The 57,671-nt window shown below is 38.1% G+C and carries 46 protein-coding genes, 2 rRNA genes and 1 pseudogene (2 of these 49 only partly in view); 44 read left to right on the top strand and 5 right to left on the bottom strand.

The window, feature by feature from the left end:
• Together recA and rny are read left to right on the top strand one after the other, a co-directional pair.
• A protein-coding gene (gene recA / locus IGJ93_RS12110; protein WP_067484637.1) for a recombinase RecA crosses the window boundary here: on the top strand, positions 1–887 show its 3' portion. It extends 160 nt beyond the left edge of the window; 887 of the gene's 1,047 nt are visible here — the last part of the coding sequence; its start codon lies beyond the left edge, outside the window; it ends in the stop codon at positions 885–887.
• A gap of 495 nt (positions 888–1,382) precedes the next feature.
• Positions 1,383–2,939 carry a ribonuclease Y gene (rny, locus tag IGJ93_RS12105; RefSeq protein ID WP_067484639.1) on the top strand — a complete coding sequence of 519 codons (1,557 nt, stop codon included), beginning with the start codon at positions 1,383–1,385 and terminating at the stop codon, positions 2,937–2,939.
• A 42-nt stretch (positions 2,940–2,981) separates the two neighbouring features.
• Here the strand turns inward: rny and proC are convergent, their stop codons facing one another.
• Positions 2,982–3,797, bottom strand: coding sequence for a pyrroline-5-carboxylate reductase (proC, locus tag IGJ93_RS12100; protein ID WP_067484643.1), 816 nt, complete (start codon positions 3,795–3,797; stop codon positions 2,982–2,984).
• A gap of 143 nt (positions 3,798–3,940) precedes the next feature.
• Here proC and mprF point away from each other — a divergent pair, with 143 nt between their 5' ends.
• The 8 genes from mprF to IGJ93_RS12060 all read left to right on the top strand — a co-directional run bounded on the left by mprF (position 3,941) and on the right by IGJ93_RS12060 (position 13,997).
• Entirely contained in the window at positions 3,941–6,514 is a 2,574-nt protein-coding gene (gene mprF, locus IGJ93_RS12095; RefSeq protein ID WP_218657993.1) for a bifunctional lysylphosphatidylglycerol flippase/synthetase MprF, read from the top strand.
• A gap of 181 nt (positions 6,515–6,695) precedes the next feature.
• Complete coding sequence (gene ispE, locus IGJ93_RS12090) at positions 6,696–7,547, top strand: 4-(cytidine 5'-diphospho)-2-C-methyl-D-erythritol kinase (protein ID WP_285700886.1); 852 nt, start codon at positions 6,696–6,698, stop codon at positions 7,545–7,547.
• Between the two features lie 403 nt (positions 7,548–7,950).
• Complete coding sequence (locus tag IGJ93_RS12085) at positions 7,951–8,907, top strand: metal ABC transporter substrate-binding protein (protein ID WP_430596957.1); 957 nt, start codon at positions 7,951–7,953, stop codon at positions 8,905–8,907.
• 32 nt (positions 8,908–8,939) lie between these two features.
• Positions 8,940–9,620 carry a metal ABC transporter ATP-binding protein gene (locus IGJ93_RS12080; RefSeq protein ID WP_270346728.1) on the top strand — a complete coding sequence of 227 codons (681 nt, stop codon included), beginning with the start codon at positions 8,940–8,942 and terminating at the stop codon, positions 9,618–9,620.
• Positions 9,593–10,420 carry a metal ABC transporter permease gene (locus IGJ93_RS12075; RefSeq protein WP_067484652.1) on the top strand — a complete coding sequence of 276 codons (828 nt, stop codon included), beginning with the start codon at positions 9,593–9,595 and terminating at the stop codon, positions 10,418–10,420. Before IGJ93_RS12080 ends, IGJ93_RS12075 begins: the two co-directional genes overlap by 28 nt.
• A gap of 163 nt (positions 10,421–10,583) precedes the next feature.
• Positions 10,584–11,405: a pur operon repressor gene (gene purR, locus IGJ93_RS12070; protein WP_067484655.1), complete on the top strand. Its 822-nt coding sequence runs from the start codon at positions 10,584–10,586 to the stop codon at positions 11,403–11,405.
• A gap of 157 nt (positions 11,406–11,562) precedes the next feature.
• The gene (gene glmU, locus IGJ93_RS12065; protein ID WP_071869018.1) at positions 11,563–12,936 is read left to right on the top strand and encodes a bifunctional UDP-N-acetylglucosamine diphosphorylase/glucosamine-1-phosphate N-acetyltransferase GlmU; all 1,374 of its coding nucleotides are present in this window, start codon (positions 11,563–11,565) and stop codon (positions 12,934–12,936) included.
• A gap of 92 nt (positions 12,937–13,028) precedes the next feature.
• Complete coding sequence (locus tag IGJ93_RS12060; protein ID WP_067484661.1) at positions 13,029–13,997, top strand: ribose-phosphate diphosphokinase; 969 nt, start codon at positions 13,029–13,031, stop codon at positions 13,995–13,997.
• Positions 13,998–14,108: 111 nt separating this feature from the next.
• Here the strand turns inward: IGJ93_RS12060 and IGJ93_RS12055 are convergent, their stop codons facing one another.
• Positions 14,109–14,885 carry a hypothetical protein gene (locus tag IGJ93_RS12055; protein WP_095803862.1) on the bottom strand — a complete coding sequence of 259 codons (777 nt, stop codon included), beginning with the start codon at positions 14,883–14,885 and terminating at the stop codon, positions 14,109–14,111.
• A gap of 265 nt (positions 14,886–15,150) precedes the next feature.
• Here IGJ93_RS12055 and IGJ93_RS12050 point away from each other — a divergent pair, with 265 nt between their 5' ends.
• The 18 genes from IGJ93_RS12050 (at position 15,151) to IGJ93_RS11965 (ending at position 33,237) form a co-directional block, all read left to right on the top strand.
• On the top strand, positions 15,151–16,863 hold the full coding sequence (locus tag IGJ93_RS12050; RefSeq protein WP_067484666.1) for a patatin-like phospholipase family protein: 1,713 nt from the start codon (positions 15,151–15,153) through the stop codon (positions 16,861–16,863).
• Positions 16,833–17,051: a YdbC family protein gene (locus tag IGJ93_RS12045; protein ID WP_067484668.1), complete on the top strand. Its 219-nt coding sequence runs from the start codon at positions 16,833–16,835 to the stop codon at positions 17,049–17,051. The genes IGJ93_RS12050 and IGJ93_RS12045 overlap by 31 nt, the downstream gene beginning before the upstream one ends.
• Positions 17,052–17,067: 16 nt before the next feature.
• On the top strand, positions 17,068–17,958 hold the full coding sequence (locus tag IGJ93_RS12040) for a YicC/YloC family endoribonuclease (RefSeq protein WP_218657991.1): 891 nt from the start codon (positions 17,068–17,070) through the stop codon (positions 17,956–17,958).
• Positions 17,959–17,990: 32 nt separating this feature from the next.
• Positions 17,991–18,275, top strand: coding sequence for a hypothetical protein (locus tag IGJ93_RS12035; RefSeq protein WP_071869021.1), 285 nt, complete (start codon positions 17,991–17,993; stop codon positions 18,273–18,275).
• A gap of 234 nt (positions 18,276–18,509) precedes the next feature.
• The gene (gmk, locus tag IGJ93_RS12030; protein WP_067484676.1) at positions 18,510–19,124 is read left to right on the top strand and encodes a guanylate kinase; all 615 of its coding nucleotides are present in this window, start codon (positions 18,510–18,512) and stop codon (positions 19,122–19,124) included.
• Between the two features lie 4 nt (positions 19,125–19,128).
• Positions 19,129–19,434 carry a DNA-directed RNA polymerase subunit omega gene (gene rpoZ / locus IGJ93_RS12025; RefSeq protein ID WP_067484679.1) on the top strand — a complete coding sequence of 102 codons (306 nt, stop codon included), beginning with the start codon at positions 19,129–19,131 and terminating at the stop codon, positions 19,432–19,434.
• A 182-nt stretch (positions 19,435–19,616) separates the two neighbouring features.
• Entirely contained in the window at positions 19,617–22,025 is a 2,409-nt protein-coding gene (priA, locus tag IGJ93_RS12020) for a primosomal protein N' (protein WP_270492964.1), read from the top strand.
• A gap of 13 nt (positions 22,026–22,038) precedes the next feature.
• Positions 22,039–22,530, top strand: a complete 492-nt coding sequence (def, locus tag IGJ93_RS12015; RefSeq protein WP_067484760.1) for a peptide deformylase — start codon at positions 22,039–22,041, stop codon at positions 22,528–22,530.
• Positions 22,523–23,464, top strand: coding sequence for a methionyl-tRNA formyltransferase (gene fmt / locus IGJ93_RS12010; RefSeq protein ID WP_071869023.1), 942 nt, complete (start codon positions 22,523–22,525; stop codon positions 23,462–23,464). The genes def and fmt overlap by 8 nt, the downstream gene beginning before the upstream one ends.
• The gene (gene rsmB, locus IGJ93_RS12005) at positions 23,464–24,822 is read left to right on the top strand and encodes a 16S rRNA (cytosine(967)-C(5))-methyltransferase RsmB (RefSeq protein ID WP_067484685.1); all 1,359 of its coding nucleotides are present in this window, start codon (positions 23,464–23,466) and stop codon (positions 24,820–24,822) included. The genes fmt and rsmB overlap by 1 nt, the downstream gene beginning before the upstream one ends.
• A 12-nt stretch (positions 24,823–24,834) precedes the next feature.
• On the top strand, positions 24,835–25,575 hold the full coding sequence (locus IGJ93_RS12000; RefSeq protein WP_086270507.1) for a Stp1/IreP family PP2C-type Ser/Thr phosphatase: 741 nt from the start codon (positions 24,835–24,837) through the stop codon (positions 25,573–25,575).
• Positions 25,572–27,608: a Stk1 family PASTA domain-containing Ser/Thr kinase gene (gene pknB / locus IGJ93_RS11995; RefSeq protein WP_071869025.1), complete on the top strand. Its 2,037-nt coding sequence runs from the start codon at positions 25,572–25,574 to the stop codon at positions 27,606–27,608. Before IGJ93_RS12000 ends, pknB begins: the two co-directional genes overlap by 4 nt.
• Positions 27,609–27,777: 169 nt before the next feature.
• Positions 27,778–28,674 carry a ribosome small subunit-dependent GTPase A gene (gene rsgA / locus IGJ93_RS11990; RefSeq protein WP_067484694.1) on the top strand — a complete coding sequence of 299 codons (897 nt, stop codon included), beginning with the start codon at positions 27,778–27,780 and terminating at the stop codon, positions 28,672–28,674.
• 11 nt (positions 28,675–28,685) lie between these two features.
• A complete protein-coding gene (rpe, locus tag IGJ93_RS11985) occupies positions 28,686–29,336 on the top strand; it encodes a ribulose-phosphate 3-epimerase (RefSeq protein WP_067484696.1) in 651 nt (216 codons plus the stop codon).
• Between the two features lies 1 nt (position 29,337).
• Complete coding sequence (locus IGJ93_RS11980; protein ID WP_071869026.1) at positions 29,338–29,976, top strand: thiamine diphosphokinase; 639 nt, start codon at positions 29,338–29,340, stop codon at positions 29,974–29,976.
• Positions 29,977–30,143: 167 nt separating this feature from the next.
• The gene (mreC, locus tag IGJ93_RS11975) at positions 30,144–31,001 is read left to right on the top strand and encodes a rod shape-determining protein MreC (RefSeq protein WP_067484700.1); all 858 of its coding nucleotides are present in this window, start codon (positions 30,144–30,146) and stop codon (positions 30,999–31,001) included.
• 3 nt (positions 31,002–31,004) lie between these two features.
• Positions 31,005–31,514, top strand: coding sequence for a rod shape-determining protein MreD (gene mreD, locus IGJ93_RS11970; RefSeq protein ID WP_067484702.1), 510 nt, complete (start codon positions 31,005–31,007; stop codon positions 31,512–31,514).
• Positions 31,515–31,698: 184 nt separating this feature from the next.
• A complete protein-coding gene (locus tag IGJ93_RS11965) occupies positions 31,699–33,237 on the top strand; it encodes an NlpC/P60 family protein (protein ID WP_086270502.1) in 1,539 nt (512 codons plus the stop codon).
• Between the two features lie 124 nt (positions 33,238–33,361).
• Here the strand turns inward: IGJ93_RS11965 and IGJ93_RS11960 are convergent, their stop codons facing one another.
• Positions 33,362–35,164, bottom strand: a complete 1,803-nt coding sequence (locus IGJ93_RS11960; protein ID WP_285700872.1) for a M3 family oligoendopeptidase — start codon at positions 35,162–35,164, stop codon at positions 33,362–33,364.
• 119 nt (positions 35,165–35,283) lie between these two features.
• On the opposite strand from IGJ93_RS11960, the gene IGJ93_RS11955 reads away from it, so the two are divergent.
• Positions 35,284–35,790: a VanZ family protein gene (locus IGJ93_RS11955; RefSeq protein WP_071869029.1), complete on the top strand. Its 507-nt coding sequence runs from the start codon at positions 35,284–35,286 to the stop codon at positions 35,788–35,790.
• A gap of 68 nt (positions 35,791–35,858) precedes the next feature.
• Positions 35,859–36,584 carry a YebC/PmpR family DNA-binding transcriptional regulator gene (locus IGJ93_RS11950; protein ID WP_071869030.1) on the top strand — a complete coding sequence of 242 codons (726 nt, stop codon included), beginning with the start codon at positions 35,859–35,861 and terminating at the stop codon, positions 36,582–36,584.
• A gap of 50 nt (positions 36,585–36,634) precedes the next feature.
• On the opposite strand, the gene IGJ93_RS11945 is transcribed toward IGJ93_RS11950, so the two are convergent.
• Together IGJ93_RS11945 and IGJ93_RS11940 are read right to left on the bottom strand one after the other, a co-directional pair.
• Entirely contained in the window at positions 36,635–38,035 is a 1,401-nt protein-coding gene (locus IGJ93_RS11945; RefSeq protein WP_067484712.1) for a L,D-transpeptidase family protein, read from the bottom strand.
• A 200-nt stretch (positions 38,036–38,235) separates the two neighbouring features.
• Positions 38,236–39,207, bottom strand: a complete 972-nt coding sequence (locus IGJ93_RS11940; RefSeq protein WP_067484713.1) for an L-lactate dehydrogenase — start codon at positions 39,205–39,207, stop codon at positions 38,236–38,238.
• Between the two features lie 345 nt (positions 39,208–39,552).
• Here IGJ93_RS11940 and pth point away from each other — a divergent pair, with 345 nt between their 5' ends.
• The 14 genes and pseudogenes from pth to IGJ93_RS11870 all read left to right on the top strand — a co-directional run.
• The gene (pth, locus tag IGJ93_RS11935; protein ID WP_067484716.1) at positions 39,553–40,113 is read left to right on the top strand and encodes an aminoacyl-tRNA hydrolase; all 561 of its coding nucleotides are present in this window, start codon (positions 39,553–39,555) and stop codon (positions 40,111–40,113) included.
• 14 nt (positions 40,114–40,127) lie between these two features.
• A complete protein-coding gene (mfd, locus tag IGJ93_RS11930) occupies positions 40,128–43,649 on the top strand; it encodes a transcription-repair coupling factor (protein WP_270346721.1) in 3,522 nt (1,173 codons plus the stop codon).
• 15 nt (positions 43,650–43,664) lie between these two features.
• Positions 43,665–45,263 (top strand): putative polysaccharide biosynthesis protein, encoded by a 1,599-nt coding sequence (locus IGJ93_RS11925; RefSeq protein WP_430596956.1) that lies wholly within the window; start codon positions 43,665–43,667, stop codon positions 45,261–45,263.
• Positions 45,264–45,272: 9 nt separating this feature from the next.
• Positions 45,273–45,539: an RNA-binding S4 domain-containing protein gene (locus IGJ93_RS11920; RefSeq protein WP_067484722.1), complete on the top strand. Its 267-nt coding sequence runs from the start codon at positions 45,273–45,275 to the stop codon at positions 45,537–45,539.
• Positions 45,540–45,610: 71 nt separating this feature from the next.
• Complete coding sequence (locus IGJ93_RS11915) at positions 45,611–46,036, top strand: FtsB family cell division protein (protein ID WP_067484725.1); 426 nt, start codon at positions 45,611–45,613, stop codon at positions 46,034–46,036.
• 44 nt (positions 46,037–46,080) lie between these two features.
• Positions 46,081–46,563, top strand: a complete 483-nt coding sequence (locus tag IGJ93_RS11910; protein ID WP_067484728.1) for a S1 domain-containing RNA-binding protein — start codon at positions 46,081–46,083, stop codon at positions 46,561–46,563.
• Positions 46,564–46,716: 153 nt separating this feature from the next.
• Positions 46,717–48,125: pseudogene (gene tilS / locus IGJ93_RS11905) on the top strand (tRNA lysidine(34) synthetase TilS).
• Positions 48,119–48,664 carry a hypoxanthine phosphoribosyltransferase gene (hpt, locus tag IGJ93_RS11900; protein WP_067484734.1) on the top strand — a complete coding sequence of 182 codons (546 nt, stop codon included), beginning with the start codon at positions 48,119–48,121 and terminating at the stop codon, positions 48,662–48,664. The pseudogene tilS and the gene hpt overlap by 7 nt, the downstream one beginning before the upstream one ends.
• Before the next feature lie 88 nt (positions 48,665–48,752).
• The gene (gene ftsH / locus IGJ93_RS11895) at positions 48,753–50,918 is read left to right on the top strand and encodes an ATP-dependent zinc metalloprotease FtsH (protein WP_270346719.1); all 2,166 of its coding nucleotides are present in this window, start codon (positions 48,753–48,755) and stop codon (positions 50,916–50,918) included.
• Between the two features lie 234 nt (positions 50,919–51,152).
• A complete protein-coding gene (gene hslO, locus IGJ93_RS11890) occupies positions 51,153–52,040 on the top strand; it encodes an Hsp33 family molecular chaperone HslO (RefSeq protein ID WP_071869035.1) in 888 nt (295 codons plus the stop codon).
• Entirely contained in the window at positions 52,041–53,039 is a 999-nt protein-coding gene (gene dusB / locus IGJ93_RS11885; protein ID WP_430596955.1) for a tRNA dihydrouridine synthase DusB, read from the top strand.
• A 116-nt stretch (positions 53,040–53,155) separates the two neighbouring features.
• Entirely contained in the window at positions 53,156–54,652 is a 1,497-nt protein-coding gene (gene lysS, locus IGJ93_RS11880; RefSeq protein WP_067484745.1) for a lysine--tRNA ligase, read from the top strand.
• A gap of 687 nt (positions 54,653–55,339) precedes the next feature.
• Positions 55,340–56,900 (top strand): 16S ribosomal RNA (locus tag IGJ93_RS11875).
• 229 nt (positions 56,901–57,129) lie between these two features.
• Positions 57,130–57,671 (top strand): 23S ribosomal RNA (locus IGJ93_RS11870); it runs 2,372 nt beyond the window's last position.
• Together the 16S and 23S rRNA genes form the textbook arrangement of a ribosomal RNA operon.

Raw genomic sequence — 57,671 nt, 5'->3', positions numbered from 1 at the left:
GTTATCCACGAGGAAGAATCATCGAAGTTTACGGGCCAGAAAGTTCTGGTAAAACAACGGTTGCACTTCATGCAATTGCCGAAGTACAAAAAAATGGTGGAACAGCAGCCTTTATTGATGCTGAACACGCATTGGATCCTCAATATGCCCAAAAATTAGGCGTTAATATCGATGAATTGTTGTTATCACAACCAGATACAGGTGAACAAGGATTAGAGATTGCTGATGCATTGGTTTCAAGTGGTGCAGTAGATATCGTTGTTGTCGATTCAGTAGCAGCGTTAGTTCCACGAGCAGAAATTGATGGTGAAATGGGTGACGCTCACGTTGGATTACAAGCTCGTTTGATGTCCCAAGCTTTGCGTAAATTATCAGGTTCAATTAATAAAACAAAAACAATTGCGATTTTTATCAACCAAATTCGTGAAAAAGTAGGCGTAATGTTTGGTAACCCAGAAGTAACACCTGGGGGACGTGCATTGAAGTTCTATGCAACGATTCGTTTAGAAGTACGTCGTGCAGAACAATTGAAACAAGGGACAGATATTGTCGGAAACCGTACGAAAATTAAGGTAGTTAAAAACAAAGTTGCACCACCATTTAAAGTAGCAGAAGTTGATGTAATGTATGGACTAGGAATCTCACAAGAGGGAGAACTACTTGATATGGCGGTAGAAAAAGATATCGTTGATAAAAGTGGTGCTTGGTATTCATATAAAGAAGATCGTATCGGCCAAGGGCGCGAAAATGCAAAAATTTATATGTCTACTCACCCAGAAATGATGAATGAAATTTCTGGCTTGGTTCGCGAAGCTTATGGAATTGGTGAAGGTATTGAAACAGAGGAAAAACCTGAACAGGAAGAATTACCTTTAACAGAAGAATAATGAATTTGATTTTCAAAGGTCGGGACAAACTGTCTCGACCTTTTTTGTCGAGGGTGAAACTAGAAGTTAGAGTCTTCATCAAGAGTATCAAGAGTAAGAGGTTTTCTCAAAAATAAAAGAACATTTGTAATCGTTAATTTATATTTATAGGACAATTTGCATTCGGATATAACAGTTGCGGTTATCTAGTTCAACGGAAATAATCGAAAACTTGACTTTTATCTGTGAAAAGAAAAAAGGATTAAGTCTAGCGAATAAACCAAGTGCTATCAAGACCTCTTTCTGTTGACAATGATAAAAAACCACCGTTTAATATAAATTTAGAAAGCAGTTTCTTTGTTTATTTAAAGTTGACACTAAGGGGTACAAACATTAGAATAAACTTGTGTACTTTTTGTGCACATATGCAAGTAGGCATATTGATAAGATTAAAATAGTTTATCAGAAAAACTACGTGATTGATAAAATGAAAAAGATAGTATGGAGGTGGATTTTATGGTATTCAACATTCTCCTCGCTATCATCGGTTTAATTGTCGGTCTTGGTTTAGGGTTGGTCGTTGCGAAGTCACGTCACGAAAAAGAGATAGCTGGTGCAAAAACATCAGCTGTGGGTATTATCGACAGTGCAAAGAAAGAAGCAGAGACTCTAAAAAAAGAAGCATTGTTGGAAGCTAAGGAAGAAAATCAGAAATATCGTTCTGAAGTTGAAAGTGAGCTGAGAGAAAGCAAATTAGAATTAAAATCTCAAGAAAATCGATTGATTCAACGTGAACAAACATTGAATCGTAAAGATGACTCATTGGAAAAACGTGAGAACTCACTTGAAAGCAAAGAAGAAATACTTAGTTCAAAACAGCAATTAATTGAAGAGCGAGAACAAGACGTTGAAAAATTGATTGAAGATCAACAAAAAGAGTTAGAGAAAATTGCTGGTTTATCTAAAGAAGATGCAAAGGATGTTATCATGAAGTCAACCGAGGAAGAGTTGAATCATGAGTTAACTGTTATGGTGAAAGAATCTGAACAGCGTGCAAAAGAAGAGGCTGATCGTAAAGCGAAGAACTTGCTTTCATTAGCTATTCAACGTTGCGCGGCAGATCAAGTTTCTGAAACCACAGTATCAGTTGTTACTTTGCCAAATGATGAGATGAAAGGTCGCATTATTGGTAGAGAAGGTCGTAACATTCGCACATTAGAAACACTAACAGGAATTGATTTGATTATCGATGACACTCCTGAAGCAGTTGTTCTTTCTGGTTTTGATCCAATTCGGAGAGAAATCGCAAGAATGACGTTGGAAAAATTAATTCAAGATGGGCGTATCCATCCAGCTCGTATTGAAGAAATGGTTGAAAAATCACGTAAAGAAATGGATGAACGTATTCGCGAATATGGAGAAGAGGCTGCGTTTGAAGTTGGTGCACATACACTCCATCCAGATTTAATTAAGATTTTGGGACGGTTACGTTTTAGAACAAGTTATGGTCAAAATGTGTTGAAACATTCAGTGGAAGTTGCTAAACTATCTGGAATTTTAGCTGCAGAATTAGGCGAAGATATCCAATTAGCTAAACGAGCAGGCTTGCTACATGATATTGGGAAAGCACTTGACCATGAAATTGAAGGTTCTCATGTTGAGATTGGTGCAGAATTAGCTGCCAAATACAAAGAAAATCCAGTGGTTATCAATGCGATTGCTTCTCACCATGGTGATGTGGAAGCGACATCGGTTATTTCAGTACTTGTTGCTGCAGCCGATGCTTTATCAGCCGCTCGACCTGGTGCACGAAGCGAATCTTTAGAAAACTATATTCGTCGTCTTCAAAACTTAGAAAATATTTCTAATAGTTTTGCCGGCGTAGATTCAAGTTTTGCTGTACAAGCAGGACGTGAAGTACGTGTAATGGTAAAACCTGAAGAAATTTCTGACTTAGAAGCAGTTCGTTTGGTTAGAGATATTCGTAAGCGAATTGAAGAAGAATTAGATTATCCTGGACACATTAAAGTAACTGTTATTCGCGAAACACGAGCAACAGATTACGCTAAATAAAAAAACGACCAATGACTATTTTAGTCATTGGTCGTTTTTTTATTATTGTTGATTTTTTTGTGCAAGCATTTCTTGATCTTTTTCAATGGTAGTATTGATTCCCTTGATGATTGCTGGAATAAACCCAGCTTCTTCAAGTGCAACGACCCCGGCAACTGTTGTTCCTCCTGGAGAGGAAACTTGGTCAACTAATTCCCAAGGATTTTCATTGCTCTCAAGGAATTTTTCGCACGAACCTAAAATTGCTTTGGCAGAGATTTCAGTGGCTAATTTTTTGGGTAAGCCATTGAACACCCCGGCTCTTCCCATAGCGTCAATGAGCATGTAAACAAACGCAGGAGAACTTCCAGCCAAGCCAATAAAAGCACTAAAATCTGCTTCGGCTAAAGGATAGACGCTCCCGATTGCTTCAAAGATTCGTGTTGCGTGTGCGAATTGTTCTTCGGTAGCAACAGAATTTTTACAAATGGCAGAAACTCCGGCACCAACGCTGACATTGACATTTGGCATGACGCGGATTATCGCAGCTTGCGAGCTATTTAAGGCTGTTTCAAGATCATTTAAAGTTGTGCCAGATGCAATAGAAATAAAAAGAATTTTTTGACTATAGTCTTGTAGTTCATGAAGTACGGTTGAAATAATTTTAGGTTTTACTGCGAGTAGAAGAATGTCTACTTGTTCAGCGACTTCTTGGTTTGTTTGACAAGCAGTGACTCCTGTTTGCTTGGCAAAGGCTTGTGCGTTTTCAAAATGGCCACTCGAAACAAAAATTTCATCTTTTGAAAAAGTTTCTTTTTCAAGTAGCCCACGAATAATTGCTTGTGCCATATTTCCTGTTCCAATAAATCCAATGTTCATTTTATTTCCTCCCTTTTGATTTTAGAATAGCTTTGTTTGTTAGGAATCGCAAGCAACGTGCTAAGCAAAAGTGGAAAATTATAATTAAATAAGCTAACATTAGTGTTATGAAATGAAAGTACATGAGTTTGGAAGGTAAAAATGTGAAAAATAAAATACAATTGATTCTTCAATGGATGAAAAGTCATAGTCTGATTTTAAAATTGATTTTTTTTGGTTCAGTATTAGTCTTTGTCGCGAATCAGGTTGCTAATATCGCAAATGGTATGAGTTGGCAAGATATTTTGGAAACAATGGATAAGCAGAATCACCTAACAATTGTTTTAATGACGTTGCTTGGATTACTGGGTGTGTTACCAATGCTTTTATATGATTGGGTGACACTTAGAGTATTGGAAAAGCAAGGAAAGCCTAAGATGCCAAGGCAAGAATTTTTTCTAGCGGCTTGGATTACGAATACAATCAACAATTTGGCAGGATTTGGTGGTGTCGTGGGTGCAAGCTTGCGCGCTAATTTTTATGGTAAGCAGGCAGATCGAAAAAAGGTACTGGCAACTGTTTCAAAAGTAGCAGTCTTTATGATAACAGGTTTATCTGTGTGGTCGCTGTTCACTTTTGTGGATGTCTTTTTCATTCAAACAGAGAGTATTTTTCGAAGTTATTGGATTTGGTTACTAGGTGGAAGTTTTGTTGCACCGGTCATTTTCTTTTTTGCGTATCTTAAAAGAAGGACCCTGTTTTCAGAATTTTATCCAAAAGGCTTGGTGGGTTTATTTTTTGCCTCGTTTGGTCAGTGGACAGGTGCGCTAACCGTATTTCTATTAATCGGCAAGCTGATGGGAATCAACGTATCCCTTCATTCGATTTATCCCATGTTTATTGTGGCAACGCTGATAGGTATGTTAACGATGGTTCCGGGTGGCATGGGAACGTTTGACGTGTTGATGATTCTTGGTATGAGTCAGTTAGCTGTTCGTCAAAATGTAGCAGTTGTTTGGTTATTGTATTATCGCCTATTTTATTATGTAGTGCCATTTTTAACAGGTATTCTTTTGTTTATCACGCATACTGGTGTGAAAGTGAACAGGTTTCTTGATAATATCCCACGGTTGTTTTTCCAAAAAGTGGCACATATCATTTTAGTTAGTGCTGTTTATTTTGCGGGTATCATGATGGTTTTACTATCAACAATTACAAATTTATCTGCGATTAGTCGCCTATTTCAAATTTTGTTGCCTTTTTCATTTAATTTCTTAGATCAGACACTCAACCTACTTGTCGGATTTTTACTGTTAGGCTTGGCTCGTGGTTTAGCGATGAAGGTGAAAAAAGCGTATTTGCCAACAATCACCTTGTTGATTTTTGGTATTTTAAATACGATTACTCGAACGTTGTCGTGGGAATTGATTTTAGTTTATGTCCTTATTTTGTTAGCAGTTTGGCTGGCACGCAAGGAGTTTTATCGCGAAAAATTTGTCTATTCTTGGGGAGCAATCGCTTTTGATGCTTGCTTATTTGGGTTCTTGTTTGTTGTTTATGCAATTGCAGGTTATCATAGTGGTCAATTTTGGGTAGGACGAATGACTGCGAACAATTTTATTCTGTTTCCTTCAGATGAGGTCTGGTTTTCTGGACTGGTTGGTTTAGGTATTTCGTTGTTAGCGCTGGTGGCGTTATATCAGTATTTATCTACGGCAACGGAGGAGCTTGGAACGGAGCTAGAGGCAGAGCGATTGGATCAGCTGATTGATCAATATGGTGGAACAGCTTCTAGTCATTATTTGCAATTGTCGGGATATAAATATTTTTATTATCAAGAAGGTAGCAAAGATCAAGTAGTTTTTGGCTATCAGGTGAAGGGAAATAAATGCTTTGTGCTTGGAGATCCAATTGGCAATCCAGCTATGTGGCGAACGGCAACCAAAAGCTTTCTGAAAAAAGCTGATTGCTTAGGTTATCAGCTGGCTTTTTATAAGGTGTCAGAAAAATATGTTGTGATGCTGCATGAAGTTGGGTTCCGTTTTGTTAAAGTAGGGGAAGCAGGGATTGCTGACTTAACGATTGCAGATGTTCCTTGGCTGAATCAACAATTAGAATATCAACGATTAACAAATGAAGGCTATCATTTTACTTGGTATGATGAAATTCCTGAGGAACTGCTTGCAACACTGGGAGAGGTGTCACATGCTTGGTTGAACGGCGAAACAGAGAAACATTTTTCTGTTGGCCGATTTGACAAAGAGTACGTGAAGACCAGTGGCGTGGGTGTTGTTCGAAAAGACCAACAAGTAGTTGGTTTTGTGACGGCACAACCGATGACACAAACACAAGCAGGATATGATTTGTTGCGAGTGTTGCCGGGAGAACCTGTCGCATTGAGTGACTACCTGTTAGCAAATTTGTTTGTTGTGTATCAAAAACAAGGCTACTTGGAAGCAAATCTTGGTCTAGCACCTTTGGCGAACGTTGGAGAAACAGATTTTTCATTTATTCAAGAAAAAATGATGAACATCGTTTATAATTATGGAAACTTTTTCTATGCTTTCCAAACGACTTATGAAAGAAAATCAAGGTATGTCAGTCGTTGGGAAGGACGTTACTTTGCTTATATGAAAGGTAGCAATTTTGTATTCGCAACTCTTCAATTATTTATTCTGATTGGTCGCGGGAAAGGGAAAAATCCAAGCTTAGCTCAAGAAGTCTTGACTGAACTATAAATAGGTAATGAGAATAAAAATCGATTTGAAAGATTGAGAGGATAAGAATGAATAACGTCTTATCCTCTTTTTTTCTTTTTGCTTCAGTTGAAATAGGAATTTAAGGCGGAAGTTAGCTATACTTTTATTTTCCCCTATGATAGAATACTTTCGACTTAGACTTTTCGAATGGGTGAGAGGTATGGAACTAATTGAAAAAGCACCAGCCAAAATAAATTTAGGATTGGATGTATTATATAAACGGCCAGATGGGTACCATGAACTTGAGATGGTTATGTCGAGTGTGGACTTAGCAGATCATTTGATTTTTGAAGAATTACCTGAAGATCAAATCGTGGTGGAAACAAATAAAGCTTTCTTGCCTGTAGATCAACGAAATAATGTCTATCAAGCAGCCGTATTACTGAAAAATAAATTTAATATCAAAAAAGGCGTTAAAATCGTTGTTCAAAAAAATATCCCAGTGGCTGCTGGCCTAGGTGGAGGCAGTACTGATTGTGCCGCAGCCTTGCGCGGAATCAATCAATTATGGGATTTGGGCTGTTCCTTAGAAGAATTAGCAGCAATTGGCTTAGAAGTTGGTACAGATGTTCCTTACTGTGTATATGGGAATACGGCATTTATTGGTGGTAAGGGTGAGGAAGTAAAACTTATTCCATCTATGCCACAGTGTTGGGTTATTCTAGTCAAACCAAGAATGAGTGTTTCTACACGAACAGTGTTTAGAGATCTTGACACGCAAGCCATTCAGCATCAGGACGTCGCTGGATTGGTGGAAGCAATCCAGCAACAAGACTATCAACAAATGATTCAAAAAATGGGAAACAGTTTAGAAGATGTGACTGGGAAAAGGCATCCTGTAATTCATCAGATCAAAGAACGAATGATTAAATATGGAGCGGACGTGGCTTTGATGAGTGGTAGTGGACCAACAGTTTTTGGTTTGTGCCAACACTATTCGAGAGCACAACGAGTATATAATGGATTAAAAGGGTTTTGTGATGAAGTTTATCTTGTACGCACATTGCGTTAAAGCTTAAGTGAATTTCGGAAAAGATTTTTGTAGTCGATTTAATAACTGAGAAGCAATTAAAAAGCATATAAGTTTAGTTTTCTTTTGCGGCTAAACTTATGTGCTTTTTTTTATTCCAGGGAAATGGTGGAAGCATGACCTTTATCCAATTGTAACAATTCATGGGATCACCCCTTTCGTAAAGCTTGCGCCATTTTATCTGAGAATAGAATGATGGTCTAGTTGCTGAAAAGAAAGCCTATTCTATGAAAAAGTATTCAAGTGTTTTACGGTTTACTTCTAAATATGCGTTGTAAATCAGAAATTTTCCGAATCCTATTGACTGCGATTTTTTATTTTGATACATTAGTCCACGTTGACAAATCGTAAAATTCCGATTTGCTATTTTAGAAAGGGGTAAACAATGATTAAAAAATATGTATGGGCAACGATAGCTGTTGCAGGAATGTTGTTATTTGCTGCTTGTGGACAAACTGAAAAGAAAAGTGAGTCAAAGACAGACGAATTAACCATTATTACTTCTTTTTATCCAATGTATGATTTTACGAAGGAAGTTGTTGGTGACGAAGGCAAAGTTGAGTTACTGATACCTGCAGGAACAGAACCCCATGATTTTGAACCAAGTGCAAAAGAGATGGCAAAAATTTCAGATGCAGATGTTTTCGTGTATAATAGTTCAGACATGGAAATTTTTGTTGATTCAATAAAGAAATCAGTTGATCAAGAAAAAACATTGATGATTGAGGCAGCTAAGGGAATTGAACGCTTAGAAGGAACGGAAGACCATGATCACGAAGCTGAAGATGACCATGAAGAGAGCCATGACGGACATGAGCACGAATATGATCCTCATGTATGGTTAGATCCAGTATTAGCAATTCAAGAAGTTCAAACCATTGCGAAAGAATTGGGAGATAAATATCCTGAAAAGAAAGCGACATTTGATAAAAACGCGGAAGCTTATATCAAAAAGTTAGAAGAGTTAAATCAAAAATACGCAACAGAATTAAAAGATGCAAAAAATCGGACATTTGTTACGCAACATGCTGCATTTGCTTATTTAGCTAATCAATATAACTTAACGCAAAAATCAATTTCAGGTATTTCACCAGATCAAGAGCCGACACCAAGTCGCTTGGCAGAACTGAAATCATTTGTTGAGGAAAATCAGACAAAAGTCATTTATTTTGAAGAAAATGCTTCTTCGAAAGTGGCTGAGACGCTAGCTGCTGAAACAGGCGTGAAGCTTGAAGTGCTAAATCCACTGGAAAGCTTAACGGAAAAACAAATGGCTGCTGGTGAGAATTATGTTTCTGTAATGGAAGAAAATTTAGCGGCATTGAAAGAAAGCATTAAGTAAGTTATCGAGTAAGTTTAGAAGGAGGTCTTGTGATGCATTATATCGAAGTATCTGATTTGACCTTTTATTATGAAGAAGAACCAGTATTAGAAGATGTATCTTATCATGTTGATGCTGGGGAGTTTGTCATTTTAACTGGAGAAAATGGAGCAGCAAAGTCAACGTTGATTAAAGCAACTTTGGGATTGTTAAAGCCTACTAAAGGGACTGTCACGATTGCTACGGAAAATCGAGAAGGAAAAAAATTGAAGATTGGCTACATTCCCCAACAAGTAGCATCATTTAACGCGGGATTTCCAAGCACAGTAATTGAATTAGTTCGTTCAGGACGGTTTCCTAGAGGTAAGTGGTTCAAACGTCTGACTAAAAAGGATCACGAATACGTGAAGCTTGCCTTGGAGTCTGTTGGGATGTGGGATATGCGGCATCGTCGAATTGGTGAGCTGTCAGGTGGACAAAAACAACGAATTAGTTTGGCACGTTTGTTTGCAACTGATCCAGATTTATTTATTTTAGATGAACCAACGACAGGGATGGATGAAGAATCTAGAAATGAATTTTATCGTTTGTTGCGACATAGTGCGCATGTGCATGGAAAATCAGTTTTGATGATTACTCACGATCATGAGGACATCAAGCAGTATGCAGATCGACAAATTCGTTTGGTAAGGAAGGAGGATTCTCAATGGCGTTGCTTTCATATGAATTCATGAGAAGAGCATTTCTTGCTGCGATTTTTATTGCGGGAATTGCCCCAATGCTGGGCGTTTTCTTAGTAATTAGAAGACAGTCGTTGATGGCTGATACACTTTCTCATGTTTCGTTAGCAGGTGTGGCGTTGGGGTTCTTTCTCAATTTGAACCCAACAGTTACCACAATGATTGTTGTGGTCTTAGCAGCAATCGTTTTAGAATATCTACGTACGATTTATCGGACGTACTCTGAGATTTCGATTGCAATTTTAATGGCCGGAGGACTAGCGTTAGCGTTAGTCTTGATGAATTTGAGTGGTGGGAATTCTGCAACGAGCATTCAATCTTATTTATTTGGATCAATTGTGACCATCACGTGGGATCAAGTCATTTTCTTAGGTATTTTATTTGTAGTCATTGGTATCTTATTTGTTTTATTCAAACGTCCAATGTATGTCCTAACTTTCGATGAAGATGTGGCGCATGTTGACGGATTGCCTATCCATGCGATGTCGATGATGTTTAACGTGATCACAGGTGTTGCGATTGCGGTAATGATTCCAATTGCAGGGGCATTGTTGATTTCTGCAATCATGGTGTTACCAGCAGCAATCGGCATGCGCTTAGGTCGGAGCTTCAACGTCGTGATTGCAATTAGTATTTTTGTTGGCTTTGTCGGGATGCTTTCTGGATTAGGTAGTTCCTTTTACTTGGACACACCGCCGGGAGCAACAATCACGTTAGTCTTTATTGCATTATTCTTAATCGTTAATATAGTGAAACGACTATCAATTGGGTTAAAACGAAAAAATCGAGCATAAAATGTGTTGAAAGAAACGGCGGAAACGAAATATTTCCGCCGTTTCTTTTTTTATAAATCAGAAATACCGAACTATTTTCTTATTTTTTTATAAAATGCTCGAATTTTTGAAAAAAAACTTATATAATGAAAAACGACAATTTTAAAAAAGGGAGCTGGAATATGTGAAAGTACGTCGCAGTGAGCGTCTTGTTGATATGACTCAATACTTATTAGATCATCCACACGAATTGATTTCGTTAACAAGTTTTGCCGAACGTTATGAATCTGCTAAATCTTCCATCAGTGAGGACTTAGCGATTATCAAGAAAACATTTAAAGAAAGAGGTTACGGCACACTAGAGACAATTCCTGGTGCGGCGGGTGGTGTCTTGTTTATTCCCGAGATTCCTTACGAAGAAGCAAAAAAATATATTGAATCTTTAGCCGAACGTTTATCAGAACAAGATCGCTTGTTGCCAGGTGGCTATGTTTATCTATCAGATTTATTAGGAGAACCTGAGTTATTAAGACAAGTTGGGAAAATCATCGCATCAAAATATTTAGGTGAAAAAATTGATGCCGTGATGACAGTTGCGACAAAAGGTGTACCAATTGCCCAAGCTGTTTCTTATTATTTAAATGCTCCGTTTGTCATTGTTCGACGTGATTCAAAAATCACTGAGGGCTCGACTGTGAGTGTAAATTATGTTTCAGGCTCATCTGAGCGAATTGAAAAAATGGAACTTTCAAAAAGAAGTTTGAAACGTGGTTCAAGAGTTCTTGTCGTCGACGACTTTATGAAAGGCGGCGGAACAGTCAACGGAATGAAGAGTTTGATTGAAGAATTCGAATCTGAATTAGTTGGTATCACTGTTTTTGCAGAATCAAAATTCCATGGACATCGTGCAATCGATGATTATACTTCACTACTTTATGTGAAAGATGTTGATACAAAAACGAAAAACATCACAGTTGTTCCTGGAAATTATTTCTCAGAAGAATAACTTTATCAGCGAAACGAATCAAGTTAGAAGAGGTTGGGACAAAAAGCTGTCCCAACTTTTTTATTTTTAACGCAATTTTTTAAAATAATCGTTAGTTGAAAAAAAGCGAGCACTGGGCTAAACTTAACACAGGAAATGATAACTAGGAGTGAAGTAAGTGGAAGCACGTTATGCAATTATTTTGGCAGCGGGAAAAGGAACTCGTATGAAGTCAAAATTATATAAAGTATTACATCCAGTTTCTGGAAAACCAATGGTCGAACATATTATCAATCGAGTAAGTGAAACTAATCCTGACGAAATCATTACCATCGTTGGTCATGGGGCTGAACAAGTAAAAGCACAATTAGGTGAACGTAGTGAGTATGCTTTACAAGCAGAACAACTAGGCACTGGGCACGCAGTTTTACAAGCAGCCTCTTTCTTAGAAGGCAAAAAAGGAACAACGTTAGTCATCAGTGGTGACACACCATTATTAACAACAGAAACACTAAACAATTTATTTGAATACCATCAAGGAAAAAATGCTAGTGCAACGATTTTAACAGCACAAGCACAAAATCCTACTGGTTACGGACGAATCATCCGCGACCATGTTGGAATCGTAGAAAAAATTGTCGAACAAAAAGATGCTTCACCAGAAGAAGCACGCGTAAAAGAAATCAACACAGGTACTTACTGTTTTGACAACGAAGCATTATTTACTGCCTTGAATAAAGTGGGTACGAACAATGCCCAAGGTGAATATTACTTAACTGATATTATTGAAATTCTAAAAGAAGATGGCAATACGGTTGCTGCCTATCAAACAGAAAATTTTGAAGAATCAATGGGTGTAAATGATCGTATCGCATTGGCAAAAGCAAATGAAATCATGCGTAAACGAATTAATGAAGCACACATGACTAATGGTGTCACTTTTGTTGATCCAGCGTCAACTTATATTGATGCGGGTGTTGTTATTGGTTCAGATACAGTGATTGAAGCAGGCGTACAATTACAAGGCGAAACAGTCATTGGGATGGATTGCATGATTGGTGCACATTCACGAATTGTGGACAGTGTGATTGAAGATAACGTTGTAATTACTAATTCTGTGATTGAAAGCAGTCATGTGAAAAAAGCAGCAGATGTTGGCCCATTTGCTCACTTACGTCCAAACGCTGAAATTGGTGAAGGGGCGCACATTGGAAACTTTGTTGAAGTGAAAAATGCTGAGATTGGCAGTCATACAAAAGTTGGTCATTTGACTTACGTTGGTGATGCAACATTAGGTGAGGACATCAATGTTGGTTGTGGTGTGGTTTTCGTTAACTATGATGGTAAACAAAAACATCATACAAAAGTCGGTGCCCACAGCTTCATTGGTTCAAACTCAAACATTGTTGCACCGGTGACAATCGAAGATCATAGTTCGATTGCAGCGGGCTCAACCATTACAAATGATGTTCCTGAATATGCACTTGCAATTGCACGTGCGCGACAAGTAAACAAAGAAGGATATGCGAAAAAACTCCCTTATCTCAATTAGTTTTTTGTAAAATAACTTGATTTATTTAAAAAATATGTCTACTATTTACTAGGAAGAATTCCAGAGTTGTGAAAAAGAAAGTGGAGGTCCCCATGTCAAATCATTATTTTGATCCAAGATTAAAAATTTTTGCATTAAACTCAAATCGCCCATTAGCTGAGAAAATCGCTGCAGCTGTTGGTGTAGAATTAGGTAAATCATCTGTTACTCAATTCAGTGATGGTGAGATTCAAGTAAACATTGAAGAAAGTATTCGTGGTTCACATGTGTATGTTATCCAATCAACAAGTAGTCCAGTAAATGATAATTTAATGGAATTGTTGATTATGATCGATGCTTTGAAACGCGCTAGTGCAAAAACAATTAATGTAGTTATGCCGTACTATGGTTATGCTCGTCAAGACCGTAAAGCGCGTGCGCGGGAACCAATCACTGCTAAATTAGTTGCAAACATGATTCAAAAAGCAGGAGCAACAAGAATGTTGACCCTAGACCTTCACGCTGTTCAAATTCAAGGTTTCTTTGATATTCCTGTTGACCATTTAATGGGTGCACCATTAATTGCTAATTATTTCTTAGAAAAAGGAATCAAAGGCGACGATGTTGTTGTTGTTTCACCTGACCACGGTGGCGTAACTCGTGCGCGTAAATTGGCTGAGTTCCTAAAAGCACCAATTGCAATCATCGACAAACGACGTCCTAAAGCAAACGTTGCAGAAGTAATGAATATCATCGGTAAAGTTGAAGGAAAAACATGTGTCTTGATTGATGACATGATTGATACTGCAGGTACGATCACCTTAGCAGCTAACGCGTTGAAAGAAGCAGGAGCAACAAGTGTTTATGCTTCTTGTACACATCCAGTCTTATCTGGTCCAGCTTTGCAAAGAATTGAAGATTCAGCAATTGAACGCTTAGTTGTAACGGACTCAATTTATCTACCAGAAGATCGTAAAATTGATAAAATCGACGAAGTTAGCGTTGGTGGTTTGATGGGTGACGCAATTAAACGTATCCATGAAAATAAACCAGTTAGCCCACTTTTTGAAACAAAAAAATAAGCACTTAAAAAGATTGAACAAAGAGACTATGGCTTTTTGTTCAATCTTTTTTTGCGAAAAAAGGAACGTAACATCTAACTGTTCCGTTCCTTTACACAGGTAAAAAATTTTTTAATTTAGTGTACCGTAGGCAAAGTCATCCACATCACTGATTAGACGCCAACGTCGGTCAAGTGTGTTGTAGACGAGTGTACCAATTACAGGTTCTTCACGGTAGCGAGTCCCTTTTAATTTCCATATGTAGTCTTCAATCACATAGATGGGGATTCGATACTCATCATTGATCAATCCAGCTTGTTCAAATGAAAAAATAATGCCTTCTTGCATCAATGGACGCATTTCTTTTAGTAAATCACCATTGATTTTTTCAACAGTGATGCCACGGCGAAAGAATGATTTCTTTTCGTTGATTTTATCTGCAAGAATTTGACTCATCTTGTCTGCAAAAATTCGGTAAAATTCATCCAGGTAACGATAATAAATTCGGTTCAACTGATCGCTTAAATCAAAATAAACAAAATTATTTTGTAATTTATAGAAAAATGGTGAGTGCAGATGCGTTTTCATATGCCCAAAATACAATAATTCTGAAATTTCTAATGGTGATAGTTCTTTTAGCATAGTTAGGTCTGTAAAATCGATCCACTTTAAGTCGTCCGCATTATGACGATTACGAAGTGAGGAGAAGAAATGTTGAATATTTTCTGTTCCACGAATGATTTTCAAACCAGTGTGAGGTTCATATTCTCCTGCTGAAGCAGCAGGATCTAATAATAGCAAGTTTTGAGGATAATGCACGATGCTGTTTGAAAAATCATTTGCAGTTAATCCTTTGGTTAAAACAGCGTTACTAGTTGTGTCGATATGTACATAAACTGAATCAGTCATCATGCTCCTCCTTACTTGATTTCTCAACTATTTTATTTTACAACAATTGTAAGAAAAAAGCTTGTTTCTTTTATTTTAAAATTCCATTACAAAGTCACGTTTTCATTGAAAATAATCGTAGCTTTCAAATTGCTTTAAATTTGATATCAGTTATTTTTTAGAAAAGATAAATGAACTCTTTTGTTTTTGTAAAGGATAGGCGCAATTAGTTCAGACAAGAAATTTTTTTCAGAGACTGCTATACTTGGAGAAAAAGGAGAGAACGATGGATATCCAACCAATTTATTGGTCAGAAAGGCAGCGTCTACACAATGAAAGTCGAAAAATGGAACAACCATTTCCGTTTTTCAATGAACAACAAAAAAGTCGTGATTCTTTTTGGCAAACGGCAAAAAAGAAAAATGCATGGCGAGTCAAAGCTGGTAAACTAGTGCTCTACTTTGAGAAGAAAACAGGAGAAGCAAGTGAGTCAGATCATTTGGTGATAACAAATGTGTTAGCCAACGAATCTTTCCGGCAATGGCGTCAACTATTTACATTGCTGGAAAGTTGTGCGCGCTACTTTTTGAAATCGGCTTGTCAGTTTTCCTTTTCACAACCACTTTCTTCCCAAATGACCGAATTATTTATTCAATTTGGGTACCAAACAGTTGATACCAGGACTACTCAGTGGGTGAAAAATGTTTCTGGAAAATCTGCTGTGGTTTTTGGCGGGGGCGGCGCACATGGGGCCTACCAAATTGGTGTGTGGAAGGCATTACAAGAAGCTGGCTTTTCGATTGAAATTATTACCGGCACGTCAGTTGGTGCAATCAATGGCGTCTTGATGTTGCAAGGTGATTTGGATCAAGCTGAATTTTTATGGACGAATTTATCCACCAATCAGATTTTGGCGGTACCAGAGAACGTGCCTTTAACTGATTTGCGCCAACAGTTGTTGACTGATATTCGTCGAATGACCAAGACGGCTGTTTTAACTCGCGGTATTTCTTCACAGCCTTTAGAAGAACTGCTAAGAAAATCATTGGATTTGAAAAGCATAGTTCAAAAAACGAAGCCACAACTATTTACAGTTACGACTAAAATTCCTGAAATGATTGAGAAAGTGGTGCCTATTCAAAAAATGCCGCCAGAGCAGATTCCGGAGTGGATTGTTGCTTCCGCTTCTTTTTATCCAGCGATGGCCTATAAAAAAATTGACAAAGATCGCTATATTGATGGCGGATATAAAAATAATCTGCCAGTGGATGTTGCGATTGAACAAGGAGCAACTGAAGCTTTTGTGGTAGATGTTCAAGGACCAGGAATTACAAAAAGAGTCAAAAAACCATTAGGATTTGTTGAATGGCGTTGTCGCTCACTTTGGACGCTAGGTACATTTTTGATTTTTGATGGACAGCGTAATTCAATGAATTTACAATTAGGTTATTTAGAAACAAAAAAACAGCTGCACCAATATGAAGGTCATTGGTATACCTTTGATTCGACCGTGTTGGCTGAAAAAATTTGGAAAAAATTTCTGCGCACGTTAGCCAAGGAAAAAAATTTAGAGCTTTCTTTTTTCTATGACGTAAAATTTTGGGAGAATTTGCGTAATGTATATAAAGACAGGGTCGTCATTGAAACTTGCGGATTAGCAATGCTAGAACTATTGGCAAAACAAATGTATTTACTGCCTAATAAAGTTTATCAAGTATCAGAAATGATAACGTTGATTCGTGAAAAAGAACAACGTCCATTTACAGAAATTGTTACGAATGAAATTGGGTTACTAAGTATGGAAGAGTGGTGGTCTTCTTCAAGAGAACAACGTTTAGAACAAAAGTTGACGGAACTAGCAAAAGAACTTTATGCTAGTACGAAAGAGAAGGTTCAAACGTTGCTTAAGGAACAACCATTGAACACATTATTTGTTTTATATGCACATTATCTTAAGGAGGAACAAGAATGGCACAAGAATTTTCCTATGAAATCATAGAAGAAATCGCAATTTTATCTGAAAACGCAAAGGGTTGGCGTAAAGAATTAAACTTAGTTAGCTGGAATGGTCGCCCGCCGAAATTTGATTTGCGTGACTGGTCACCGGAACACGAAAAAATGGGGAAAGGATTGACATTGACGAACGAAGAGTTTGAAGCATTGCAAAAAGCGATAGAAAACATGTAAGAAAGGACCCTGTCGAATGAAAAGTATGACCGGTTTTGGCAAAGCAATCCGTGAAACACAAGAGTATCAACTGGATATTGAAATCAAAAGTGTGAATCAACGTTTTTTGGATATTCAATTACGCAGTCCGAAGCTTTTGAATTTTCTTGAAGGTACTATGCGTCAGTTGATTAAACAACAACTCACTCGCGGACGAGTTGAAGTTTTTGTGAATGTAACGCATATCGGGGAAAATACGAAACAAGTTGAAATTGACTGGTCGCTGATTGATTCGTTAGTGACGCAACTTTCGCAAGGCGTACATGATCGCTTCGGTGGTGAAGTCCAACTTTCGGTAGCGTCATTAATTGAACGTCTAGCGTTACAGGAAAAGTTTGTTTCAGTCAGTGAACCAGAAAAAACAGATGAAGAGCAACTCAGTCTATTAGTTCAAGAAACGTTGTCTGAGGCCTTAGCAGCAATTGAACGTAGCCGTGAAGCAGAAGGTCAGGCTTTAGCTGCTGTATTGTTGCAAAACAAAGAAGAGTTTTCGCAAGTGTTAGACAACCTTGTAGCGTTTGTTGAAACATATGAACAAGAATTCCAAGTACGCTATCAAAAAAAATTGGAAGAATTTTTAGGCGACAAAGTTGATGAGCAACGATTGTTGACAGAGTTGGCCATTTTGTTAGAACGTGGAGATATTCACGAGGAACTAGATCGTTTGTTTATCCATCTCGTAAAGCTAAATGAATTAATTTTGATGTCTACACCAGTTGGTCGAGAACTTGATTTTCTAATTCAAGAAATGAATCGAGAAGTGAACACCATTGGATCCAAGTCAAGTGCAATTGAAATCAAAAACCAAGTAGTCCAATTAAAAACGATTTTGGAAAAAATTCGTGAGCAAGTTCAAAATATTGAATAATTTTATAAAATAGAAACAGGAGGAAGTTTGTAATGACCTATTATGATATTACTTTTCATGAGTTAAGTGGAAAAAGTGTGGTTAAAAGAAATGTTCCATCAGATAAAGAAGGATTTGATGCCTGGCAAGACGCATGCGTAAAAATTTCGGATCAAGAACTAAATATTTTGATCAATGATGGGACATATGTAACGCTTAATCGGAAATTTATTGTGCGTATGGATACACAAGAAGTTAGTGATCCAACAGAAAAAGTACTTAGTCGAAAAGACGAAATCATTGGTGTCGTGAATACTTTGTCTAACATGGGATTTTAATTCTTTTGGCTAAAATCAAGTATGTTGAAACATCAACGACTATCTAAAGCTGCACCAGAAATTTGGTTGCAGTTTTTTTGTTTTGTCGAGGAAATCAAGCTTTTCTTTTCTAGTTTCAAGCAAAGGTGGCTTTTTTAGGAAAATCTGTCTATAATAAAGAGAACCTTGAAAGTTGCAGAAAAAAAGTGCAAAATAAACGATAAGCAAGAAAAGACTAGTTGAAAGGACGTCGTCATGTCAGAGCGTGGATTATTAATCGTATTGTCAGGTCCATCCGGTGTAGGAAAAGGAACCGTACGTAAAGCAATTTTTGAGAGTGAGGGTAATGATTTTCAATATTCAATCTCAATGACTACTCGTAAAATGCGAGAAGGAGAAGTCGAAGGAGTCGACTATTTCTTTCGGAGCAAAGAAGAATTTGAAGCGATGATTGAAGCTGGTGAGATGCTTGAATACGCAGAGTATGTTGGAAATTATTATGGCACACCATTATCATATGTGAATCAAACCTTGGACGAAGGAAAAGATGTATTTTTAGAAATCGAAGTTCAAGGAGCACAGCAAGTAAAAGATAAAGTACCAGATGGTGTATTTATCTTTTTGACACCGCCCGATTTAGTAGAATTAAAATCAAGAATTGTTGGTCGTGGAACGGATGCAGAAGAAGTAATTGAAGAACGTATGAGAGTTGCTAAAGAAGAAATCGAAATGATGGCCCTTTATGATTATGCCGTTGTAAATGATGAAGTTCCGTTAGCTGTTAATCGAATTAAAGATATTATTGCTAGCGAACACTTTCGAGTAGATCGGGTAATCGGAAAATATATTAAAATGTTAAAGGAGATGTAGTCTTATGATGTTGAAACCTTCAATTGACTCATTGTTAGACCGAGTAAATTCAAAATACTCATTAGTAATTTTATCAAGTAAACGCGCCCACGAATTAGATGCGGGAGCACAACCAACGTTGGATTCATTTGAGTCTGTAAAAAGTGTTGGTCAAGCACTTGAAGAAATTGATGCGGGAAATGTGATCAATGATCCACATCCTGAATTGAAACGTGAACGTCTACGTATGGAAAATGAAGAACGCCAAGCACAAAAAGAACGTGAACAACAAGAATTAGAATCACGCATTCGCGAAGAACAAAAACTATAATTTCAGGGGCTGTGACCAGGGTCACGGCTCTCTTTTTAATTATTCAAATAAAAGAAGACGTGAGTTAGCTAGTTTATTTTTTTGTTACGAAATGGCAGAAATCAGGACAAGCTAAGGGTTTTCTAGTAAAATAAGCACGGATCTTTTTCACCAAAAAATGGTTATCAAAGGAGGGGAAAGTTGTGGAAGTAATTGCAGAAGTAATTGTAGACGTGCCGACGATGCAAACAGATCAACCTTTCACTTATCTTGTTCCCTTCACATTAGAAGCGGAGTTGCAAGTGGGCATGCGTGTGGAAGTTCCCTTTGGAAAAGGCGATCGACATGTTCAGGGATTTGTTGTTGGATTGAACGACGAAGCTGTTCAGACTGAAGTTCAACTTAAATCAATTATTCGTGTGCTTGACTTAGCACCAGTTGTTAATCAAGAGCTTTTAGCGTTGGCTGATTATATGAAGACAATTACCTACGCATTTAAAATCACTTGTCTTCAAACGATGTTGCCAAGTGTCATGAAAGCGGAGTATGACAAAATCATTTATCCGTTGAAACCTGCAGTTGAAACACAAGCATTTTTTCAAGAACGAGAAATGATTTCTTGGAAAGAGGCAGAGTCTTTAGGCATGGTTTCTCAGTTGATGCGTTGGCGAAAAAAGAAATTAGTTGATATTCGTTATGAAGTTCATACTAAAAACAAAGTGAAGACAATTCGAATGGTTCACTCACTTTTGAAAGAAGAACAGATCGAGGAAGAGTGGGGAAAGCTACGTCAAAATGCTAAAAAACAAAAAGAATTGTTGCTTTGCTTATCTGAAGTAGTTAAAGATGAGCCACTTGCGTACTTTAAAGATAAAGGAATCAGTAGCACTGTGTTGAATCAAGGAAAAGAAAAGGGCTGGCTTCGTTTTGAAGAAGTCGAACGTTATCGTGATCCATATCAACACCGTTCATTTGAACAAACCAGTGCGTTAGATTTGAACCAAGAACAACAATTTGCAGTCGATCAAATTACCACAGCATGTCAAACACAACAAGAACCGATTTTCTTATTAGAAGGCATTACCGGAAGTGGAAAAACAGAAGTCTACCTGCAAAGTATTGCCGAAGTTTTAGCTGCGAAAAAGACAGCAATCATGTTAGTCCCAGAAATTGCATTGACACCACAAATGGTTGAGCGATTCAAAGGACGTTTTGGTGAAGCCGTTGCGGTATTACATAGTGGATTATCGCAGGGAGAAAAATATGACGAGTGGCGTAAAATCGAACGAAACGAGGCACAAGTAGTTGTTGGTGCTCGCTCGGCGATTTTTGCACCGTTAGAAAATATTGGCTTGATTATTATTGATGAGGAACATGAATCAAGTTATAAACAAGATGAAACACCACGCTATCATGCGAGAGATTTAGCTATTTGGCGTGGGAAGTACCATCATTGTCCAGTCGTATTAGGAAGTGCGACACCTTCTCTTGAATCACGTGCGAGAGCACAAAAGGGAGTGTATCAACTTTTGACCTTGAACAAACGAGCAAAAAGTAGTGCACAGCTACCTGTGATTGACATTGTGGACATGCGAGAAGAGTTTCAAAAACATCAGGCATCTACTTTCTCTAGCCAATTACAAGAAAAAATTCAAGATCGTTTAGAAAAGAAGGAACAGACGGTTCTGTTATTAAATCGTCGTGGCTATTCTTCGTTTGTTATGTGTCGTGACTGTGGGTTTGTTTTACCTTGTCCAAACTGTGACATTTCCTTGACGTTACACATGGATAGTAAGTCAATGCGTTGCCATTACTGTGGACATGAAGAGCCAATCCCTCATCGTTGCCCAAATTGTGGTGGGAATAAAATTCGGTATTATGGTACAGGTACGCAAAAAGTGGAAGAAGAATTGCAAACTTTGTATCCGGAAGCGCGTATTTTACGAATGGATGTCGATACTACCCGAAAAAAAGGAGCACATGAACGTATCTTGCAAAAATTTGGTGCGAAGGAAGCAGATATTCTTTTAGGTACGCAGATGATTGCTAAAGGACTAGATTTTCCAGATGTAACGTTAGTAGGTGTTTTAAATGCAGACACGTCACTCAACTTACCAGATTTCCGATCAAGTGAGCATACTTTCCAACTGTTAACGCAAGTTTCAGGTCGAGCTGGCCGAGCTGAAAAAGCTGGAGAGGTAGTCATTCAAACATTTAACCCAGAACATTACGCAATTGAGTTAGTAAAAGAACAAAATTATGAACGCTTTTATCAAAAAGAAATGCAAGTTCGTCATCGCGGAGGCTACCCACCGTATTATTTTACGGTGAAAATTACCACGAGCCACCCAGAAGAACAAGTAGCTGCAAAAAAAATCTTCCAAATTGGGCAATTGCTCAAACAGACGTTAAGTGACCAAAGTTTGATTTTAGGTCCAACACCAAGTATGATTTTGCGTGTGAAGAATCGTTATTACTATCAGCTGATTATTAAATACAAGCACGAACCGCAACTAGCCAATGTGTTGGATGACATTTTAGATAAAAGCCAAAAAGAACAACGCCATGGACTATTCGTGGCAATTGATAATGAACCATTACATTTTATTTGAGAAAGGATACTATATGCGCTACCCAATCTTGATTCACCCAAATGATAAATTAAAACGAACAGCTCAACCTATCGATGTCATCACAGATGAAACAGTTGCCCTACTAGATGACCTGTATGAAACAATGGTTGCGATGGACGGTATTGGTATTGCAGCACCGCAAGTAGGAAAAAATCTTCGTTTAGCAATCGTTGAAGTTGATGAAGGGGACAAATTTGAATTGATCAATCCTGAAATTATTGAGGCAAAAGGAGAAAGCTTAGATGTGGAAGGTTGTTTGAGTATCCCGCATGTTTATGGGACTGTGAAACGTGCAGACGAGGTGACTGTTCGCTATTTTGATCGTGAAGGTCAAGAAATGGAAGTAACGGCATTCGACTATTTAGCACGAGCCTTTCAACATGAAATCGATCATTTAAACGGTGTTTTGTTTGTTGAAAAAATGATTGAACAAATTCCTGAAGAAGAACTTGAAAAATATATGGAGGAGCACATGAATGACTAATATTGTATTTATGGGAACACCAGCTTTTTCCGTCCCAATACTAGAGGGGTTATTGGAAGCTGGCTATACAGTTCAAGCTGTAGTGACACAGCCTGATCGACCAGTTGGTAGAAAAAAAGTGATTACACCAACGCCAGTCAAAGAAGCAGCATTGAAGCACGATTTGCTAGTACTACAACCAGAAAAGATTTCTGGCTCAGAAGAAATGGAAAAAATCGTTGAATTACAACCAGATATTTTGATTACGGCTGCCTTCGGTCAATTTTTACCAGAAAAATTACTTCAAGTTCCTAAACATGGAGCAATCAATGTCCATGCTTCTTTATTACCTAAATATCGTGGAGGAGCACCTGTACATTATTCGATTATCAATGGTGAAAAAGAAACAGGTGTCACCATTATGGAAATGATTAAAAAAATGGATGCTGGTGGCATTTTTGCGCAAGAAAGCTTGCCCATTACCAAACAAGATGATGTTGGAACAATGTTTGATAAATTGAGTTTATTAGGAAAAGAACTCTTATTAAAAACATTACCAAGTATTTTAGATGGTAGCTTAACACCAACTCCTCAAGATGAAGAAAAAGTGACCTTTTCTCCTAACATTACAAGAGAACAAGAAGCAATCGATTGGAATAAAAAGGCTGAAGAAGTTGATAATCAAGTACGCGGGATGCGTCCTTGGCCAATCGCATTTACAACGTATGAAGATGCTCGTTGGAAATTACTAGCTGTGGAGCCACTTGCAGAGGAAACAACCGAAGCTCCCGGTACAATCATTCGCAAAGATAAAAAGAACCTTTGGATTGCGTGTGGCAATCAAACGGTATTAGCAATCAAAGAATTACAACCTGCAGGTAAAGGGAAGCAAACCATTCAAGCATTTCTAAATGGTAGCGGCCAGCATGTAATGGTTGGACAGCAGGTGAAATAATGACAAAAATCCCAAACAGTATGAAAAAATCTGTACGCTACATGGCTTTAATGACCTTAGAACGAGTTTCTAAAGGTGGTGCGTACTCCAATCTTTTATTAAACGAAATGATTAACAAAGGAAAGCTTAATCCAAAAGATATCGGACTATTTACAGAACTTGTTTATGGAACGATTAGTCATCAATTATTACTTGAATTTTATATTACTCCTTTTATTGCTAAAGCAAAAAAAGTAGATGAATGGGTCAAAACATTGCTGTTGTTGTCTGTTTATCAGCTGGAATTTTTAGACAAGGTTCCAGACCATGCGATTTTGAACGAAGCTGTGGAAATTGCGAAAATAAAAGGAAACCCCGGAACAGGAAAATTCGTGAATGGCGTATTGAGAAGTTATCAACGCCAAGGAAAACCTGACGTAGAAACAATCAAAGATCCCGTAGAGCGATTGGCAGTGAAAATCAGTCTACCTGTTTGGCTGACTCAACGTTTTATTGATCAAATTGGGTTTGAAGAAACAGAAAAACTAGGTTATTCACTCTATGAATCAAGCCATGCAAGTGGACGAGTGGATGTTCGTCGCTTGTCACGTGAACAAGCAATCACTGTTTTGAATGAAGAAGATATCTCTGTGAAAGAAAGCCAAGTTAGCCCTTATGGTGTTGTTGCTGAAAAAGGTCATTTAGCTTCGAGTTCACTATTTCATGATGGGTTGCTAACTGTCCAAGATGAAAGCTCCATGCTAGTTGCACCAGCCATGCAAATTGAGCCAGAGCATCATGTGCTGGATGCATGTGCTGCGCCAGGCGGTAAAACAACGCATATTGCAACATTTTTAGATTCAACATGTGGTGGCGAAGTGATTGCTCTTGATGTTCATGATCATAAAGTAAAGCTAATTGACGAAAATGCTGCTCGCTTAAATGTGTCGTCAGCAGTTTTTGCACAAAAAATGGATGCACGAGAAGTACAACAAACTTTTGAATCAGAACAATTTGATCGTATTTTGGTTGATGCACCATGTTCTGGTTTAGGCTTATTGCGTCGGAAACCAGACATTCGCTACAAAAAAAATCCACAAGATTTAGAAAATTTACCTAAAATTCAATTAGCAATTTTGGAAAGCTGTGCTCCTACGTTAAAATCGTCAGGAATCTTGACTTATAGCACTTGCACCATTCTAGCTGATGAAAATCAAGGGGTCATTTCGACCTTTTTAAAACGACATCCTGAATTTGAAAGGATTGATGTTTTAGTGAGTCCTGTGCTAAAATCATCAATCGAAGATAAAATGTTAACTTTGTATCCACATCAATTTAATACAGATGGCTTTTTTATCTGTTGTTTGCGTAAAAAGTAATGAGGTGAAGAAATGCAAATTGAATTTCAATCAGATGTAGGAAGACGCCGTAATACCAACCAAGACTATGCGAGTGTATTTACTAATCAAGAAGGAATCAAACTGGCAGTTTTAGCTGATGGAATGGGTGGGCACCGAGCTGGTGATATTGCCAGTCAAATGGCTGTGACCAATTTGGGTGCTGACTGGGAAGGACAAGCACTAAAAGATAGTGAAAAAATTGCCCAGTGGTTTATTCAAACAATCCAAAATGAAAATGGTAAAATTTATCAGCGAGGGCAAGAAAAGCCAGAATATAATGGTATGGGGACAACCATTGTTGCTGCAGCTCTGTCAGAAACAAGATTTACGATTGCAAATGTTGGGGATAGTCGTGCTTATCTAGTACGTGAAGACCAATTAAAGCAGTTAACAGAAGACCATTCATTAGTGAATGAACTGGTCAAATCTGGTGAAATCAGTCAAGAAATGGCAGTGAACCATCCAAGAAAAAATATTTTGACACGATCGGTAGGAATGCCGGGGACAGTTGAAGTAGATGTAGCAACTTATTCTTGGCAATTGGGTGATCGATTATTACTTTGCTCAGATGGACTTACTAATATGTTGTCAGAAGAAATGATTGGGTCAATTATCGATGGTGCCGGTTCGCTTACGGATAAAGTAAAAGAATTGATCGATCGTGCAAACGAGGCAGGTGGCGCTGATAACATTACTGCACTCCTTATTGAGTACAAGGAGGACTGTGCATGATCGAGTTAGGTAAGAAATTAAATGGACGTTACCAAATCACTGGCAATATTGGCAGTGGCGGAATGGCAAATGTTTTCTTGGCCCATGACCTAATCTTAGACCGTGATGTAGCTGTCAAGGTTTTACGGTTTGACTTTCAAAACGACAAAACTGCTATCCGCAGATTTCAAAGAGAAGCGTTAGCAGCAACTGAATTGGTTCATCCAAACATCGTGAGTGTGTATGATGTTGGTGAAGAAGCTGGTATGCAATATTTAGTAATGGAATATGTGAAGGGAATGGATCTCAAGCGATACATCCAAACCCATTATCCAATTCCATATCAGACAGCTGTTGATATTATGCAACAAATTTTATCAGCGATTTCTTTGGCTCATAATCATCAAATCATCCATCGCGATTTAAAACCTCAAAATATTTTGATTGACCATGAAGGTGTCGTGAAGATTACTGATTTTGGAATTGCGATTGCATTATCTGAAACATCAATTACTCAAACGAATACAATGTTAGGCTCCGTGCATTACTTGTCACCTGAACAAGCAAGAGGAAGTATGGCTACGAAACAGTCCGATATTTATGCGCTTGGAATCATTCTTTATGAGATGTTGACAGGTAGTGTGCCATTTGACGGTGAGTCAGCAGTAACGATCGCTTTGAAACATTTTCAAGATGAGCTACCTTCGATTAAAGCGATTGATCCGGGAGCGCCACAGGCATTGGAAAATGTTGTATTGAAAGCAACTGCAAAAGAACCAACGGATCGGTATTTGACTGCGGATGAAATGAATGAAGACTTAGCAACGGTTCTTTCACCTGCGCGTGCGAATGAACCAAAGTGGGAACCGCAAGCTATGCTGAATGAAACCAAAGTGCTGACACCGATTGATGCAGACTCACCAATGCCAGATTCGTTCAAGTCGATGCGTTTACCAGATGAGCATGACGTGTGGGAACAACCAAATCATCAACCAGAAGAAGAGGAAGAAAAACCAAAGAAAAAACGAAAAAAATGGTGGATTTTACTCATTCTGGTCTTACTGGGCTTAGGCATCGGCGCAGGCGTATTTTTTGCTTCTGGTGGTCGAGGCGAAGTGGAAGTACCAGATGTATCAGATTTAACGGAAGCAGCGGCTCGAACGGTGTTGGAAAACGCGAATCTAAAAGTAGCGAGCGAGACAGAAGAAATTGCTGATGACAAAATTGAAGAAGGAAATGTGGTTAAAACAGATCCTGCAGCAAAGACAACTGTGAAAAGGAATCGCGAAGTAAAATTATATTTAAGCAGTGGCTCGAAAAAAATCAAATTAAAAGATTATGCTGGCGTAAACTACGATGAAGCAAAAGCAAATTTAATTGAATTAGGTTTTTCAGAAAACCAAATTAAGTCGGAAGAAGAATATAGTTCTGAAGTTGAGAAGGGTGCAATTATTTCTCAAACACCTGCGGACGGAGAAGTTGATCCGGATTCTGATACAATTACTTTCAAAGTGAGCAAAGGAGCGGAACCAGTTTATTTGTATAATCATACAGGCGAAAACTATGATGAAGTTTATAGTACGTTGATATCTGCAGGCTTTTTAGCATCGAATATTAGCGTGAGCTATGATTATAGCGATACGATAGCTGCGGGAAATATTATTAGTCAAAATCCCGGGTCAGGCGAATTCACGGCAGCAGAAACAGCTGTTAGTTTTGTAGTCAGCCAAGGAGCTGAGGAAAAACCAAGTCGTCTAAATGATATTTCAGGCTATTCAAAGAGTGAAGCACAAAATTATTTATCTGGGATTGGCGCTGAATACATTGGACATGAAACATCTGAATACTCAGATACTGTCGACAAGGATAAAGTTATTCGTACTAATCCAGGTGTCGGAGCAAGCATTGCTAAAGGTGATATCGTGAGTGTTGTTTACTCCAAGGGACCAGATCCAGCAAAAGCTTCTTCAGAAAAAGATTCATCAAGTAGTTCAACAAAAGAAACGACAGAGACAACAGGAGAATCAAAGGAAGAAAATAAATCACAAGAGTAACCACATGTGACTCAACTAAGCACAAAAGAATTATGTTGTTAGTGAAAAACTAATGACATAATTCTTTTTTTATAGAAAAATGTAAAAATAAATTTTCTAGAGTTTAATAAGTTTACTTGTAAAGGCATAAGAATTCTTTTTCCTGTGTTAAAATAAATAAAAAACGGAGGTGGCACAAATCAGAGGACAAATTAGAAAAGCAATCAGTGGTTTTTATTATGTTTATGCCGATGGGGAAACCTACCAAACACGAGGAAGAGGAAATTTTCGTAATCGAAAAATTAGTCCATTAGTTGGTGACCAAGTCATTTTTGAAAGTGAAAATAAAACAGATGGTTATTTGCTGGAAATTTTGCCACGAAAAAATCAATTAGTAAGACCGCCGGTGACGAATGTTGATTTAGGTGTAATCGTAACCAGTTTAGTTGAACCAAATTTCTCAGCGAATTTACTTGATCGCTTTTTAGTGATGCTTGAGTATGAAATGATTCGACCAATTATTTTTCTAACAAAGACAGATTTAGCACCGAATGATCCCAAAATTAAAGAGATTAAAGAAACCTACGAAAAAATTGGTTATCCAGTTATAGTACCGAAGCAATCAGGAGATACAGATGAATTAATTCGTTACTTTCCAGAGCAGCTAACTGTTTTTATGGGGCAATCGGGGGCAGGCAAGTCGACTTTACTTAATCAAATCTCGCCAGAATTACAGTTAGCAACAGCAGAAATTTCAGATTCTCTTGGTCGAGGGAAGCATACTACGCGTCATGTTGAATTGATTCCGTTGTATGATGGATTGGTTGCTGATACACCAGGCTTTAGCTCGATTGACTTTCTGACGATTGAAGCAACGGAGCTACCAAAACAATTTCCGGAATTTGTTGAGGCGTCTGCACATTGTCGTTTCCGTGAATGTATGCATGCGAAAGAACCAGGGTGTGAGGTCAAACGCCGAGTAGAAAATGGCGAAATTGCACAAACGCGTTATGATAACTATTTGCAATTTCTACAAGAAGTTGAAAAGCGCAGACCTGTTTATAAAAAAGAGAGCAAAAGAAAATAGGGGGAAATGAAATGAAATTAGCACCATCAATCTTAAGTGCAGACTTTGCCAACTTACAACGTGATATTGAGTTAGTAGAAAAAGGTGGAGCAGATTACATCCACGTCGATGTTATGGATGGTCAATTTGTACCAAACATTACATTAGGACCAAATGTTGTCCAAGCAATCCGTCCAGTGACTAAATTGCCTTTAGATGTTCATTTGATGATCGTAAATCCAGAAAATTATATTACAGATTTCGCAAAAGCTGGTTCCGACATCATTACTGTTCACGCTGAATCAACACCACATATTCATCGTGCTGTTCAAATGATTAATGATCTAGGAGTGAAATCTGGTGTGGTAATCAATCCTGGTACACCAGTTTCAGCAATTCAGCATGTGTTATCTATAGTTGATCAGGTCTTGGTCATGACGGTAAATCCTGGTTTTGGCGGTCAAAGCTTTATTGAAGAAACTGTTGTTAAAATTGCTGAATTAGACTTGCTTCGCCAAGAAAATGGCTATCATTACGCAATCGAAGTTGATGGTGGAATCGTTCCGGAAACAGCGAAAATTTGTAAAGAGGCAGGAGCAGATGTTTTTGTAGCAGGATCTTACATCTATGCCTCTGAAAATCCAATCCATCAAATTAATCAACTCAAAGAGGCTTTGAGCTAAAATGAAAATTTTATTAGCAGCAGGCGGATCACCACAAGAATGGCCAGAGATAACAGGCTCTGAGTATGACTATCATGTTGGTATTGACCGTGGAGCGTTATATTTATTGCAACAAGGATTTTCTTTGGAACTAGCTGTGGGTGATTTTGATTCGTTAAATGAGGAAGAACGTACTTATGTTTTCTCACAAGCAGAGCTGGTTATTCAATCGTCAGCAGAAAAAGACGATACTGACACGCAATTAGCATTAGTGTCTACATTCGAGCGCTATCCCGATGCAGATTATAGCTTAGTAGGTGCGACTGGTGGACGTTTGGATCATTTATTATCTAATTTGTGGTTAGGACTGGAGCCAAGGTTTCAGCCATATATTCAGCATTTGACTTTGGCAGATCGTCAAAATAATTTGAGTTATTACTTGCCAGGCAGCTACTCAATCAAAAAGATACCAGAAATGAAATACTTGGCTTATTGCTGTTTGACGCCCGTCAGCCATCTGGATATCAAAGAAAGCAAATATGAGTTAGAAAATGCAACTGTTACTCAACCAACTTCGTATGCAAGTAATGAATTTGTTTCTGATACAGCTAAATTTTCATTTGAAACGGGTGTAATAGCTGTAATTCAAAGCAAAGATTAAGGAACTTCTTTGGCTAGAATTTCACAAACGTGGACACTTGAATAACTAAAGCAAGCATAGTGAAAAAGATTTGCTAAAAAAAGATTAAGAGAAGTAACTTGCCTTTTGTTTCAAGGTGTTTAGTGCTAAAATTAAAAACAAGAGTCTAATTAATTCGAGGTGTCTTTGTGAAGAAGTTCAATCCCAATAAAAATATTATTATTACGTTGATTATTGTCATTATTGTGGTGACGATTTTAAGTGTAACGGCTGCTCAACGAGCAAATGAAGGAAAAACTAATATATTTCAATCTGTTGTCAATGACAGTGTTGCTATTATTGACAAAGCTGTTTTCGCACCAGCAAGATGGGTCGGAAATGGTGTGAATTCTGTGCATAATTTATTTTCTACTTATTCTGAGAATGAGCGACTAAAAGAGCGTTTAGATAGTTATGATGAAGTAGCACAGCAAAATAAAAATTATCAAAAAGAAATTGAGTCATTGAAGAAAGAACTTGATTTGAATCAAACATTAACCAGTTATGAGAAAGTCACTGCCAACGTTATTACTCGCTCACCTGATAGTTGGCAAGACATGTTGACTGTTGATAAAGGTTCAAGAGATGGTATCGAACCAAACATGGCTGTTATGTCACAAAAAGGTTTAGTTGGACGTATAGTTGAGGTAAATGCAGCTTCTTCCAAAGTTGAGTTATTAACTTCAGCTAATGAAAGTTCAGATCATTTTCCGGTAAAAATTAATTCTGCCAACGGGAATGCTTTTGGGTTGCTCAAAGGATATGATGAAGCAAACCAAGCGTTGGTTGCAACACAATTGACTGGTGATACAGACATCAAGGAAGGCGATGTTGTACAGACATCTGGTTTAGGAGGTAATTCACCTGCTAACTTGTCAATCGGGACAGTTACAAAAGTTAAACCTGACAGTAATGGTTTAGATCGAGAAGTTTATATCAAACCTTATGCACAGATGTATGACTTATCAGTTGTCACAATCATCCAACGCTTAGTGGAGGATGAGTAGCTTATGCTGAAAAAAGAAACGATGAAGTATTACCTACCTGTTATCCTGTTCTTTCTTATGCTTTTGGATGGGCAGGTAACTAGAGTTTTAGGTGAGTGGACAAAAGGTGTCTACATGGCAAATGCGCATTTTTTGATTCTGGCATTACTATTTTGTAGCCTAAGCTTCTCAAAAAGATATCTGTTAATTACGACAATCGTCTTAGGTGCCATTTTTGATATGTATTATATTGGTGTAATTGGTATTTATGCGGTAGCACTTCCCTTAATTGTTTTTATCATGTACTCAATGAGTCAAATTATTCATACAAATATATTTACCGAATTTTTTAGTATGATTATTTTTGTGACTGGATATGAACTATTTACGTTAATTATTCAGCTGATTTTTAAACTTGCGATAGTGAATAAGAATTATTTTATTACCCAGTTTTTAGGCCCAACATTGCTGTTGAACATGATTATTTTTGCTATTTTTGTATTTCCATTTAAGAAATTATTCAGTGATGAATAATTTCTTTTTTTGTTTCTATTTCCTTTTCTAACAATTTTGTCATTTTATAAATGTATTTTGAAATATTTTTGTAACATAACTATTATATCGCTGACATACAGCTATGGTACAATTTTCTTATCGTTAAGAAAGACTTAAATATTTTTAGATATTTATTAAATTAAGCCAGTCGGAGGAATGAAGAGTGAAAAAGAGTTTATTATCAGCAGTAATGGTTTGTTCAATGACTTTAACTGCCGTAGCATCACCGATCGCTGCCGCGGCAGATGATTTCGATTCACAGATCCAACAACAAGATAAGAAAATTGCAGACCTACAAAACCAACAATTAGATGCACAATCACAAATTGATGCTTTGGAAAGTCAAGTTACTGATATTAACACACAAGCTCAAGATTTATTATCAAAACAAGAAACTTTACGTAATGAATCTGCACAATTAGAAAAAGAAATTGCAGATTTACAAGAACGTATTGAAAAACGCCAAGATACAATTCAAAATCAAGCGCGTGAAGCACAAGTGAAAAATACAAGTTCAAATTACATTGATGCTGTAATGGATGCAGACTCATTTGCAGATGCTGTTGGTCGTATTCATGCGATGACAACAATCGTTAAAGCAAACAATGAATTAATTGAACAACAAAAAGAAGATAAAAAAGCTGTTGAAGACAAACAAGCTGAAAACAAACAAAAACAACAAGAACTTGCTGAAAACCAAGCAGCTTTAGAAGCTCAAAAAGGTGATCTTTTATCTGCACAAGCTGACTTAAACGTAATGAAAACTTCATTAGCTGCTGAACAAGCAACTGCTGAAGATAAGAAAGCAGATTTAAATCGCCAAAAAGCAGAAGCAGAAGCTGAACAAGCTCGTATTCGCGAACAAGAACGTTTAGCAGAACAAGCACGTCAACAAGCTGCTCAAGAAAAAGCTGAAAAAGAAGCACGTGAACAAGCAGAAGCTCAAGCTGCTGCACAAACAGCAGTTTCTGAATCTACAGCTACTGAATCAACTGTAGTATCTGAATCTTCAGCAACAGCAACATCTGATTCTTCAGTAGTAGAAGAATCAACAACGCCTGAATCTTCAGCAACAGAAGAGTCAACAACACCTGAAACTTCAACACCTGAAGAATCAACTGTACCTGAAACTTCAACACCTGAAGAGTCTACAGTACCTGAAACTTCAGCACCTGAAGAATCAACAACACCGGAAGCTCCTGTAACAGAAGATTCTTCTTCAGAAGCTCCTGTAGTTCAAGAACCAACAACACCAAGTACTGGTAATGGAAACTCAAATACTGGTAACGATGATTCAACTACACCATCTAAACCTGTTACACCTCCATCAACTGGTGGTTCATCATCTGTTAATGGTTCAGCTATCGTAGCAGAAGCTTACAAATATATTGGTACACCATATGTTTGGGGTGGAAAAACTCCATCAGGATTTGACTGCTCAGGTTTCACACGCTATGTATACTTACAAGTAACTGGTCGTGACATCGGTGGCTATACTGTTCCTCAAGAACAAGCTGGAACAAAAATTTCAGTTTCTCAAGCTAAAGCAGGAGACCTATTATTCTGGGGTTCAGCTGGTGGAACTTACCACGTAGCAATTGCTTTAGGTGGCGGACAATACATCCATGCACCTCAACCAGGTGAAAGTGTAAAAGTTGGCTCAGTTCAATGGTTTGCACCTGACTTTGCAGTTAGCATGTAATTTTAATTGAAAAAATAAAAGAGTTGGGCTGATGCCTAACTCTTTTTTGTTTTTTTTACTTAAATAAAAAGCCTGAACAACTTTTTGGATTGAAAAGTCGTTCAGGTTTTTTGTGTTAAAAGAATTATTGAACAAATTCTTCCGTTAATTCCATGAATTGTTGAATATCATCTAAAACCATGTCAATTCCGGCTTGCCAGAAATCTGGTTTTGTTAGATCAACACCAAGATGTTTTTCAGCTAGCTCTTCTGTAGTCATTGAAGCTGTATCTCTTAGTAAATCAATGTATTCTTGTTCAAAATTTGTGCCTTTTTGATTAGCATAAGCATAAATTCCCATACTGAATAGATAGCCAAATGTATACGGAAAATTATAAAATGGTACATCATCAATAAAGAAATGTAATTTTGCTGACCAGAAATATGGATGGTAACTAGCCAAGGCATCTTGATAACCTTCTTTTTGCGCGTCAATCATCATCGAAGTTATTTCTTCTTCAGAAACTAATCCTTTTTGACGAGCAGTATAAAAACTGTTTTCAAAAATAAAACGTGAATGAATGTTCATGAACATGGCGAGCGCATTTTGTAATTTAGTATCTAGTAAATTGATTTGCTCTTCTTTGGATTTTGCAGCTTTTAAGGTGGCATCCGCTACAATCAGTTCTGCAAAAGTACTAGCAGTTTCTGCTACATTCATAGCATATTCACGATTTAATGAAGGAAGATCCCACATTGTACTACTGTGAAAGGCATGACCAAGTTCATGTGCTAAGGTAGCAACCTCATTTACAGAATTGCTATAAGTCATGAAAATTCTTGATTCTTTTGTTTCAGGTAATTCAGTACAGTAACCACCTGGGCGTTTTCCTGGACGATCTTCCGCTTCAATCCAACTTTTTTCAAATGCTGATCGAGCAAAGTCAGCCATTTTAGGACTGAATTTTTTAAAGTTTTCGACGATAAACGCCGCAGCTTCATCAAAGGTAAATGTTTTTTCTTCTAGGTCGCCTAAAATGATTGGTGCATCTTGATCTTGCCATTCCATTTTTTCTTTGCCAAAAAGATTTGCTTTTCGGGTCAAATAGTCTGCTAAAGGTTGTTTGTTTTTCTCAATCGTTGACCACATAACATCAAGAGTTTCTTTTTTCAAGCGATTGTATTCTAACGGTTTTTGCAGATAATCAGTAATGCCGTGAAGCTTATAAGTAGAGAGACGGAAACCATCTAAATGATTTAGTGTATCGCCAAATAGGGGTGCTTTTTCTTTCCATGCTGTTTCCCAAGCAACAAATAATGTTTTACGAATTTCTTGATCAGGATCACTCATCATTTTATTGAATGCTTGTCCAGCGGAAAGTTCAACTGTTTCACCGTTTTGAGTAAAAGGAATCTTAATGCTGGCAACGATGGTATCGTAGTGACTACTCCAAGCGTTTAACCCATCAAGTGATAATGTATTGATAATATTTTCTTCAGATTCTGATAATAATTGCGCACCATCACGACGAAGTTCATTTAAACGAAACGCAAGTAGTTGAAAATTAGAATTTGTGATTAGTGTTTGCCAGTGTTTTTCATTTATTTTTGCAAATTTTGTCGAAAGGACAGTTTCTGCTGACTGTAGTCGAGGAAGAAGTGCATAAAGTTTTCCAGATAAAATTTTCGCTTGTGAATCGTTTACATTTGCAGATAATAATGCAGTGATGTAGCTGTCACATTGAGTGAATCCATCAGAAATTTTTGCTTGTAATTGTAAAATGGTTTGTAGTTGTTCAAAGTCTTCTGGTGTGAATTCCCAATTCCCAACTAATTGATAATAGTTTTCCATCTGTGATTCAAGCTCAGTCATACGCTCATTTAAGGCTAAAGAATTGCTTCCCCCAGAAAAAATGGAGTCAAGATCCCAGTTTAATGAATAGTTCATAAAAAATCTCCCTTCAATTTTTTGTTCAACATTTAGTATAGCATTATCTAGTAGAAGAAGTCTTTTTTTAGATTGTCGTTTCCGAAAAAAAAAGCTAAGATAAGTAGGAGAGGTGACTTATGAATTCAATCCAAAAACAAATGAAAAATGGAAACTTTTATTTGGTCATTGCTTTGCTGATTGTAGCTGTATTATTTTATAGTTCATCGCAAACGTATGTAGAGCAGTCACAAGTTTCCAGATTAGAAGGCTGGCTTTCTTCACAGCCATTTAAAGAAACATTCGCAACGATTCGCTTTGATTATGGCGGAAGCGAAGTGAGTATTGAGCATTTAGGCTATTTCAAATTTGTAGAGTTTTTTATCCGAAAAGCAGCTCATTTTGGAACATATTTTATTCTAGGGGGGAGTTTGTTCTTAGGTGTGTTTCCTAAGCTAAAAATTTGGTGGTTAACAGGAATTTTAGCATGGTTATCGGCGACAGGATATGCTGGTCTAGATGAGTTTCATCAAATGATGACCGGTGGTAGATCGCCAATGTTTCAAGATGTGATGCTTGACTCAATGGGTGCATTGACGGCTGTTTTATTGTGTATTTTGGTGAAAGGCTGGAAAAAGAAATTATAAATTTGGAAGATTGCTTTTTTTGTCAGAGGGTCTAAAATGATTAGTGTGAACATAAAGGAGGAGTAGAAATGTCAGGACACAGTAAATGGCACAATATTCAAGGAAGAAAAAATGCCCAAGATGCAAAACGTGGTAAAATTTTTCAAAAACTTTCACGAGAAATCTATATGGCAGCAAAATCAGGTGGGCCTGATCCTACAATGAATCCTGCACTACGTTTAGTGGTAGACAAAGCAAAAGCGGCTAATATGCCAAATGATAATGTAGAACGTGCCATCAAAAAAGCGACAACTGCGGCAGATGAAGCAAATTATGATGAAATTACGTACGAAGGGTACGGTCCAGGTGGCGTAGCGATCTTGGTACATGCGTTGACGGATAATCGAAATCGAACAGCAACCAATGTTCGCGTAGCTTTTACACGTAATGGAGGATCTTTGGGAGAAACGGGGTCCGTTAATTATTTGTTTGATCGTAAGGGCTATTTGGTCATTCAACGTGAAGGATTAGCAGTAGATGAGGAGACAATGTTTGAAGATGTGCTGGAAGCTGGAGCAGAAGATCTGCAAACTTCAGCTGAAGTATTTGAAATCTACACAGCACCTGAAGATTTTGTAGCTGTTCGTGATCAATTAGAAAAAGATGGATTTACTTTTGTCCAGGCTGAATTGACAATGTTTCCCCAAATGATGATTTCATTAACAGATGAGCAACGCGAACAATTAGATAAACTAGTCGATAAATTGGAAGACGACGATGATGTCTCAGAGGTCTTTACTTCTGCTGAAATGTAAAAATAAAAAGGAGTCAACGAACAATTTGTTCGTTGACTCCTTTTTGAGTATTAGAATACCAAAACAGGCGTACCTACTTCGACCATTCCAAATAATTCTTTCATGACACTTGGTGGTGTATTAATACAACCGTGTGAGCCACGAGTTTTCCATAACTCGCCACCATACTCCGGCTGCCAGTCAGAATCATGGATTCCGACACCGGTCCAGTCGATTGGCATCCAGTAATCTACAGGACTTGCATATGGCGTGCCATCATCGTTGGTTCCCTTTAGAACGGAATTGGTTTCTTTGTTCCAAACGTAAAAGACACCAGCAGGGGTTTGAGTTGTTGGTTTACCAGAAACGATATCTGTTTCAAGTGCGACTTTGCCATCTTTGTAGTACCACATGTGTTGGTTTTGTAAATCAACTTCAATGTAAGTATCTTCAATTAAAGCATGATCAGCAGTTGTGCTTCCTTGAACAATCGGTGAGCGAGTAAAATCTTGACCAGCTAAAATTTGTTTCTTTAGGGCTGCGACTTCATCTTCTGTTTGAATGGTCCAACTGTACGTTCCTGTTGGGACATTTACTTCGCCGCGTTTTGTGCTGTTAAACACGGTATCATTTGTACTTGTATTATATTCTTGACCTAGCTCAGTCACATATTGCGTCATTTTGTCAGTATCTAAATCAATTTTGCCGTCTGAATAAATCAGCCAGCTAGCTAAATCGTTTGTAGGAATTTGGAATGTTTGTCCATTAATGCTATAAGTTGCTTTGACTTTAGCAATATTGTTCATAGCTGTTAATTGTTGATTTAGCTCTTTGTCGTCAGCAGTAACTTTAGCTTTTTGCTTAAAGTCATTCAAGTCGATTTGCTTTTCATTTGTAGCCGCAACTTCTTTGATTTCTTTTACGGTTGCGTCTACGTCAATTGAATCACCGTTAACTTCAGGTGTAATGGCGAAGCCGTCATCTGTTTTTTTGATGGTAGCATCTTGTGTTTGCTTTCGATTACTATTTAAATCATTTAGCTTTGTTGTCAGCGTATCGATTGTAGCGTCTAGTTTTGAATGATCTTGACTAACAGGATCAATTTCTTGTTTTTCAGCTGCTGAAACATAAGTCATCCCCCAAGTCCAACCGTTTTGCTTGGATAAGAGTTTACTTAAATCATCTGAAAAATCATCGCGATAACCTAATTCTGATTTAGCGATTTCTTGCCAAACTTTACCATTTTCTTCAATTGCTAAAGTTGTATTAGAGTAAGTGTCTTTTAATTTCTTGTTTGCCTGATCAACAGTCATATTACTTACATCAATTTCGTTGATCTCAGTATGAGGTAAGAAGTGACTTGTGTAATATGTACTGCGGAAGGTATAAAAGCTGACTAATATCAACAGAACACCAAGTGCTGAAAGAATGCCAATGTGTATCTTTTTTTTGTGTTGGGAAGATCTTGTCATAGAACGATAACTCCTTGAATAATAGAATAGGGTGCATATCGAGTTCATCATAGCATAATTTATTTAAAAAGACGAAGTTTAAATATTCATTATGGAAAAAATTAAACAAAATCTTTTTTGATAATTATTTCAAAATAATAAAAAAGCCGAGACATACATTGTCCCGGCTACAAGTTTCACTTTAACGAAGAAGCACTCAATTAGTCTTCTAAGTTTGCGAATGCTTGGTCTAAAATTTCTTTTAATTGTTTAGCTGAAGCATTCATACGATCTTGTTCTGCATCAGATAATGGAATTTCGATAACTTTTTGGATACCTTGAGCATTGATAACAGCAGGTGCGCCGATATAAATGTCGTTTAATCCATATTGATCTTCCATGTAAACAGATAAAGGTAATACAGCATTTTCGTCATCAAGGATAGCACGAGTAATACGAGCTAATGCAACTGCGATACCATAGAAAGTAGCGCCTTTTTTCTCAATGATTGTGTAAGCTGCGTCGCGTACGCCGAAGAAGATATTTACTAATGCTTCTTCATCTACTTCTGGGTTATTTTTAACCCATTCGTAAATTTGTAGTCCAGCAACGTTTGCGTGTGACCAAACTGGGAATTCTGAGTCACCGTGTTCGCCAAGGATGTAAGCATGGACGTTACGAGCATCAACGTCAACTAATTCAGCAATCTTTTGACGGAAACGAGCTGAGTCAAGAGATGTACCTGAACCGATAACGCGTTCTTTAGGGAAGCCAGAGAATTTCCAAGTTGAGTAAGTCAAGATATCAACTGGGTTAGCAGCAACTAAGAAAATACCATTGAAACCTGATTCAACGATTTGTGTAACAACGTCACGGTTAATTTTTAAGTTTTTATTTACTAAATCTAAACGAGTTTCACCTGGTTTTTGTGGAGCACCAGCAGTGATAACTACAAGGTCAGCATCATGTGCATCTGCATAAGTAGCTGAGTAGATTTTTTTAGGTTGTGTCCAAGCAAGAGCATCAGTTAAGTCTAATGCGTCTCCTTCAGTTTTAGCTGTGTTAATATCTACAATTCCAACTTCTTGAGCGATATTTTGAGTCACTAGAGCGAAAGCATAACTAGAACCTACGGCACCGTCTCCAACAAGAATAACTTTTTTGTGATCTTTAATTTCTGCAGTTGCAGTCATATGTGTATCAATCCTTCCATTGATTTGTTTTTCCCTTGACTATGCTAACACGGATCAGCCTTGCTGTCACGCTATTTGACTAGGAAATATAACAGATAACAAGGTTGTATCATATGTAAAAGCTTACATGTGCGTTATTTCACTATTTCTTGAAACCAATGATTTCATTAAGTTTTGAAGAAATTTTTAATATTTTTATCATTTATTAAACATTCTGTTTTAGTCGAAACAGCTGTTTATGTGTTATACTGTTTTTAAAAATAAAAAAGAAGAATGAATCTTTTAACTGGACTGCTGATTAGCTGTCCAGCATTTTGTGTTCTTTAGAATTAGGTGAATAAATAAATGAAAATGATCGTAGGATTAGGTAATCCTGGAACGAAGTATGAACAAACAAAACACAACATTGGATTTATGGTTGTTGATCGTCTTGCAAAAGAGCATCAAGCGACATTTAAAAAAAATACCTTTGAAGCGGAAGTTGCAGAATTCTTTTACAAGGGAGAAAAGATTTTACTTGTAAAACCGCAAACTTTCATGAATGAATCAGGTCGTTCGGTCGGACCGTTAATGACTTATTTTGGTATTTATCCAGAAGAGTTAATTGTTGTATATGATGATTTAGATTTGGCAGTCGGAAAGATTCGTTTACGCCAAAAGGGAAGTGCCGGCGGACATAATGGAATGAAAAGTATCATTTCTCACTTGGATACGAATATTTTTAATCGTGTAAAAGTTGGGATTGGTCGACCCGAAGGTAAAAAGACGGTGGTTTCACATGTGCTTAGTCCTTTTAGTAAAGAAACACAACCTTTAATAGAAGAAAGTATTCATCAATCGGTTCAAGCAATCAATTTTGTTCTCGACGGGCATTCATTTATTGATACAATGAATCAGTTTAACTAAGAAGGAGAAGCGAAATGGATATTGTTCAATTAGTGGGTCAAGAACCTCAAGTAAAAGAATGGGTGGCTCAGTTAGAAGCAAATACGCCACGGCAATTGATTACTGGGCTAGCAGGATCTGCTAAAACATTACTGATTGCCCACGTTTTCAAAAAAACGAATAAAAATATAATCGTTTTGTTACCAAATTTATATTACGCAAATCAATTAGCGGAAGATTTGCAACACGTCGTTGATCAAGACAACATTCATCTATTTCCAGTAGATGAAGTCTTGTCTGCGGAAATGGCTTTTTCTTCGCCAGAAGCAAGAGCAGAGCGAGTAGCCACATTAAATGCATTGCAGGAAAAGCAAGCAGGAATTTATCTTTTGCCAGTTGCTGCATTACACAAAAGATTACCGAGTAAGAATGCTTGGGTTGATGCACAACTCAACTGGAAAATTGGCGATGAAATTGATGTAGAAAATCTACCGCTCCAATTAGTCCTGATGGGATATGAACGTCAAGAAATGGTTGCAAAACCCGGTGAGTTTAGTATTCGCGGAAGTATTGTTGACATTTATCCTTTAACGATGGAACATCCTGTACGGGTGGAGTTGTTTGATGTTGAAATTGATTCGATGCGTTACTTTGAAGCAGAAACACAACGTTCTATTGGACCAACGGAAGAGATTTGGATTTCGCCAACGTCAGAGCAAATCTACACAGGAACTGATCTGGAACATGGAATGAAAGAGTTAGAAAAATTACTTGAAAAAAGATTAGCAACGACTGCTGAAAAAGTCGATCAAGTATTTTTACAAGACTATTTCGGTCAAATTTTGTCAAACTGGCAAGCGGGAATACCAACGGAAGAGGCAAAGCTTTACGCTGATTTGCTGTATCCAACGTCAACCACGATTTTAGATTATTTTCACTCTGATAGCTTCTTGATGGTGGATGATTATCCAAGGATGATGGAAACAAATCGAGAAATTGAACGAGAAGCAGCTGAATGGCAGACACAAAAAATTAGTGAACTTCGTGTTTTTTCAGAACAGAGTTTTGTTACCGATGTTCATAAATTGATTCAAAAAGAACAGTTTTCGACAACCTTTTTTGCTTTGTTCCAAAAAGGAATGGGCAATTTGAAATTTCACGCCATTTATTCGTTTCAATATCGGACGATGCAGCAATTTTTTGGTCAAATGCCGTTTTTGAAAACGGAAATTGATCGTTGGCGCAAACAAAAGCAGACAGTCATGATTTATATTCCAACCAAGGAACGAATTCGTAAAGTAGAAGAATTATTACGCGATGACGATATTTTAGCCATTGAAACGGCAAATGATGAGCTAATCGTCGGACAAGTGCAATTAGTTGAAGGGGCACTACAAAATGGTTTTGAATTGCCACAAGAAAAAATCGTGGTCATCACCGAAAAAGAAATTTTCCAAAAGACAACGAAAAAACGTGCTCGTCGCCAAACGGTTACGAATGCAGAACGTTTAAAGAGTTATAACGAATTAAAAGCTGGCGATTATGTTGTTCATGCGAATCATGGGATCGGAAAATATATCGGGATGGAAACGCTTGAAGTTGATGGCGTTCATCAAGATTATATGACGATTTTATACCAAAATGACGACAAATTATTTATCCCTGTCACTCAGTTGAATTTGATTCAAAAATATGTTGCGTCTGAATCAAAAGCTCCACGAATCAATAAGCTGGGTGGTAGTGAGTGGACGAAAACCAAGCGGAAAGTATCTTCTAAAATCGAAGATATCGCGGATGATCTAATCAAATTATACGCAGCCAGAGAGTCCGAGATTGGCTATGCTTTTGGGCCAGATGATGGGTATCAAAAAGAATTTGAAGAAGCATTTCCTTATTCTGAAACAGATGACCAACTACGTAGTTCTTCGGAAATCAAGCGTGATATGGAAAAAGAAAAACCAATGGATCGTCTGCTGGTAGGTGATGTAGGATATGGTAAAACGGAAGTTGCTTTGCGAGCTGCTTTTAAAGCTGTGAAGGAAAGCAAACAAGTGGCATTTTTAGTTCCCACGACCATTCTTGCACAACAACATTATGAAACGATGCTAGAACGTTTTGAAGGTTTTCCAATCAATATTGGCTTGCTGAGCCGTTTCCGAACGAAAAAGCAACAAAAAGAAACGATTGAACAATTGCGTACGGGACAAGTAGACATTGTTGTCGGAACGCATCGTATTTTATCAAAAGATATTGAATTTAGTGACTTAGGCTTATTGATTATTGATGAAGAACAACGATTTGGCGTGAAGCACAAAGAACGGTTGAAACAACTTCGGGCGCAAGTAGATGTATTGACATTAACAGCGACACCAATACCGAGAACGTTGCATATGTCGATGTTGGGTGTACGAGATTTATCGGTGATTGAAACACCGCCGGCAAATCGTTACCCAATTCAAACTTATGTTATGGAGAAGAATCCTGGAGCAATTCGAGAAGCGATTCATCGTGAAATGGGACGCGGTGGTCAAGTTTTTTATCTCTATAATCGAGTGGAAACCATTGAGCAAAAGGTTGAAGAAATCCAAGAGTTAGTTCCGGAAGCGAGAATTGGTTACGCTCATGGTCAAATGACGGAAGTTCAATTAGAAAATACGTTGTTTGATTTTGTTGAAGGACAATATGATGTGTTAGTCACGACCACGATTATTGAAACAGGCGTGGATATTCCAAATGCAAATACGCTATTTGTTGAAAATGCCGATTATATGGGTTTATCAACTCTTTATCAGCTACGTGGCCGAGTGGGGCGAAGCAATCGAGTGGCATATGCTTACTTCATGTATGAACCACAAAAGATTCTCAATGAAGTCAGTGAAAAACGGTTGCAAGCAATCAAGGATTTTACAGAACTAGGATCAGGCTTTAAAATTGCGATGCGTGATTTGTCTATTCGTGGTGCTGGTAATCTATTAGGTGCGCAACAGCATGGCTTTATCGATGCAGTCGGTTTTGATATGTATTCACAAATGTTAAGTGAAGCTGTCGCTCGTAAACAAGGAAAAAATAATCAAGTTGAAAAAACAACTGTGGAGATCGACCTCGGTGTGGATGCTTACTTACCAGATACTTATGTTTCAGATCAACGTCAAAAAATTGAAATCTATAAGCGGATTCGGGAGCTGGAATCACAAGAAATGTTGGACGAGCTTGAAGATGATCTATTGGATCGTTTTGGCGAGTACCCTGAAGAAGTTGCTCATCTATTAACAGTTGGACAATTGAAAATGGATGGTGATCGTGCCTTATTAGAAACGATGCGTAAGCAACAAGAAACAGTAATTTTCACGCTAAGTAAGGTTGGTACGAAACGCTATTCTGTTGAACAATTGTTTGAGGCTTTAAGTGAAACAACGTTGAAAGCAGGTTTAGGTGTTGAAAAGGAAAAAATGGTTATCCGCTTAACCATTCCTAAAACAATGAGTGAAGCTGTTTGGTTATTAGAAATCCAACGTTTTGTTAAAGCATTGCGACAACAAAAATATTTGTCGGTATAGGAAGGAGCGATTCCCTTGGACCACAAAGAAATGCGTCAAGTGATGCAAGGAGCGGTGATTTTGACCGTAGCTTCTTTTATTGCTAAAGTTTTAAGCGCACTTTATCGAATTCCTCTTCAAAACTTAGTTGGTGATGAAGGATTTTATGTTTATCAACAAGTGTATCCGATTTATGGCATTGCGATGACCTTGGCACTATCGGGGTTACCACAATTTATTTCAAAATATGTTGCAGAAAAAAAAGAACCATTAAAACAACGGGAAGCACTAAAAGAACTATATCCCTTAGTTTTTTGGACAGGGGTTTGTTTATGGTTAGGTGTCTGGTTATTTAGTGGCGTTTTAGCACAAATGATGGGCGATTATCAACTGAAACCTTTGATTGAAGTTGTTTCCTTCACCTTTTTATTGATGCCTGGTTTGTCTTTTTATCGAGGAAACTTTCAGGGGCATTTTTTGATGGAGCCAACGGCTATCTCACAAGTTGTGGAACAAATTGTTCGCGTGTCGATTATCGTGTTCGGTGCATTTGCGTTTAAACAGTATAGTTGGGATGTTTACGAAACGGGAACTGCTGCAATGAGTGGTGCCGTAGTAGGTGGCTTATGCGCGTATCTTGTTCTTTATTATTATGAACAAAAAATTCATGGAGGGGCAATGCGCTTTCGAAGCTTCCCTATTTTCTCGCAACCAAGTAAGTGGCTGATACGTCGTTTCTTGGTTGAGGGTGGTTTAGTTTCGATTTACAGTGGATTATTGATTTTCTTTCAATTAATTGATTCATTTTTTGTAAAGAATGCGTTGCAAATCTATGGTTTGAGTGAACATGCGTCTAAAATAGCTAAAGGAGTCTACGATCGTGGCCAGCCGTTAGTACAATTAGGGCTAGTCATTGCAACGGCATTGAGTGCCACTTTTTTACCGACGTTGACTAGATATTTAGCAGATGCTGTTTATGGACAATTTGTGAAGACTGCTAAGATGTATCTGCGATTAACGACGGCACTAGCTTTGGCGGCTTCCGTCGGGTTAGCAATGTTACTACCTTATATCAACTATGCGTTGTTTAAAGACTACGCAGGAAATGCGACTTTAGTGCTGTTTGTGTTTGCAATTGTCTTAACCGCCGTGATCCAAGCTTACCAAAGTATTGCGCAAAGTAAGAATTCTTTTCGTCCATCCTTGAAAGGTGCTGGCTGGGGACTATTAGTAAAATTATTAACAACAGCATTGTTTACACAATGGTTTGGAACGATTGGGGCAAGTCTATCAACCTTACTTGGTTTAGTAGTGACTCTTTGGTATTTTATTCATATAGAAACAACTGAGGTGAATGCCTTTTGGAAAGAGCGGGCTTTTGGCAAAAAATTGTTACAAAGTTTAGCTTGGATGATTTTTGTTCTATTTATTTATTATGGAGTAATCCAAGTGATTGCTGGACCGGTCATGCATCGGTCGGGTGCATTACTCATTAGTCTTATCGGTGTCGCAATTGGCGGATTAACATTTGTCTTTGCGGTCATCTCGTTGAAAGTTTTTACCATTCGTGAGTGGTTGTTGTTGCCTTTTGGTAAAAAAATTCTACGATTCAATCAAAAATTCAAGAAAAAGTGAGGATATTTTATGCGATTAGATAAATTTATGAAAATTTCTCGAATTATCAAGCGACGTTCTGTAGCAAAAGAAGTGGCTGATAAAGGAAGAATTCAAGTAAATGGCAAGTTAGCAAAATCTTCAAGTGATGTAAAAGTTGGCGATGTCTTAAAAATCCAATTTGGGAACAAGACAATGGAAATCAAAGTCAATGAACTTCATGAGTCAACCAAAAAAGAAGATGCACAAAAAATGTACGAAATTATTTCAGAAACAAGAACAGAAAACGTAAATTAATAGATTAGACAAGCTTTATTGATATTGGTATAATGGAAAAGACAAGCCAAAACAGATTGGAGCGAAAGCAAGTGGCAAAAAAAAGCAATAAAATTGCTGCGTTAGATACAGATTACACAAAGAAAAAATACGCTGAGTTTCAAAAGCAACAACGTCAGCTCGTTTTTCGCAGACGTCGGTTAGCGGTCATCTTATTAGGCGCTTTGGTCATTTTTTCAATCATTGGTGTGCAGATTTTCCGAGATATGCAACGTCTAGATAAACTAGCTGAGCTAAAAGTCGAAGCTACCACGGAAATGAAAGAAGTCAAAGCAGACGTCTCGCAATTAAAATCAGATGTCTCGCTGCTGAAGGATGACGACTATGTCGCAAAGCTTGCCAGAAGCAAATTCTTTTATTCCAAAGAAGGCGAGCAAGTCTATCCAGTATTAGAATCTAATACAAGCAGTTCAACAGAAGAAACAAACCAATCAACGAGTTCTACAACTGCAAAATAAGCAGGAATATAAATTGGGTAATAAATAGGAGGAACATTTTTTTTATGTCAATCGAGGTAGGAGCAAAACTGCAAGGAAAAGTATCAGGTATTACAAATTTTGGTGCATTTATTGATTTAGGTTCTGGTAAAACAGGTTTAGTCCATATCAGTGAAGTATCGAACGGTTTTGTAAAAGATATTCATGATGTATTAAGTGTTGGCGATGAGGTGACAGTAAAAGTTACATCTGTTGGTGATGACGGAAAAATTGGATTATCCATTCGTAAAGCACAAGAACAACCAGAAAGCGCTGGTAAAGAAACAAGTCATAATGCAAAGAAATTTCAACATCAAAATAAGGAACCTCGAGAAAATCGTACTCGCTCAACACCTAAAAAATCTTTCTCTCGCAGTCAGCCTTCAAATACGAAAGAAGACTTCGATTCATTGATGAGTTCATTTTTGAAAGATAGTGATGATCGACTAACTTCATTAAAACGTAACACTGAAGGAAAACGTGGAGGTCGCGGCGGACGTCGTAGCTAATAAAGATGACGAATCATCCGAACGTTTTTCTTGCCATTCGTAGCTTAGGAGAACGTTTGTTGAACACATCATTATTCGTACCAAACAAAAATATAGCTGGGACAAAACATTGGCTTCGTTTTGTCTCGGCTTTTCTTTTTTGAGAGGAGGTAGATTATCGTGAAAGAACGGTTTAGTAGAGTAGGACAGCAAAAAAAATTTTGGTCGGAAACAACAAAAATTTTAGTTGCAGTTTCTGGTGGGGTAGATTCAATGGTTTTATTGGATTTATTGTTAGCTGCACAACAAAAAAATTTCTTTGCTTTGGGCGTTGTTCATATCAATCATCAGTTACGGGTAGAATCTGCTGAGGAAGAACATTATTTACAAACGTATACGGCAGCAAAGAACCTTCCGTTTTATTCCATTACGTGGGAACAGCCTGCTGAAACAGGAATTGAAACAGCTGCGCGTCAATTTCGTTATCAAACTTTTTCTCGAATCATGCACGAGGAAGGCTATGATACGTTGATGACTGCCCATCATGGAGATGACCAAATTGAAACGATTTTGATGAAAATTTTAAGAGGGGGACAATTGAGTAGCTTTGCTGGAATCAAAGAAATACAACCATTTGCAACAGGAAGGTTAATTCGTCCATTACTAAGTTATAGTAAGGAACAATTATATGAATATGCTAAAGAACGGCAGTTGATTTATTTTGAAGATGTAACAAATCAGAAATTAGATGTACAAAGAAATCGGCTGCGTCACTTAGTTATCCCACGATTAAAAGAAGAAAACTCGCAAACTTTAAGTCATTTCCAACGATTTTCAAAGCAAATTCAATGGGCGGATGAACTGATTCAAAAACAGATGAATGAAAAAGTAACTGAACTTCTCCAACCATTAGCCAATGGCTGGCAAATTTCTGTAGCGAAAATTTCCGAAATGGCTGAAAGTGAACGCTATTTTTTTCTTCATGCGCTTTTTGAACAGTTGTTTAACGAAACAACGGTCGCAGTAAAAGAGCAGCAAATTTTATTTCTAGTGAATCAATGGAAAAGTGATAAAAGCCAATGGCAGTTTGATTTAGGTAAAGGTTGGCTGTTTAAAAAAGAGTATACGAATGTCAGAATTGAACAGCTCCAACCAGTGCAAAGCTTCGTGCCACGGATGCTGCTTCCAAACCAGCCGATTTATTTAAGTGATTCACAATGGATTGGTTTGTTTTCAAGTGACAAGCTAGCTGTACCAGAAAATCTTGCTGATTGGTCGGAATTTAGACATGATTTGTGGCTCGAAGACGGTACGAAACTTCAGGTGGATCAACGACATCCGGGTGATCGGGTTCGTTTGACTGAAACGCTTACGAAGAAAGTTTCCCGTTACTTTATTGACAAAAAAATCCCTGATTCACACAGGGAACAAGCATGGTTGATTACAGATGAGCAAAGAAACGTGTATAGTGTTGTTCCTTTTACCTTTTCTTATTTGAGTATTGACAAAGAAACTGATAAAATACACTACATACTTCTTTACAAATATCAAAAGAAGCAACTGGAAGGAGAACCCAATGTTAGAAAAGGATATTGAGAAAGTTTTGATTTCAAAAGAAGAAATACAAGCTCGTTGTGAAGAACTGGGCAAAGAATTAACTGAAACTTATCGTGATAAAAATCCACTAGTAGTCGGCGTATTAAAAGGAGCTGTTCCTTTTATGGCAGACATCGTGCGTTCAATTGACACTTATTTAGAGTTAGATTTCATGGATGTTTCAAGTTACGGAAATGCTACTGTATCTTCTGGTGAAGTAAAAATCGTAAAAGACTTAGATACAAACGTTGAAGGTCGTGACTTGTTGATCGTTGAAGATATCATCGATAGTGGTCGAACACTTGCATACTTAGTTGATCTTTTTAAATATCGTAAAGCAAATTCCGTGAAAATTGTTACTTTATTAGATAAACGAGAAGGACGCGTAGTGGATATCGAAGCGGATTATGTTGGTTTTAACGTACCTAATGAATTTGTTGTAGGTTACGGTTTAGACTATGCAGAAGCTTATCGAAACCTTCCTTATGTTGGGGTCTTAAAACCTAGTGTTTATCAGTCAAATTAGTGCCTTTTCTGAAATGAGTTATGTTACAATGAAATGGTCAGGATTGATAAAAATTTCTAAATCAAATTAGTGTTTAAGGAGGGTAACTATGAACAAAAAGAATAACGGCATGATGAAAAATGCCTTATATTATGTCCTCGTAATTTTGGCGATGGTCATGGTGGTCTATTTTATTTTTGGTAACAATAGCCAGCAGTCGTCAGACATCGAGTACTCAAAATTTACTGAACAATTAGAGTCAGGGAAAATCAAAGAATTTAGTGTTCAACCTGCAAACGGTGTGTATAAAATCACTGGTGAATACAAGGAACAACAAACAGTTAGCAACAGTGGCGGTTTAGCGATCCTAGGTTCAACTGATGTATCAACAACACACTTCACAACTATCATTTTGCCAAACGACACAACGTTAAGTCAGGTAACAGACTTGGCAAGACAACATGATGTAGGAACAACAATTAAAGAAGAGTCAAGTAGCGGTATATGGGTATCTCTACTATTAAGCTTCTTGCCAATTGTCATCATCATTTTCTTCTTCTATATGATGATGGGTCAACAAGGTGGTGGCGGTGGCGGCGGTGGCCGAGTGATGAACTTCGGTAAATCAAAAGCCAAAGAAGCCGACAAAAAAGCCAACCGTGTTCGTTTTTCTGACGTTGCTGGTGCAGAAGAAGAAAAACAAGAACTTGTTGAAGTTGTTGAGTTTTTGAAAGATCCTCGTCGATTTGTTGAATTAGGTGCAAGAATTCCAGCGGGTGTTCTTTTAGAAGGACCTCCAGGAACAGGTAAAACGTTATTAGCGAAAGCTGTTGCCGGTGAAGCTGGCGTACCTTTCTACTCCATTTCTGGTTCTGATTTCGTTGAAATGTTCGTCGGTGTTGGGGCAAGTCGTGTACGTGATTTGTTTGAAACAGCGAAGAAAAATGCACCAGCAATCATTTTCATTGACGAAATTGATGCTGTTGGTCGTCAACGTGGAGCTGGTATGGGTGGCGGACACGATGAACGTGAACAAACATTGAACCAATTATTGGTAGAAATGGATGGATTTGACGGAAATGAAGGCGTAATTGTGATTGCCGCAACGAACCGTTCAGATGTCTTAGATCCAGCGTTGTTACGTCCAGGCCGTTTTGACCGCCAAATTTTGGTTGGTCGTCCAGATGTCAAAGGTCGTGAAGCCATTTTACGTGTTCATGCTAAAAATAAACCTTTAGCAGACGACGTTGATTTAAAAGTGGTTGCACAACAAACACCAGGATTTGCTGGTGCAGACTTAGAAAATGTCTTAAACGAAGCTGCCTTGGTAGCTGCTCGTCGTAATAAAAAGAAAATTGACGCATCTGATATTGATGAAGCAGAAGATCGTGTTATCGCTGGTCCTGCTAAGAAAGATCGCGTAATTAACAAGAAAGAACGCGAAATGGTTGCTTACCATGAAGCTGGGCATACAATTGTTGGTTTAGTCTTAAGCCGCGCACGTATCGTTCATAAAGTAACAATCATCCCTCGTGGGCGTGCTGGCGGGTACATGATCGCTTTACCAAAAGAAGATCAGTTCTTGATGACAAAAGAAGATATGTTTGAACAAATCGTTGGCTTACTTGGTGGTCGTACAGCTGAAGAAATTATTTTTGGCGTTCAATCAACGGGTGCTTCAAATGACTTTGAACAAGCGACTTCATTAGCTAGAAGCATGGTTACTGAATATGGAATGAGTGATCGACTTGGTCCAGTTCAATACGAAGGAAACCATCAAGTCTTTGTTGGCCGTGATTATGGTCAAACAAAAGCTTACTCTGAACAAGTTGCATTTGAAATTGACCAAGAAGTTCGCAAGATTTTGATGGATGCTCATCAAAAAGCGCATGAAATTATCGAAGCACACCGTGAACAACATAAGTTGATTGCAGAAAAACTTCTTGAGTTTGAAACACTAGATGCAAAAGCAATTAAATCATTGTTCGAACGTGGCGTAATGCCAGAAGGAACAGAGTCTGCGGATTATCCAAGTGAGAAAGAAGCACAAACGTTTGAAGAAGCAAAACGTGCTTTAGAAGAAAAAGATGCGGAGAAACAAGCAGAAGAAAAACAAGATTTTGAAGAAACAAAACAAGAACTAAAAGACGAAGCTGAAGAAGTAAAATTGGCCAGTGAAGAAACTGGTTCAGAAGTTGCTGAAGAAGAAAAAGACAAAGACAAAGACACAGAGTCTGATTACGACAAAAACAACTTTGAAGATCGTTATAAATAGTAAAATGTTTTGAAGCTGGGACAATTAAATGTCCCAGCTTTTTTCTTTGGATTCACTCAATTTAGTTTTTCTATTGAGTAGTTTGAACTAGAAATTTGTACACAAACAAAATTGATTTCTTTTTTGTTCAGTTTTATTTATTATTAAGCTCTGATTTCAAAAGTTGAAAAAAATGAAAGTTGCTAGTATGATTCACTAGGAGCTGAAAAATCAAAAAAAGGGGTACATACAATAATGGAAGATTATTTAGTTAAAGCACTAGCACATGATGGTTTTGTTCGTGCTTATGCAGTACAAGCAACAAATACAGTGGCAGAAGCACAACGTCGCCACGATACATGGCATACATCGTCGGCAGCGTTAGGCCGTACACTAGTCGGTAGTTTATTATTAGGAGCGACACTAAAAGGTGAAGATAAATTAACGGTTCGCATTCAAGGCGACGGTCCAGCTGTTGGAATCGTTGTTGATGCAAATGGTAAAGGCGATGTAAAAGGATATATTAAAAATCCACATTTGAGTTTGCCGTTGAATGCTGAAGGGAAAATTGATGTTCGTGGTGCAGTAGGTACACAAGGAATGTTCACTGTAACTAAGGATTTGGGATTAAAAGAACCTTTTTCTGGACAGACACCCATCGTTTCGGGGGAAATTGCGGAAGACTTTACTTACTACTTAGCTATTTCTGAGCAAATTCCATCAGCAGTTGGCCTAAGTGTCCTAGTAAATACAGATGACAGCATCAAAACAGCTGGTGGATTTATGATCCAAATTATGCCAGGTGCAGACGAAGAAACAATTTCAAAAATTGAAGACCAATTGAAAACAACACCAAGAATATCAACATTGCTTGATGAAGGTCACACACCTGAAGAAATTTTGAAGGGATTATTAGGAACAGAAGAGTTAAATATCTTAGAAAAAATGCCTGTTCAATTTGCTTGTGACTGCTCAAAAGAAAAATTTGCAGAAGCTATCATTGCACTGGGCACAGAAGAAATTCAAGCAATGATTGATGAAGACCATGGTGCAGAAGCAGTTTGTTCATTTTGTAATAATAAGTACGAGTATTCTGAACAAGAATTATTAGCGCTGAAAGAAGAAGCAGTAGGAGGAATTTAGTTGAAACATCAATGGAAAATTGGAAACGTTGAAATTCCGAATCGCGTAGTTGTTGCGCCAATGGCTGGAATTAGTAACTCTGCTTTTCGAGTAACAGTTAAAGAATTTGGTGCAGGACTAGTCGTTTGTGAGATGATTAGCGATCAAGGTATTCATTTTCGAAACAAAAAAACGTTAGAAATGCTTCATATTGAAGAGGCAGAACATCCACTAAGTGTCCAAATTTTTGGTGGAAATAAAGATAGCTTGGTTGAGGCTGCACAATTTGTACAAGAAAACACGACAGCAGATATTATTGATATCAATATGGGGTGTCCTGTAAACAAAGTTATTAAGGCGGAAGCGGGAGCAAAATGGTTACTTGATCCCGATAAGGTTTATGAAATGGTTCATGCTGTATCTTCTGCTGTAGACATTCCCGTCACGGTTAAGATGCGAATTGGTTGGGATGATCAACACATTTTTGCCGTGCAAAACGCGTTAGCAGCAGAGTCGGCTGGAGCAGGAGCAATTGCTATGCATGGTCGTACTAGAGTGCAGATGTATGAGGGCGAAGCTGATTGGGAAATTTTGAAAGAAGTGAAACAGCATTTAACGATTCCTTTTATGGGGAACGGAGATGTCAAAACACCCGAAGATGCGAAACGTATGTTGGAGTATGTCGGAGCAGATGGTGTGATGATTGGGCGAGCAGCATTAGGCAACCCTTGGATGATTCACCGTACGCAACATTATTTAGAAACAGGTGAACTAATCCCTGAACCGACGCCGGCTGAAAAAATTGCGACAGCAAAACTTCATTTGCAACGTTTAACTGACTTAAAAGGTGAACAAGTAGCCTGTCGCGAATTTCGAACACATGCTTCCTACTATTTAAAAGGAATTCCTCGCGCAGCTAAAGTAAAAGTAGCAATCAACCATTCTGAAAACCAACAGGAAATCAATGATTTGCTTGAAGCTTTTTTAGAAAAAACGGAAAAAGTTGCTATAAAACATTAAACAGATTTCTAAGATTTTTGTGAATTTCAAGCCGAAAATTTAAGTTCGGCTTGCTTTTTTTGTGTTTCATTGGCATTATTAGAACTGAGAACAACTAGGAGAATGGAGGAACTTTTGTGACTGAGGAACAACAACATCAAGTAGAAGATTTAAATGATCAAATGCTTGTTCGCCGCCAAAAGATGGAAGAACTAAGAGAAACTGGAATCGATCCGTTTGGTAAGCGATTTGAACGTACACATAACTCAGAAGAGTTGCATGAATTATTTAATTCAAGAACAAAAGAAGAATTAGCTGAGATGGGTTTGACTGCTAGTGTAGCTGGACGAATGATGACTCGCCGCGGAAAAGGAAAAGCGGGCTTCGCGCATCTTCAAGATCGTGAAGGACAAATCCAAATTTACGTGCGTAAAGATCAAGTAGGTGATGATGCCTATGAGATTTTCAAACATGCTGACTTAGGAGATTTCTTCGGAGTTACAGGTCAAATTATGAAAACTGATACAGGTGAAGTAACAATCAAAGCAACAGAATTTACAATTCTTTCAAAAGCTTTGCGTCCATTACCTGATAAATATCATGGGTTAACAAATATTGAACAACGTTACCGTCAACGCTATTTAGATTTGATTAGTAATCGCGAAAGCTTTGATCGTTTTATGAAACGTAGTCAAATCATTAGCGAAATTCGTCGTTATCTGGATGGAAATGGCTACATTGAAGTAGAAACACCTGTTTTACACAATGAAGCTGGTGGAGCAGCTGCTCGTCCATTTACTACACACCACAATGCTCTAGATATTGATTTATATTTACGTATTGCACTAGAGTTACACTTAAAACGTTTAATTGTTGGCGGAATGGAAAAAGTTTATGAAATTGGTCGAGTTTTCCGTAATGAGGGAATTGATACAACGCATAACCCTGAGTTCACAATGCTAGAAGCTTATACTGCTTATACGGATTATCGCGATGTAATGAATTTAACTGAGGGAATTATTCGTAACGCAGCAGAAAAAGTTTTAGGAACAGCGCGCATTACCTATGATGGTCAAGCAGTTGACCTTGAGAGTGATTTCAAACGTGTTCATATGGTCGATGCAATTAAAGAACAAACTGGTGTTGATTTCTGGAAAGAAATGACGTTAGATGAAGCTCTTGCAATTGCTAAGGAACATAACGTGGAAGTAACAGATGCAATGGGTGTGGGTCATGTAATTAATGAATTCTTTGAAGAATTTGTTGAAGAAACATTAACACAACCAACTTTTGTTTATGGACATCCAGTGGAAGTTTCACCATTAGCGAAGAAAAATCCTGAAGATCCACGTTTTACTGATCGCTTTGAATTGTTTATTATTGGTAGAGAATTTGCAAATGCCTTCACTGAGTTGAATGATCCAATTGATCAAAGAGAACGTTTTGAAGCGCAAGAAAAAGAGCGTGAGCTGGGTAATGATGAAGCACACGGTGTAGATGAAGACTTCTTGGAAGCTTTAGAATATGGCATGCCACCAACTGGCGGATTAGGAATCGGAATTGACCGTTTAGTAATGTTACTTACAGATGCACAGTCAATTCGTGACGTTTTGTTGTTCCCAACAATGCGTTAAACAATAGAGTGTATGGTATAGAAGAAAGCTATCTGGCTAAACAGATAGCTTCTTTTTTTACTAGAAATTCAAAAAGGAATTTAATAAATTCTTTCTGCTTTTTCGAAATAACATCTTAAATATTTGCCTTAAAAACGAACAAAAAATATATTTTGAATAACAATGATCGGACAAGTGAAAAAAAGTAGAAAAAAGAAAAAAATTCATTGACCTGCCTTGTTTTAGTTGGTATATTATTATTTGTTCGCAAGGCGGACAACTGCTGAAAGTTGAAAATTCTTTCAGAAAATAAATTTCAAAAAGTTATTGACGTGTGAGTAATCACATGATAAGATAACTGAGTCGTTTAAAAAGGACTGCTTATGAAGCTTGATTTCATCAAGGGAAAATTCAAAAAAAGTTCTTGACAAATAACAAACGATGCGATATGATAAATGAGTTGCTGAAAGATTTCTCAAATGAAATCAAAGAAACTTTTTTAAAAAAGAGTTGACATTCAAACGTCACTCTGATATGATATAAAAGTTGCTACGGCAATTCAAGTAGACCTTTGAAAACTGAACAAAGTAAGACAAACCAAATGTGTAGGGCGTCTTGATTCAATTCAAGACAACAAACATTTTTAAACAGCAAGCAATATGCTAGCAAACAAATTGAGCTTAACAATCGAAAGATTGTTCTAACTTTTATTATGAGAGTTTGATCCTGGCTCAGGACGAACGCTGGCGGCGTGCCTAATACATGCAAGTCGTACGCTTTTTCTTTCACCGGAGCTTGCTCCACCGAAAGAAAAGGAGTGGCGAACGGGTGAGTAACACGTGGGTAACCTGCCCATCAGAAGGGGATAACACTTGGAAACAGGTGCTAATACCGTATAACAATCGAAACCGCATGGTTTTGATTTGAAAGGCGCTTTCGGGTGTCGCTGATGGATGGACCCGCGGTGCATTAGCTAGTTGGTGAGGTAACGGCTCACCAAGGCCACGATGCATAGCCGACCTGAGAGGGTGATCGGCCACATTGGGACTGAGACACGGCCCAAACTCCTACGGGAGGCAGCAGTAGGGAATCTTCGGCAATGGACGAAAGTCTGACCGAGCAACGCCGCGTGAGTGAAGAAGGTTTTCGGATCGTAAAACTCTGTTGTTAGAGAAGAACAAGGATGAGAGTAACTGTTCATCCCTTGACGGTATCTAACCAGAAAGCCACGGCTAACTACGTGCCAGCAGCCGCGGTAATACGTAGGTGGCAAGCGTTGTCCGGATTTATTGGGCGTAAAGCGAGCGCAGGCGGTTTCTTAAGTCTGATGTGAAAGCCCCCGGCTCAACCGGGGAGGGTCATTGGAAACTGGGAGACTTGAGTGCAGAAGAGGAGAGTGGAATTCCATGTGTAGCGGTGAAATGCGTAGATATATGGAGGAACACCAGTGGCGAAGGCGACTCTCTGGTCTGCAACTGACGCTGAGGCTCGAAAGCGTGGGGAGCAAACAGGATTAGATACCCTGGTAGTCCACGCCGTAAACGATGAGTGCTAAGTGTTGGAGGGTTTCCGCCCTTCAGTGCTGCAGCTAACGCATTAAGCACTCCGCCTGGGGAGTACGACCGCAAGGTTGAAACTCAAAGGAATTGACGGGGGCCCGCACAAGCGGTGGAGCATGTGGTTTAATTCGAAGCAACGCGAAGAACCTTACCAGGTCTTGACATCCTTTGACCACTCTAGAGATAGAGCTTCCCCTTCGGGGGCAAAGTGACAGGTGGTGCATGGTTGTCGTCAGCTCGTGTCGTGAGATGTTGGGTTAAGTCCCGCAACGAGCGCAACCCTTATTGTTAGTTGCCATCATTTAGTTGGGCACTCTAGCAAGACTGCCGGTGACAAACCGGAGGAAGGTGGGGATGACGTCAAATCATCATGCCCCTTATGACCTGGGCTACACACGTGCTACAATGGGAAGTACAACGAGTCGCGAAGTCGCGAGGCTAAGCTAATCTCTTAAAGCTTCTCTCAGTTCGGATTGTAGGCTGCAACTCGCCTACATGAAGCCGGAATCGCTAGTAATCGCGGATCAGCACGCCGCGGTGAATACGTTCCCGGGCCTTGTACACACCGCCCGTCACACCACGAAAGTTTGTAACACCCGAAGTCGGTGAGGTAACCTTTTTGGAGCCAGCCGCCTAAGGTGGGATAGATGATTGGGGTGAAGTCGTAACAAGGTAGCCGTATCGGAAGGTGCGGCTGGATCACCTCCTTTCTAAGGAATATTACGGAGACTACACACGTTTGTCATCATTACTTTGTTCAGTTTTGAGAGGTTTACTCTCAAGACACTTTGTTCATTGAAAACTGGATATTTGAAGTAAGATCAAAACAAACCGAGAACACCGCGTTGAATGAGTTTTTTAATAAGTTCAATTGCTTATTTTTCTTGACTAGTTTCTATCGCTAGAAATGATGTCAAAACCCAACCGTAAGGTTGATAAGGTTAAGTGAATAAGGGCGCACGGTGGATGCCTTGGCACTAGGAGCCGATGAAGGACGGGACTAACACCGATATGCTTTGGGGAGCTGTACGTAAGCTATGATCCAGAGATTTCCGAATGGGGGAACCCAGCATCTTTTATAGGATGTTACAAATATGTGAATACATAGCATATTTGAGGTAGACGCAGAGAACTGAAACATCTAAGTACCTGCAGGAAGAGAAAGAAAATTCGATTCCCTGAGTAGCGGCGAGCGAAACGGGAAAAGCCCAAACCAACAAGCTTGCTTGTTGGGGTTGTAGGACTCCAATATGGTAGTTTTTTCAGATAATCGAATGACTTGGAAAAGTCAGTCAAAGAGGGTAAAAACCCCGTAGATGAAATTTGGAAGACACCTAGGAGGATCCTGAGTACGGCGGAACACGAGGAATTCCGTCGGAATCCGGGAGGACCATCTCCCAAGGCTAAATACTCCCTAGTGACCGATAGTGAACCAGTACCGTGAGGGAAAGGTGAAAAGCACCCCGGAAGGGGAGTGAAAT

The organism is Enterococcus sp. DIV0174 (assembly GCF_050529065.1).
Classification (GTDB): Bacteria; Bacillota; Bacilli; order Lactobacillales; family Enterococcaceae; genus Enterococcus_B; species Enterococcus_B thailandicus.
The sequence above is the reverse complement of the archived record's forward strand: the minus strand, read 5'-3'. Positions and strand labels throughout refer to the sequence as shown.

What these genes read in the sequence shown, in the direction of transcription:
- IGJ93_RS12055 (WP_095803862.1), bottom strand. Translation starts at nt 14,885, where the DNA reads ATGACTGATTCAGTTTATGTACATATCGACACAACTAGTAACGCTGTT.
- rpe (WP_067484696.1), top strand. Translation starts at nt 28,686, where the DNA reads ATGAAATTAGCACCATCAATCTTAAGTGCAGACTTTGCCAACTTACAA.
- rpoZ (WP_067484679.1), top strand. Translation starts at nt 19,129, where the DNA reads ATGATGTTGAAACCTTCAATTGACTCATTGTTAGACCGAGTAAATTCA.
- IGJ93_RS11945 (WP_067484712.1), bottom strand. Translation starts at nt 38,035, where the DNA reads ATGACAAGATCTTCCCAACACAAAAAAAAGATACACATTGGCATTCTT.
- pth (WP_067484716.1), top strand. Translation starts at nt 39,553, where the DNA reads ATGAAAATGATCGTAGGATTAGGTAATCCTGGAACGAAGTATGAACAA.
- IGJ93_RS12085 (WP_430596957.1), top strand. Translation starts at nt 7,951, where the DNA reads ATGATTAAAAAATATGTATGGGCAACGATAGCTGTTGCAGGAATGTTG.
- pknB (WP_071869025.1), top strand. Translation starts at nt 25,572, where the DNA reads ATGATCGAGTTAGGTAAGAAATTAAATGGACGTTACCAAATCACTGGC.
- IGJ93_RS11920 (WP_067484722.1), top strand. Translation starts at nt 45,273, where the DNA reads ATGCGATTAGATAAATTTATGAAAATTTCTCGAATTATCAAGCGACGT.
- def (WP_067484760.1), top strand. Translation starts at nt 22,039, where the DNA reads ATGCGCTACCCAATCTTGATTCACCCAAATGATAAATTAAAACGAACA.
- mreD (WP_067484702.1), top strand. Translation starts at nt 31,005, where the DNA reads ATGCTGAAAAAAGAAACGATGAAGTATTACCTACCTGTTATCCTGTTC.
- mfd (WP_270346721.1), top strand. Translation starts at nt 40,128, where the DNA reads ATGGATATTGTTCAATTAGTGGGTCAAGAACCTCAAGTAAAAGAATGG.
- IGJ93_RS11955 (WP_071869029.1), top strand. Translation starts at nt 35,284, where the DNA reads ATGAATTCAATCCAAAAACAAATGAAAAATGGAAACTTTTATTTGGTC.
- hpt (WP_067484734.1), top strand. Translation starts at nt 48,119, where the DNA reads ATGTTAGAAAAGGATATTGAGAAAGTTTTGATTTCAAAAGAAGAAATA.
- IGJ93_RS12080 (WP_270346728.1), top strand. Translation starts at nt 8,940, where the DNA reads ATGCATTATATCGAAGTATCTGATTTGACCTTTTATTATGAAGAAGAA.
- IGJ93_RS12045 (WP_067484668.1), top strand. Translation starts at nt 16,833, where the DNA reads ATGGCACAAGAATTTTCCTATGAAATCATAGAAGAAATCGCAATTTTA.
- ispE (WP_285700886.1), top strand. Translation starts at nt 6,696, where the DNA reads ATGGAACTAATTGAAAAAGCACCAGCCAAAATAAATTTAGGATTGGAT.
- IGJ93_RS11980 (WP_071869026.1), top strand. Translation starts at nt 29,338, where the DNA reads ATGAAAATTTTATTAGCAGCAGGCGGATCACCACAAGAATGGCCAGAG.
- IGJ93_RS12040 (WP_218657991.1), top strand. Translation starts at nt 17,068, where the DNA reads ATGAAAAGTATGACCGGTTTTGGCAAAGCAATCCGTGAAACACAAGAG.
- rny (WP_067484639.1), top strand. Translation starts at nt 1,383, where the DNA reads ATGGTATTCAACATTCTCCTCGCTATCATCGGTTTAATTGTCGGTCTT.
- IGJ93_RS12060 (WP_067484661.1), top strand. Translation starts at nt 13,029, where the DNA reads ATGTCAAATCATTATTTTGATCCAAGATTAAAAATTTTTGCATTAAAC.
- IGJ93_RS12000 (WP_086270507.1), top strand. Translation starts at nt 24,835, where the DNA reads ATGCAAATTGAATTTCAATCAGATGTAGGAAGACGCCGTAATACCAAC.
- ftsH (WP_270346719.1), top strand. Translation starts at nt 48,753, where the DNA reads ATGAACAAAAAGAATAACGGCATGATGAAAAATGCCTTATATTATGTC.
- IGJ93_RS12075 (WP_067484652.1), top strand. Translation starts at nt 9,593, where the DNA reads ATGGCGTTGCTTTCATATGAATTCATGAGAAGAGCATTTCTTGCTGCG.
- IGJ93_RS11950 (WP_071869030.1), top strand. Translation starts at nt 35,859, where the DNA reads ATGTCAGGACACAGTAAATGGCACAATATTCAAGGAAGAAAAAATGCC.
- hslO (WP_071869035.1), top strand. Translation starts at nt 51,153, where the DNA reads ATGGAAGATTATTTAGTTAAAGCACTAGCACATGATGGTTTTGTTCGT.
- IGJ93_RS12035 (WP_071869021.1), top strand. Translation starts at nt 17,991, where the DNA reads ATGACCTATTATGATATTACTTTTCATGAGTTAAGTGGAAAAAGTGTG.
- proC (WP_067484643.1), bottom strand. Translation starts at nt 3,797, where the DNA reads ATGAACATTGGATTTATTGGAACAGGAAATATGGCACAAGCAATTATT.
- fmt (WP_071869023.1), top strand. Translation starts at nt 22,523, where the DNA reads ATGACTAATATTGTATTTATGGGAACACCAGCTTTTTCCGTCCCAATA.
- rsmB (WP_067484685.1), top strand. Translation starts at nt 23,464, where the DNA reads ATGACAAAAATCCCAAACAGTATGAAAAAATCTGTACGCTACATGGCT.
- IGJ93_RS11940 (WP_067484713.1), bottom strand. Translation starts at nt 39,207, where the DNA reads ATGACTGCAACTGCAGAAATTAAAGATCACAAAAAAGTTATTCTTGTT.
- gmk (WP_067484676.1), top strand. Translation starts at nt 18,510, where the DNA reads ATGTCAGAGCGTGGATTATTAATCGTATTGTCAGGTCCATCCGGTGTA.
- IGJ93_RS12050 (WP_067484666.1), top strand. Translation starts at nt 15,151, where the DNA reads ATGGATATCCAACCAATTTATTGGTCAGAAAGGCAGCGTCTACACAAT.
- IGJ93_RS11960 (WP_285700872.1), bottom strand. Translation starts at nt 35,164, where the DNA reads ATGAACTATTCATTAAACTGGGATCTTGACTCCATTTTTTCTGGGGGA.
- IGJ93_RS11910 (WP_067484728.1), top strand. Translation starts at nt 46,081, where the DNA reads ATGTCAATCGAGGTAGGAGCAAAACTGCAAGGAAAAGTATCAGGTATT.